Annotated in this window: 50 protein-coding genes and 1 tRNA gene (1 of these 51 running past the window's edge); 24 read left to right on the top strand and 27 right to left on the bottom strand. The window is 33.9% G+C overall.

Annotated elements, in window-relative coordinates:
• Nucleotides 1-118 carry the end of a hypothetical protein gene (locus tag F1Z66_RS11245; RefSeq protein ID WP_149863718.1) on the top strand. It extends 233 nt beyond the left edge of the window, so 118 of the gene's 351 nt are visible here — the last part of the coding sequence; its start codon lies off the left edge, out of view; its stop codon occupies nucleotides 116-118.
• Nucleotides 119-1877: 1759 nt separating this feature from the next.
• Here the strand turns inward: F1Z66_RS11245 and F1Z66_RS11240 are convergent.
• The 6 genes from F1Z66_RS11240 to F1Z66_RS11215 form a co-directional block, all read right to left on the bottom strand.
• A complete protein-coding gene (locus F1Z66_RS11240) occupies nucleotides 1878-2723 on the bottom strand; it encodes a carbohydrate ABC transporter permease (RefSeq protein WP_149863717.1) in 846 nt (281 codons plus the stop codon).
• A gap of 4 nt (nucleotides 2724-2727) precedes the next feature.
• A complete protein-coding gene (locus tag F1Z66_RS11235) occupies nucleotides 2728-3597 on the bottom strand; it encodes a carbohydrate ABC transporter permease (RefSeq protein WP_149863716.1) in 870 nt (289 codons plus the stop codon).
• Nucleotides 3598-3676: 79 nt separating this feature from the next.
• Nucleotides 3677-4987: an extracellular solute-binding protein gene (locus F1Z66_RS11230; protein ID WP_159357614.1), complete on the bottom strand. Its 1311-nt coding sequence runs from the start codon at nucleotides 4985-4987 to the stop codon at nucleotides 3677-3679.
• A 160-nt stretch (nucleotides 4988-5147) separates the two neighbouring features.
• Nucleotides 5148-6254: an ABC transporter ATP-binding protein gene (locus F1Z66_RS11225; RefSeq protein ID WP_149863714.1), complete on the bottom strand. Its 1107-nt coding sequence runs from the start codon at nucleotides 6252-6254 to the stop codon at nucleotides 5148-5150.
• A 654-nt stretch (nucleotides 6255-6908) separates the two neighbouring features.
• A complete protein-coding gene (locus tag F1Z66_RS11220) occupies nucleotides 6909-7196 on the bottom strand; it encodes a hypothetical protein (protein ID WP_159357613.1) in 288 nt (95 codons plus the stop codon).
• A gap of 213 nt (nucleotides 7197-7409) precedes the next feature.
• Nucleotides 7410-8144 (bottom strand): hypothetical protein, encoded by a 735-nt coding sequence (locus F1Z66_RS11215; RefSeq protein WP_149863712.1) that lies wholly within the window; start codon nucleotides 8142-8144, stop codon nucleotides 7410-7412.
• Between the two features lie 510 nt (nucleotides 8145-8654).
• Here F1Z66_RS11215 and F1Z66_RS11210 point away from each other — a divergent pair.
• The 4 genes from F1Z66_RS11210 to F1Z66_RS11195 all read left to right on the top strand — a co-directional run bounded on the left by F1Z66_RS11210 (nucleotide 8655) and on the right by F1Z66_RS11195 (nucleotide 13552).
• Entirely contained in the window at nucleotides 8655-9404 is a 750-nt protein-coding gene (locus F1Z66_RS11210) for a cysteine hydrolase family protein (RefSeq protein WP_149863711.1), read from the top strand.
• A 556-nt stretch (nucleotides 9405-9960) separates the two neighbouring features.
• Complete coding sequence (locus F1Z66_RS11205) at nucleotides 9961-10347, top strand: hypothetical protein (protein ID WP_195907532.1); 387 nt, start codon at nucleotides 9961-9963, stop codon at nucleotides 10345-10347.
• 294 nt (nucleotides 10348-10641) lie between these two features.
• Complete coding sequence (locus F1Z66_RS11200) at nucleotides 10642-12552, top strand: potassium transporter TrkG (RefSeq protein ID WP_149863709.1); 1911 nt, start codon at nucleotides 10642-10644, stop codon at nucleotides 12550-12552.
• Nucleotides 12553-12862: 310 nt separating this feature from the next.
• The gene (locus tag F1Z66_RS11195) at nucleotides 12863-13552 is read left to right on the top strand and encodes a PepSY domain-containing protein (protein WP_149863708.1); all 690 of its coding nucleotides are present in this window, start codon (nucleotides 12863-12865) and stop codon (nucleotides 13550-13552) included.
• Between the two features lie 160 nt (nucleotides 13553-13712).
• Here F1Z66_RS11195 and F1Z66_RS11190 read toward each other — a convergent pair whose 3' ends face one another.
• The 3 genes from F1Z66_RS11190 to F1Z66_RS11180 form a co-directional block, all read right to left on the bottom strand.
• On the bottom strand, nucleotides 13713-15125 hold the full coding sequence (locus F1Z66_RS11190) for a M20/M25/M40 family metallo-hydrolase (protein WP_201448635.1): 1413 nt from the start codon (nucleotides 15123-15125) through the stop codon (nucleotides 13713-13715).
• Between the two features lie 186 nt (nucleotides 15126-15311).
• Nucleotides 15312-16556: a hypothetical protein gene (locus F1Z66_RS11185; protein ID WP_149863707.1), complete on the bottom strand. Its 1245-nt coding sequence runs from the start codon at nucleotides 16554-16556 to the stop codon at nucleotides 15312-15314.
• Nucleotides 16557-16783: 227 nt separating this feature from the next.
• Nucleotides 16784-17413, bottom strand: a complete 630-nt coding sequence (locus F1Z66_RS11180; RefSeq protein WP_149863706.1) for an HNH endonuclease — start codon at nucleotides 17411-17413, stop codon at nucleotides 16784-16786.
• A gap of 675 nt (nucleotides 17414-18088) precedes the next feature.
• On the opposite strand from F1Z66_RS11180, the gene F1Z66_RS11175 reads away from it, so the two are divergent.
• Complete coding sequence (locus F1Z66_RS11175) at nucleotides 18089-18568, top strand: COX15/CtaA family protein (RefSeq protein ID WP_149863705.1); 480 nt, start codon at nucleotides 18089-18091, stop codon at nucleotides 18566-18568.
• Nucleotides 18569-18596: 28 nt separating this feature from the next.
• Here the strand turns inward: F1Z66_RS11175 and F1Z66_RS11170 are convergent, their stop codons facing one another.
• Nucleotides 18597-19628 (bottom strand): NAD(P)/FAD-dependent oxidoreductase, encoded by a 1032-nt coding sequence (locus F1Z66_RS11170; protein WP_149863704.1) that lies wholly within the window; start codon nucleotides 19626-19628, stop codon nucleotides 18597-18599.
• A gap of 49 nt (nucleotides 19629-19677) precedes the next feature.
• Between F1Z66_RS11170 and F1Z66_RS11165 the strand changes: the two genes are divergently transcribed.
• Both F1Z66_RS11165 and F1Z66_RS11160 read left to right on the top strand, forming a co-directional pair.
• On the top strand, nucleotides 19678-19950 hold the full coding sequence (locus tag F1Z66_RS11165) for a hypothetical protein (RefSeq protein WP_149863703.1): 273 nt from the start codon (nucleotides 19678-19680) through the stop codon (nucleotides 19948-19950).
• 84 nt (nucleotides 19951-20034) lie between these two features.
• Nucleotides 20035-20502 (top strand): hypothetical protein, encoded by a 468-nt coding sequence (locus F1Z66_RS11160; protein ID WP_149863702.1) that lies wholly within the window; start codon nucleotides 20035-20037, stop codon nucleotides 20500-20502.
• A gap of 293 nt (nucleotides 20503-20795) precedes the next feature.
• Here the strand turns inward: F1Z66_RS11160 and F1Z66_RS11155 are convergent, their stop codons facing one another.
• Nucleotides 20796-23930 (bottom strand): leucine--tRNA ligase, encoded by a 3135-nt coding sequence (locus F1Z66_RS11155; protein ID WP_159357612.1) that lies wholly within the window; start codon nucleotides 23928-23930, stop codon nucleotides 20796-20798.
• Between the two features lie 503 nt (nucleotides 23931-24433).
• Here F1Z66_RS11155 and F1Z66_RS11150 point away from each other — a divergent pair.
• Nucleotides 24434-25387, top strand: a complete 954-nt coding sequence (locus tag F1Z66_RS11150) for a hypothetical protein (protein WP_149863700.1) — start codon at nucleotides 24434-24436, stop codon at nucleotides 25385-25387.
• Nucleotides 25388-25422: 35 nt separating this feature from the next.
• Here the strand turns inward: F1Z66_RS11150 and F1Z66_RS11145 are convergent, their stop codons facing one another.
• From F1Z66_RS11145 to F1Z66_RS11135, 3 genes are all read right to left on the bottom strand, one after another.
• A complete protein-coding gene (locus tag F1Z66_RS11145) occupies nucleotides 25423-27627 on the bottom strand; it encodes an elongation factor EF-2 (RefSeq protein ID WP_149863699.1) in 2205 nt (734 codons plus the stop codon).
• 65 nt (nucleotides 27628-27692) lie between these two features.
• Nucleotides 27693-27989 carry a hypothetical protein gene (locus F1Z66_RS11140; RefSeq protein WP_149863698.1) on the bottom strand — a complete coding sequence of 99 codons (297 nt, stop codon included), beginning with the start codon at nucleotides 27987-27989 and terminating at the stop codon, nucleotides 27693-27695.
• On the bottom strand, nucleotides 27980-28312 hold the full coding sequence (locus F1Z66_RS11135) for a hypothetical protein (protein WP_149863697.1): 333 nt from the start codon (nucleotides 28310-28312) through the stop codon (nucleotides 27980-27982). Before F1Z66_RS11135 ends, F1Z66_RS11140 begins: the two co-directional genes overlap by 10 nt.
• 305 nt (nucleotides 28313-28617) lie before the next feature.
• Between F1Z66_RS11135 and F1Z66_RS11130 the strand changes: the two genes are divergently transcribed.
• Nucleotides 28618-29451, top strand: a complete 834-nt coding sequence (locus F1Z66_RS11130) for a menaquinone biosynthesis family protein (RefSeq protein WP_149863696.1) — start codon at nucleotides 28618-28620, stop codon at nucleotides 29449-29451.
• 35 nt (nucleotides 29452-29486) lie between these two features.
• Here the strand turns inward: F1Z66_RS11130 and F1Z66_RS11125 are convergent, their stop codons facing one another.
• Nucleotides 29487-30587, bottom strand: a complete 1101-nt coding sequence (locus F1Z66_RS11125) for a radical SAM protein (RefSeq protein WP_149863695.1) — start codon at nucleotides 30585-30587, stop codon at nucleotides 29487-29489.
• Between the two features lie 82 nt (nucleotides 30588-30669).
• Here F1Z66_RS11125 and F1Z66_RS11120 point away from each other — a divergent pair, with 82 nt between their 5' ends.
• Together F1Z66_RS11120 and F1Z66_RS11115 are read left to right on the top strand one after the other, a co-directional pair.
• Nucleotides 30670-31815 (top strand): CofH family radical SAM protein, encoded by a 1146-nt coding sequence (locus F1Z66_RS11120; RefSeq protein ID WP_149863694.1) that lies wholly within the window; start codon nucleotides 30670-30672, stop codon nucleotides 31813-31815.
• 91 nt (nucleotides 31816-31906) lie between these two features.
• Nucleotides 31907-33304, top strand: coding sequence for a hydroxymethylglutaryl-CoA synthase family protein (locus F1Z66_RS11115; RefSeq protein ID WP_149863693.1), 1398 nt, complete (start codon nucleotides 31907-31909; stop codon nucleotides 33302-33304).
• Nucleotides 33305-33350: 46 nt separating this feature from the next.
• Here F1Z66_RS11115 and ilvA read toward each other — a convergent pair whose 3' ends face one another.
• Entirely contained in the window at nucleotides 33351-34526 is a 1176-nt protein-coding gene (gene ilvA, locus F1Z66_RS11110; RefSeq protein ID WP_230207531.1) for a threonine ammonia-lyase, read from the bottom strand.
• Nucleotides 34527-35116: 590 nt separating this feature from the next.
• Here ilvA and F1Z66_RS11105 point away from each other — a divergent pair.
• Nucleotides 35117-35299: a hypothetical protein gene (locus F1Z66_RS11105; RefSeq protein ID WP_149863691.1), complete on the top strand. Its 183-nt coding sequence runs from the start codon at nucleotides 35117-35119 to the stop codon at nucleotides 35297-35299.
• Nucleotides 35300-35855: 556 nt separating this feature from the next.
• Here F1Z66_RS11105 and F1Z66_RS11100 read toward each other — a convergent pair.
• Nucleotides 35856-36737 carry a hypothetical protein gene (locus F1Z66_RS11100; protein WP_149863690.1) on the bottom strand — a complete coding sequence of 294 codons (882 nt, stop codon included), beginning with the start codon at nucleotides 36735-36737 and terminating at the stop codon, nucleotides 35856-35858.
• An 85-nt stretch (nucleotides 36738-36822) separates the two neighbouring features.
• Between F1Z66_RS11100 and F1Z66_RS11095 the strand changes: the two genes are divergently transcribed.
• Complete coding sequence (locus tag F1Z66_RS11095) at nucleotides 36823-37071, top strand: Lrp/AsnC ligand binding domain-containing protein (RefSeq protein WP_149863689.1); 249 nt, start codon at nucleotides 36823-36825, stop codon at nucleotides 37069-37071.
• Nucleotides 37072-37076: 5 nt separating this feature from the next.
• Here the strand turns inward: F1Z66_RS11095 and F1Z66_RS15600 are convergent, their stop codons facing one another.
• Entirely contained in the window at nucleotides 37077-37253 is a 177-nt protein-coding gene (locus tag F1Z66_RS15600; RefSeq protein WP_154670554.1) for a hypothetical protein, read from the bottom strand.
• A gap of 182 nt (nucleotides 37254-37435) precedes the next feature.
• A tRNA-Phe gene (locus F1Z66_RS11090) sits at nucleotides 37436-37531 on the bottom strand.
• A gap of 146 nt (nucleotides 37532-37677) precedes the next feature.
• Between F1Z66_RS11090 and F1Z66_RS11085 the strand changes: the two genes are divergently transcribed.
• From F1Z66_RS11085 to F1Z66_RS11070, 4 genes are all read left to right on the top strand, one after another.
• On the top strand, nucleotides 37678-37866 hold the full coding sequence (locus F1Z66_RS11085; protein WP_149863688.1) for a hypothetical protein: 189 nt from the start codon (nucleotides 37678-37680) through the stop codon (nucleotides 37864-37866).
• A gap of 63 nt (nucleotides 37867-37929) precedes the next feature.
• Nucleotides 37930-38484 carry a cob(I)yrinic acid a,c-diamide adenosyltransferase gene (locus tag F1Z66_RS11080; RefSeq protein ID WP_149863687.1) on the top strand — a complete coding sequence of 185 codons (555 nt, stop codon included), beginning with the start codon at nucleotides 37930-37932 and terminating at the stop codon, nucleotides 38482-38484.
• 545 nt (nucleotides 38485-39029) lie between these two features.
• On the top strand, nucleotides 39030-39245 hold the full coding sequence (locus F1Z66_RS11075) for a hypothetical protein (protein WP_149863686.1): 216 nt from the start codon (nucleotides 39030-39032) through the stop codon (nucleotides 39243-39245).
• A gap of 60 nt (nucleotides 39246-39305) precedes the next feature.
• Nucleotides 39306-43871, top strand: a complete 4566-nt coding sequence (locus tag F1Z66_RS11070; RefSeq protein WP_149863685.1) for a COG1361 S-layer family protein — start codon at nucleotides 39306-39308, stop codon at nucleotides 43869-43871.
• 60 nt (nucleotides 43872-43931) lie between these two features.
• Here F1Z66_RS11070 and F1Z66_RS11065 read toward each other — a convergent pair whose 3' ends face one another.
• Complete coding sequence (locus F1Z66_RS11065; RefSeq protein ID WP_149863684.1) at nucleotides 43932-44633, bottom strand: hypothetical protein; 702 nt, start codon at nucleotides 44631-44633, stop codon at nucleotides 43932-43934.
• Complete coding sequence (locus F1Z66_RS11060; RefSeq protein WP_149863683.1) at nucleotides 44630-45304, bottom strand: class I SAM-dependent methyltransferase; 675 nt, start codon at nucleotides 45302-45304, stop codon at nucleotides 44630-44632. Before F1Z66_RS11060 ends, F1Z66_RS11065 begins: the two co-directional genes overlap by 4 nt.
• A gap of 268 nt (nucleotides 45305-45572) precedes the next feature.
• Here F1Z66_RS11060 and F1Z66_RS11055 point away from each other — a divergent pair, with 268 nt between their 5' ends.
• The 3 genes from F1Z66_RS11055 to F1Z66_RS11045 are packed head-to-tail and all read left to right on the top strand — an operon-like array spanning nucleotide 45573 to nucleotide 47860.
• On the top strand, nucleotides 45573-46211 hold the full coding sequence (locus tag F1Z66_RS11055; protein ID WP_159357655.1) for an HD domain-containing protein: 639 nt from the start codon (nucleotides 45573-45575) through the stop codon (nucleotides 46209-46211).
• A gap of 1 nt (nucleotide 46212) precedes the next feature.
• Nucleotides 46213-46545 carry a hypothetical protein gene (locus F1Z66_RS11050; RefSeq protein ID WP_149863681.1) on the top strand — a complete coding sequence of 111 codons (333 nt, stop codon included), beginning with the start codon at nucleotides 46213-46215 and terminating at the stop codon, nucleotides 46543-46545.
• A gap of 52 nt (nucleotides 46546-46597) precedes the next feature.
• Entirely contained in the window at nucleotides 46598-47860 is a 1263-nt protein-coding gene (locus F1Z66_RS11045) for a TIGR00300 family protein (RefSeq protein WP_149863680.1), read from the top strand.
• Nucleotides 47861-47916: 56 nt separating this feature from the next.
• Here F1Z66_RS11045 and F1Z66_RS11040 read toward each other — a convergent pair whose 3' ends face one another.
• The 6 genes from F1Z66_RS11040 to F1Z66_RS11015 form a co-directional block, all read right to left on the bottom strand.
• Nucleotides 47917-48237 carry a hypothetical protein gene (locus F1Z66_RS11040; protein ID WP_149863679.1) on the bottom strand — a complete coding sequence of 107 codons (321 nt, stop codon included), beginning with the start codon at nucleotides 48235-48237 and terminating at the stop codon, nucleotides 47917-47919.
• Between the two features lie 156 nt (nucleotides 48238-48393).
• The gene (gatB, locus tag F1Z66_RS11035) at nucleotides 48394-49917 is read right to left on the bottom strand and encodes an Asp-tRNA(Asn)/Glu-tRNA(Gln) amidotransferase subunit GatB (protein ID WP_230207530.1); all 1524 of its coding nucleotides are present in this window, start codon (nucleotides 49915-49917) and stop codon (nucleotides 48394-48396) included.
• Entirely contained in the window at nucleotides 49914-51377 is a 1464-nt protein-coding gene (gatA, locus tag F1Z66_RS11030) for an Asp-tRNA(Asn)/Glu-tRNA(Gln) amidotransferase subunit GatA (RefSeq protein WP_149863678.1), read from the bottom strand. The genes gatB and gatA overlap by 4 nt, the downstream gene beginning before the upstream one ends.
• A gap of 3 nt (nucleotides 51378-51380) precedes the next feature.
• Nucleotides 51381-51680, bottom strand: coding sequence for an Asp-tRNA(Asn)/Glu-tRNA(Gln) amidotransferase subunit GatC (locus F1Z66_RS11025; protein WP_149863677.1), 300 nt, complete (start codon nucleotides 51678-51680; stop codon nucleotides 51381-51383).
• Nucleotides 51681-51717: 37 nt separating this feature from the next.
• Nucleotides 51718-53079: an aspartate--tRNA(Asn) ligase gene (gene aspS / locus F1Z66_RS11020; protein ID WP_230207529.1), complete on the bottom strand. Its 1362-nt coding sequence runs from the start codon at nucleotides 53077-53079 to the stop codon at nucleotides 51718-51720.
• Nucleotides 53080-53976: 897 nt separating this feature from the next.
• Nucleotides 53977-54585 (bottom strand): DDE-type integrase/transposase/recombinase, encoded by a 609-nt coding sequence (locus F1Z66_RS11015; RefSeq protein WP_149863676.1) that lies wholly within the window; start codon nucleotides 54583-54585, stop codon nucleotides 53977-53979.
• A 194-nt stretch (nucleotides 54586-54779) separates the two neighbouring features.
• On the opposite strand from F1Z66_RS11015, the gene F1Z66_RS15595 reads away from it, so the two are divergent.
• The 3 genes from F1Z66_RS15595 (at nucleotide 54780) to F1Z66_RS11005 (ending at nucleotide 56890) form a co-directional block, all read left to right on the top strand.
• Nucleotides 54780-54938, top strand: a complete 159-nt coding sequence (locus F1Z66_RS15595; protein ID WP_154670553.1) for a hypothetical protein — start codon at nucleotides 54780-54782, stop codon at nucleotides 54936-54938.
• Nucleotides 54939-55764: 826 nt separating this feature from the next.
• Nucleotides 55765-55983: a hypothetical protein gene (locus F1Z66_RS11010; RefSeq protein WP_149863675.1), complete on the top strand. Its 219-nt coding sequence runs from the start codon at nucleotides 55765-55767 to the stop codon at nucleotides 55981-55983.
• Nucleotides 55984-56524: 541 nt separating this feature from the next.
• On the top strand, nucleotides 56525-56890 hold the full coding sequence (locus F1Z66_RS11005) for a DUF488 domain-containing protein (RefSeq protein WP_149863674.1): 366 nt from the start codon (nucleotides 56525-56527) through the stop codon (nucleotides 56888-56890).
• Nucleotides 56891-57671 lie beyond the last annotated feature (781 nt).

Below are 57671 nucleotides of genomic sequence, written 5' to 3'. Positions count from 1 at the left end.
TATGGGTGATGGTACTTACGGTCAATGCAAGACTGATGATCATCCATTTAGAGAAGGCAACGGAAAGAAAGATAACGCAGTACCTCTAGGCGACGGTGTACTTGGCAAAAAACAATAATGGTAACAAAAAAAAATAACAAATATTATTTTTCTAACAAATCATTGATTATTTTTATTTTAAATTACACAGCTACTTGCCTTGAAATCGGATAATGTATCCAGTTTTCTTCTTATATGTAATTATTATTAAATCTGTACAGCAGAGTCACGTGACCGAAACCTAATTTTGCTCAAGTATTGCAAACCTGTAAGAAATGGATTTTATTTTTTTTTGACTCGTGCTATCCAATCCAATTATGACTACGGCTGTCCATCCCATCCCCCAGAATATTCCATCCAAATCTTATAAAGAATCGAGATTATGAATATAAATTTTATAAAATACATAAATTAATATGTGCTAAATAACACCAAATTCAAAACATTTTAATAATTAATTACATACCACACTCTTACAGTATATCTCCGATCAAATTCAAAAATCATGCTGGATGGATCAATTAGTAACCAGTTCCATAGTCACTGATCCATTCAGCATTTGCTTTGATTATAATGTTGTTCGAACTAAATTTTGAAGGCAAGTAAATAATTTATTATACTTTATTGGTCTCCTAACAAATGCTATGTTTTTCCATTGTAATAGGATTGACAGTTCCAATAACTTTAAGTTCTTGTATTTATTGATTTTTTTTGTTTTATTTAGCCACATGGACCACAATTATAATTAATTGATACAGACGCTATCATCATATGATCTTTAAATAAGATAGTACTTGTTTGTTGTGAGAAGACAGAAATCTTGTTTGCTTTAGCAGGATTTATTGCTCAACTTCATCTGCTATCCCATCTATTTCGAAGATATACCAAAACAATAATGAAAATACTTGACAGTATTATAGTCGTATACCATCCAAAATTATCGAAAGGCAGTTACTTTAATTAAAAATGTATAGTCCTTGTACCAATAGATTTAGAATAGACAAAACGCAGTTTGGTAGGTTGTGTTCGTAGCTTACCGAATACAAAAATACTATATTTAGAGACCACAACTTTACTTTACTTTACTTCAACAAATAATGATTGTAGATTATTAGTGTAAACTCAATAGTATTTTTCGTTGAAATAGTAGTAGAAATCTTTCATGTAGAAAACTTCGGATCTGCAGAATAACAAGACACCGGTGAGCAGTAAATGCATTTAAACAATGCCGTGCATGAGTTAGACAATAATGACACTGAAGGTCAAAAGATGCATTATAGATGAGCCCAAAAGATGGTTTCCTCCTCAAACGAGGATATAGGGTAACCTAGACAACATTAACAAAAATCAAATTATGTTATTTTTACAATTAATATCCAAAGATGTTTTTTGATCCATACATAATCAAGGATTGTAAATTTAATTTGATAACAACTAATTCTAAATTACAAGAAATTATTTGTATATGTAGATACCTGTGTGTAGAATTCACCTTTTAAATTTGAATTTAGATTTAGAATTTAGAATAGACTTAAAATCTTTCTAATTCACATTACGGACTTAAAACCCAGAAAAAAATTTGATGGTCCTTGCTGTAAAAAAACAGTATTTGAATCAAATTTTTGTAAAAAAAGATAACTCTTTCATATTGATATAAAAAAAATTATAAAAAGTTGTTTTGATCCTCAACTTACTTTCACTTCTTACTTGTCTAATTTCTAAAAATAAAAATTAATATGCTCTTCTCGGATCTTCTTTCAAATTTCTGCAGGCAGATATCAATATATTTATTCAAATATCTTAATTAGCACAAAAAAAATAAAAAAATAAAAAAACACTCAACCTCTTAAAGACCCAAGTGTGAACCCCTTTATCATCTGGCGTTGAAACGCAATTATCAAAATGATAACAGGTACGAGGGCGACGACAATTCCAGCCGAAAGATATCCCCATTCTATTCTATAAATTGAGATGAACTGATATAGTGCTACTTGGAATAAGGTAGAATCTGGTGAATTGGCCAAAACAATGGGTAAAACAAATTCGTTCCAGGAAAATATGAATGAAAAAATTGCTGCAACGGCTAATCCAGGCAATGAAAGTGGGATAATAATCCTTCGTAGCACACCAAACTTTGAACATCCATCTATTAATGCGGATTCCTCTACCTCCTTTGGAATGGTTTCAAAGTAGTTCTTTAACAAAACCACATTTAGAGGAATTATAAGTATTTGAAAAGTCAGAATTAAAGAAAGCAAAGAGTTTAACATATTTAGATTTGCTAAAATGCTATAAAGCGGTATTATGTTAACGATTATAGGTATGGTAAAAAGTGCCAGTATAACATAAAGCAAAATACTTTTTGCCCTAAATTCAAACCTCGCCAACCCATACCCGGCAAGAGCACATATAGACACATTAAGAATCATACTACCTACACTAACAATCAAACTATTGTACAAACTCTTAACTATGGTAGAATTTGTCATAACAAAAAAGTAATTCTCAAGTGTAACTTTTTCAGGAATCAATTTTGGTGGAAAACTCATTGATTCATCGTTTGGCTTTAGAGATGTTGTAAAAACCCATATCAAAGGAAACATTGTTAGCCCTATGAACACAAACAAAACAATGTAAATAATTGATTTTTCAATCTTGTCAATTCGATTCGTACTTACTGGCATAAATTTAACCCCGTTTTTTCAAAGCTACTATGTAAATTATTGCAACCATGATGTTAATCATTAATAGTAAAATCCCAGCCGCTGATCCTTTAGATAAAAGTCCAAATTCAAAAGCTTGTCTGTACATGTAAAGTGAAGCAGGAGTACTTGCAAATAGCGGATTGCCACCGGTCATAATAAGAGGTATTTCAAAAAAGTTTATCGACCATATAGTAATAAGTACAACGTCTAACAAAATGAAAGGTTTAATCAGTGGAAGGGTGAGATAAAAAAAGGACTTTAATTTGGATGCCCCATCTATTTTTGCGGATTCATAAATTGAAGGATTAACAGATAACAAACCAGCCGTCAAAAACAAAATAGTAAATGGCGTTCCGTACCAAACATTGGCTATTACAATTGACCAAATTACTGTGTTGGGATCCGATAACCACGGAATTGAATGAAGTCCAATTGAATTAAAAAAATAATTAATTATCCCAAAGCTATTGTCAAAAATAAACTTGAAGGAAAATGCGGCTATCAAACCAGAAGTGATCCATGGGATCATCACCACGGCTATTAGCAATTGTTTACCTCTTATATTTTGGTTAAGTAAAGATGAAATTAAAAGTCCTATGAGAAACTGAAATGTAACTGAGCTTCCTACAAAAATTGCCGAAACTTTTACTGACGTATGAAAGTTAGGGTCGTTTAGGACTTGAACGAAATTATCGGTTCCGGAAAATCTCCACTCCTTAAGAATAGAAGTAATCGATACCTGATGTAAAGAAATGTAAACATTCCAAAAAAATGGAAATAACAAAAATAAAAAAAGGATTGAAAGAGCAGGAACGAGATAAAGATATGGTTCAGTCTTTGAAAACGTCATCATATCTTATCAAAAAAGAGTTGGGGATTAAAAAAATATGCTACTAAAACTACTACTACTGCTACTGCTACTGCTACTACTGTTACCAACCAAGTACTTCTGCAGATTTCTTGGCAGCATCATCTAAAGCTTGTTTTGGCTCTTTGATTTTATAATATACCTCATCTATGGCTTGTTTTATATTTTCTGCAATTTGAGGATACTCGGGTATATTTGGCCTGCTGTGTGCGTTTGGAATCATTGAAACTAATTCAGAGTAATATGGAATGGTTGAGTTGAGTTGAGCAGCATATGCTCCTTCACCTATTGGTTTTTGAGTAGGCAAATATCCTTCTTGTTGTAACATTGGTGTAAGGATTTGTGGATCAACCATTATTGTTAATAGTTCCCATGCAAGATCCTTGTTAGGAGATGTTTGTGGGATACTTAGTAACCATCCACCCATCATGGTGGTCGAATTTACGTCACTTGACGGCGTCGGAAAAACCGGAAGCATACCTATATTCTGATCAAGGGTGCCCCATTGCTCTTTTGGAAAGGTTCCTAACAACCATGATCCCTCCAGCATTACAGCAAATTTCTTATCGGCAAACTCCTGTCCCCAAAAATGATTAGGTTGGGGCGAAATACCAGCGTCAACTTGCTGTTTCAAAAAGTCCAAAGCCTTTACTCCCTCTGTGCTGTTAAAAGCCGGAAACCAATACGTTCCTTTTTCAGGATGGCCTTCTTTTTGTTTTAATATTTCGCCACCTAACATCCAAAGATAAGGATACCACATATCTGGTGAATGTGCAGCCCCAACCAAATGAACACCTTGAATTCCCATGTCTTTTAAGGCATTGTTCAAAGTTTTAGCAGATTCAATATACCCCTTCCAAGAAGTCAAGTTTTGTGGGTCTACTCCGGCCTCTTTAAGCAAATCCTTCCAGTACCATATTGCCCTTACGTCCGTCCAAGACCAGATACCATATGTTTTGTTTTCATATTTGCCACCCTCCCAATTTGTAGGATACCATTCGTTTGCTCTACCCCAATCTTTGGTTTTATTGGTAAGATCCGTAAGAAATCCCCCTTCAGCAAACTCCCCAAGCCAAATTTGGTCCACGGAGATCAAATCTATAGGTGTTTTACCAGACATGGATGTAAGGATTTGAGTTCGTGTAGCATCGTAGGGTAATACACGGTAATCAATTTTTATGTCCATATCAGGATGATTCGCCTTGAGTTTTTCTAATGCCTTATCAAACAAGATATCCCAGCGTTCCTTAGGCTCTGCAACTATAGCAGTTAGCGTAATTTGCTGACCAAATACGATTTCAAAATTATTTTCAAAGTAAAGTGATACAAATACCAGCGATACCATCACGGCAAGTAAAGAAGCGGTTAATTTCATTAGCCTAGTAGGTGCACCAGCTTTTTTAAATATTGCTGTAATATGCATTTAATAAGAGAAATAATATTTCCTTTTTTTCTTGTCTTGTCTTGTCTTGTCTTGTCTTGTCTTGCCTACACTATTAAACTCAAGATAAGGAACATTCTTTAGAGTAATACAATTATTCTATTCTTGATCCTTCCGATGTAAAAAAATGAAGTTTTGAATATTCAAACCCTATTTGCAATTTATTACCTTGATTAAAGAGATTCAAATTGTTCTTTAAACTAATTACCAAGTTGTCTGCTGTTCCAACAGCAACCTCTAGAGTAATTTCATCACCAAGTATCTCAACATATGTTACTGTGCATTCTAGTTTTATACCCTCAAAATTTTCAGTATTATCAATTATTACAATATCTTTTGGCCTTACGCCTATGATGAATTTTTCAGAAAGGACCTTCGTCGAAATATCTGACTTTGAAATAGGTATTTGGATGTTAGAGGAGTGCAACGAAATAATAGTTGATTGATTATCATTAGTAACAAAAGTGCATGGCATCAAGTTCATTTGGGGATTTCCAATAAATTGGGCCACAAAGGTATTTCTTGGTTTGTGATAGACTTCAAGAGGCGTTCCTATCTGTTGGATATGTCCTGACTTCATTATTACTATTCTGTCTGCCATACTCATAGCCTCTACCTGATCATGTGTAATATACAGTGTTGTTATCCTGATACTTTTTTGTAGTTTCTTTATTTCAGTCCTCATATGAGTTCGAAGTTTGGCATCAAGGTTACTTAATGGTTCATCCATGAGAAACAGTTTTGGTTCACGTACTAGGGCCCTTCCCAAAGCAACGCGTTGCATTTGACCTCCACTGAGTTCTTTAGGTTTACGGTCTAAAAGATCTGTTATGCCTAAAACTTGAGCCATTTTAGTTACCTTTTCTTGTATAATTGTTTTTGAATACTTGCGCATTTTCAACGGGAAGGCCATGTTATCAAAAACAGTCATATGAGGATACAAAGCGTAATTCTGAAAGACCATTGCTATATCTCTATCTTTTGGTGAAAGATCGTTAATTTTTTTGTCCCCAAGATAAATCGATCCTGTAGTGGGAGATATTAAACCTGCTATGCAACGAAGTGCAGTTGTTTTTCCACAACCAGAAGGGCCAAGAAAAACCATAAATTCGCCTGACTCCACCTTAATATTTAGATTATCCAACGCGGCAGTTTTCTTGTCGTATTTCTTGGATAAATTTTCTATTCTAAGACTAACCAAATTTATTTGTACACCACAATTAACAATGAATCAATTTTTATGATTTTTTTTATTTGTAATAAAGTAACAGAGTTTGAGCAAATTAAAAGTATCAAACAATATTAAATAAAAGATCAACATAGTGTGATTGATTTTATTAAATCGTGACAAGTCGTTTTTTTTTAAATTGACCCTCTTTGTAATCATCATTCACAGGTACCATTGAGGTAATGATATAAATCATTTATCTGGTAAATTCAAACTAATCTGTTATGACAGAATCATAATGATAATTTAATGGATAACCCTTATAACGCATTATTTTTTCCGTATTGATATTTTTAAAAACACTTAAAATTTCATATCAGCATAGAGGGTTGGGGTGATAGATAAGTAATTATTTTTATTAAACAATTTATCTTTATTAATAAGCATTTATCTACATAAAAAAAAACAAAAATCATGAATAATAAAAATTTTTTGTTTGAGGTTATTTAATTTAAACGTTCTTATATTTTGTTACAGAAACCTCGAAATACAAGTAAAAACAGAAATCAGAAAATAAGTATAAATGCCTACAAAATAATAATACAATACTTTTGTTTTTTTTAGTGGAGAATTACAATATATAATAAACAACAGATAACGAAAAGGAATACAAAAAAGGTAAAGAGATTACTCTTGACCTAATGCGTTGTTGCCATCATTTAAGTTTAATGAGAAGGCAACGTTGTTACATGATGCTGTTGTATCGTTACCAGAACCACATGATGAATCTTGTCCTGTTGCTGTTGCTTGACTTAAATCTTGCAATGCTTCATTTGATTTCTTCTTTTTCTTGTCATGGTGGTTGTCACCGCCTGCAAAGGCTTTGTTGTCGATATTGCTGATTGCAACAATAGAACCAACTAATGCTGCTGCAACAAATATTGAAAGGATTGACATTTTAATTTTCTTATCCATACAACAAATATTGACTTATTATATAATTGGATTGTTTAAACTGATTCTGAAATAATCTTACCTAATTAGATTCTTTAATAAAATTTCGCTATCATATATCAATGTAATTTTAGTAGGTAATATGATTCACTTAAATAAAATAAAATAAAATAAAATAAAATAAAATAAATGATATGCAAATAATTTTTTTTAAAAAAAAGGCAAAGAATAATGCTAATTTGTGGCGTTTAATATTCCTGTGCCATTTGGATAAAGTCTTACGGTAGTACTGGCGTCTGAAAAAATCACACCACCAATTTCAATGTTTTCAACCATACTTGGATTATTAATCAGGGTTTCAGATCCGTCGGGGTTTTTTGTTATATTTACAGGATTAGCAAATACTTTGACGTAGACGGGTAAAGTTGACACAGATGAGTTATCCAATTTGACTGAAGCACGCATTGATATCAAAATATCAGATACCGTAATTTCATCACTGGTATCGTTAACAAATTCATAAGTCAAAGGGTTATTGTTTATCAATATCAAGGGCTTGCCCTTGATATAATAATCTGTGTCAAGACCAAATGGCTTGGAAGAGAAGTTTGCCAAGAGTTTGACTTTTTCAGTGCCTGATAGTTGTGTATCGTTTATCAGCATACTACCAGAATTATTAAAGTTAGTAAGGTTATTCATATTTGCCAAGTCTTCATTCAAAACGCTTGAATTCAAAAGTGCCTTTGTCTCTGGAGATAATTCAAGATTTATGTTGGAAGGCTCATTATTTAAAATGGTTGAAATATTATTAGTATTTGTCAGATTGTCTATGGCCAAACTTAATGATTGATTTCCATCTGTTGGTTCAGTAGTAGAATAAGAATTATTAGAATATGATATTATTAAGATAGATACAGCAGTGATAAAGGCAAGGAGAGGAATACCTAAATTTTTAAAACTTGAATGCATTAATCAAGGTTCCCAAATTTACATATAAAAAAGTTTTCAACAAAGCAGGCAATTATGGTGCAAAATTCATACATACGTTAACAACAATAAAGGCTATCCTAAACTTTATGGTTAAGATTCGTCCTTTTGATATTTTGCAATAGATTCCTAACTCCTGTGCAAAAGTCATCAAGAATCATTATTTTTTATGGGCATTTTATAGAATGTTTAACTTTTTTGGCGAGTAAATATCCTGCTCCACTGTCGGCAACTTTTTCTTCTAACTTTTTTCTTTCCCTCCCCGCTTTTACTCACCCTATTTCCTCGTCCCTTTCCTGTTCCTCTTGATTCAATTACAATTGTCAGATTATACTAATAGACATGGCTTTTTAGCAGTAATAATAATAATAATAAAAAAATAAAATAATACCTGTTTAACATCTTTACAGTATTAGGTAATCGAACCAAAATAGAGCTGCAAATTTGAAGTATAAAATATAATTTTTATTAAAGTAAAAGTCCTACAAAATAATGCGCCAAATTCAATATGGTAGCAATCTTATCAATTTAGGGTTGGTGATAGTCGACATGCAGAATGGATTCGTCAGCAAGGGAGGATCCTACGATAAGTTAGGCATGAATATTGAAAATTACCAACAGGTTATCCCAAATATCAAAAGGTTAATCAATTTTTGTAGGGAAGAAAAGATCCCTATTTTTTACACCATGGCAATTAGAGAGCCCAGTGGCATTGATTTGTTGTTAAACATACATAATATTTTACCGCGCGCAAGGGAAGAAAGATTACAAAATGTCAAAATTCCTATCTGTATGCGAGATACATGGGATGCACAAATAATTGACGAAATCAAACCTCAAAAAGAGGATCACATTATTCTCAAAAGAAGGGACTCTGCATTTCAAGATACCGAGTTGAGGGTTTGGCTACAGAGCATTCAAGTTAATACTTTAATTTTTTGTGGAATAGATACTTCAATTTGCGTCGAGACATCACTGAGAGATGCATTTAACATAGGATACGATGTAATCCTAGTGTCCGATGCAACGGCTTCTGGAAATAAGAAACACTATGAGACTACAATCGAAAGAGTAAGAGACTACTACGGAATTGTAATCAATACTGATGACTTGAAGAAAATGATAAGAGTCCTCCAGGAATTAAATGAGGATGATGTTTATTCGACCGACGGAAAAGAAGAGAGAATTAGTGAATTTTTAGAAAATCACAAATTGATTAACGTGAGAAAGGAAAAGCAATAATAATAATAATAATAATAATAATAATAATACTTCAAGCGTCAAATTTTCAAATCCCAAAAATAAAGAAAAAAGAGATCTGCAAGTTTAGAATTTAATTTTATTTATTTAATTTTTTTCCTTTAGCAGATAAATAAAATCATAAATTTTTTTCATTAATAAAAATAAAAATTTGGCTCTTTTGATCCAAATGTAAGCGTAATTATTGCATTATAATAGCCCTAGGTGCTTTTTCTTCTACTTCCAAAATTCCCAAAGTAACAAGAACTACCTGGTTACAAATATTTGTCTATAATTACCAACATATAACAATAATAACCTTGCAAACAAGATTTGATTTTTAACTCTTATTTACTTTCGATCCTAACAATGGAAATGCAGTTTCAAGTTGGCAAGTCTGGTGCCAATTGCAATACTTTTGCAGTATAATTTTATAGCATGATCATTGACAAAATTTAATTAATTAATTGTCTTAAATATGATAATGAAACTTTGTTTTCATGTTACCCGCTGTAGTTCAAAGGCCAATTTGCATTACAATAAATCACAAGTCAACCAATTGATAAAGTCATCATTTGTAATCTCTTTAGTGATACTCATAGGAACTGTAGCATTGTCTTGGGGATTAAAAGATGTTTATGCCCAGGGAACCCAAAGCAGCCAAACCTTCAAAATAATAGTGGAAGTGACGAATAACGGTAATCTAGATGAGTACGGAACAATTCACGTATCAATCGATGGATCTCGCTCTCCAGTTATAACCAACAATCTAATCTTCCCTGCATTTCAGACATCATCTTATCCATTTACATTTAGCTCAAGCGATGTTCCAGTAGGAAAAGGGTTTACTGTAGAAGTAGTATATGGTGATGACGAAATAAAGAGAGTCTATGGTACAAACACCCCTTCCAATGCTCCTGAAGTTGCAAGCATAACAATACCTTAGCAAACTTTTGGCTTTATCATATTATTTTTTTTAATTAATTTTAAACTTCCAGTTAATATCTAACTTATTAATTTTATCAATTAATATGAAATCATGATACCTTTTGTTACCTTGAGGTAAGATAACTCTCCTTATAGTGAGCAGAAATTACATATAGATAAAAAGCTTCAGCTAAAATGTACTTTATAAACAAAACACCGTCAAAATCATACGATAATTAGAAGAATTCCGTTTAAAGTATAGCAAAGTTTAAAGGATTTTGTAATACCTACTTATCTAAATTCTGAATAAATAATGGTCACAGAGCCCTTAAACCGCCCGGTATTAACTTATGCGCATCACCAATTCATAATATTAGACGAGGACACTGACGCAGCTGCTGCAGTAAAATTTATGCATGGAAAAAAGGCAGAAACTATAATCGTTAAAAACAAACATGAGCAGTTTGTAGGGATTATTACTGACAGCGATATTCTGGACAAAATCGTCATGCGTGGAGAGGATTCTGATCAGGTACCTATTAAAAATATCATGAGCTCACCTCTAATAACCATATCAGCCAAGGCTAACGTTAGACAAGCTTTAGAGCTAATGAGGTTAAATCTAATCAAAAGGATTCCAGTTACAGACAATATACATATTTTAGGCGTTGTGACGCAGGAGGGTCTTGCAAATGTAATTCGCACCTCTGTCCTTGAGCGTCAGTTTCGCAGTTACAGGGTGGTAATTCGCGAACGTTATAAACCTATTTGGGGTAATCTTGGATTTATTTTGCAATTCGCAGGAATACTTTTTATCGCACCAGCAATGCTTGCCACATTCCTTGGTGAGGTAATTTCGGCAACAGGGATGTTTCTTGGAATAACAACAATGTCACTTACGGGCTTTGTCCTCAATTCATACGGTGAAAAAACGCCAATGAATCTAAGACAGGCATCTATCTTGATGGTTTCGAGTTTTGTATTGCTTAGTTTTTTTGGCAGTATTCCCTATATGTATGTCAATCCCTTCGGACAACATATCGATTCAATTACCTTATTTGTAAATAGTTTTTTTGAGAGTGCCTCTGGCTTTACCACGACTGGACTGTCTATGATCACCACCCCTGAAGACCTGCCCAAAAGTTTTGATTTTTACCGCTCGTTTACTCAGTGGATAGGAGGGCTTAGTTTCGTATATTTGGTAATCACTTTCTTTTACCCTGAAAGAAAGTTGGCTCACATGAAAGGAATGTTAGGCGGCGGCAGTCTAAGGCTCAAACAACTGATTCTTACTATTGCAGTGATATTTACCATATACACCACTGCTTTGTCGATACTTCTCTACATTTCCGGAAATCACGATATTATTTACAATATTTCTATAACATTAAGTGCGGTAACTGGCGGCGGATTTATCCCCTCATCAACCGCACTCATTTCAGAGAATTTCTTGGAATTATTTGTAATAATGACAGGAATGGTGATTTCGGCTTTACCTTTTGCTTTTCACTATGCGGTATTTAGCAAGGAAATGCACACTACAAAAATGCGTCCAGAGATTTATGCATACTTTGGCATAATCGCTATAGCAGTCATAATATTTTCTTATCTACTATACGTATTCAATCCTTCTGCACACTTTATGGATGGAATTTTTCATGCTGTCAGCGCGTCGACTACAACGGGTTTTCAATTCTTAAGCACCGATTCTATCCCTGATGATGGGAAGATCATGCTTATCATTTTGATGCTTATAGGTGGAACCGCATTCTCCACGGCCGGTGGTATAAAAATTGGAAGGATACTTTTGATTGTCCAAAAGCTAACCAAAAAAAGGTTCTCTGCAGACGTAACTAATAGATCAATTTCTTCTGTGTCTTCCCGTTATGATCATACCTACCATGGTTGGGAGCAAAAGACGGAACTTCACAAGGAACAAAAGACATTTAACGAGGCCATATTGGTCATAATTTTGTTTATTTTTGTATCTATTTTTTCGGGTTTCTTGATTTCCTTGTTTTCCCACAAGGACTTTCTGGATTCGATGTTTGAATCAACGTCTGCACTTACTACAACAGGACTCACAACAGGGATAACAAGCCTTGATACAGAAATAAGTTCAAAAATAATCCTTATAATAAACATGATAATCGGTAGGTTTGAAATTATTGCAGTTATTTACCTTTTTTTGGAAATTTCAAAGGTAAAGAAACTCATACGATAAGCATCATAGATAGGTTAGATAAGATAAAAAAAATATAATACCCTACCTTACCATGCCTTACCAAATATGCTCATCCATAACAATATGATACAATTTCCAATTGTAATTAAAGCAGTGGTAGGCAGGATTCTAAAATCAAAAATAAAGCCGTGATAAAATTAAAAGAATTAATTACCATTTACAAAAAAAACACAAATAATCTCATTAATTTGTTCACCACCGGACGAATAACTTGTCGATTAAACCAGAATAATTTTCTAGTGAAATAATATAGAATATATTTTTATATTTTAAAAATCATAAAGTCTTGATGAATATTACAAATTCATTGAATTTTGTATTCCTAGCAGGAATTTTGACAGCAGCCATTGGTGTTATGCCAATGATTATTTCAGGAAATGCGTTCGCACAATCAAATGCAACATCAAATACACCTATGATGAACATGACCATGGGTAATGACATGATGATGGGTAAAAACGGCTACGGTAAATCAATGATGGGCATGGAACATAAGAAATACCAACCGATTAACGGTACTATTAACTTGATGGAAACAATGTTTACGTCAATAGGAGCAAAGTTTAATGTATCTTTGACCGATGCTATAACCACAGCAGAACAAGCAGTTGGAAATGGATCTTTCGCAATGTCTGCAAACGGTGAAGAAAAGGATGGGTATCTTGTTTATTCTATAGTATTGGGTTCACCAGATATGAAATTTACAAAGGTATTAGTAGATCCCGGTAACGGATCAGTGTTACAAACCAAGAATGTATCAATGATGGAATGGATGATGATGATGCATTCTCAAGGACATTCGGATATGGGAATGAAAGGAATGCACAATAATGGCGGTTACGGAAGTAATCAAGGCTATGGTGGTTATGGCATGGGTATGAGCGGAATGCATAGTGGTAGTGGTAGTGGTGACTGGTCTGGCGGAAGTGGAAGCGGCTACGGTGGCTGGGAAAAACAACAAGGTGCCAATGGATGGTAAGCCCTCTTTAACTTTGTTTTAGAAAATTTTTTTTGTTGTGATGGCAATCAGCTCATTTTTTTTCTTTGTGTGTATATATAATTAAAGGAGGAGAGATAGATAGACAGATAAATAGTCTAGGGTCATCTTGAATTATTTGGATAAAAATTATTTGATCATGTTAAATTTGATTTTTTTTCACAGATGTAAAATTCTTTATAATCTCAATGAAACATTTTGTACCTTTGTTTAACAGATCAAGTTCTGCATACTCATTGGGAGAATGTAGCTTGTTTGGTAATATGGTACTGCCAATGCAAATTGAATCCACATTTAAAATTTCTTTAAACAAATACATTGGTCCTGTTCCTGGGGAAGAGATGTTTAAAATGATGCCGTTAAAAATTTTAGAAGCCGACTCTACTACCATCTTTACATAAGGATTATCTATAGGAGTCTTGTAGGCAGGCTCCCCAGATAGATATTTGATCGACACTTGTTCCTGTGAATAACCCAAAGATCTTATGAACGAAACCAGTTTTTCAAATTGCTTCTGTGGATTCATATTGGGGACTAGTCGAAAATCCATTTTAGCAGTGGCCGTTGCAGGCAATATTGTCTTAATGCCGCTATTAGTATATCCTGAGATGAGACCAGAAATATTACAGGTTGGTTCAATTGCTAATGCTTTTTTTACTTCATAAGAATCTTGGTTGTCTATGAAGTTAGCGAATCCATATTCTTTCTTAAAAGCCTCTTCGTTGAAGGGCTCATCTGCCAATAGCTGCAATTCCTTTTCCTTGATAGGTATCACATCCTCACACCAGCCGCCAATGAGGATATCACCTCTTTTTGAATCATATAGAGCAGAAAGTAATTCTATTAGTTTCCAAGCCGGATTTGGAATCGCTACTGCAAGACTGGAGTGAATATCTCTAGATGGTCCATGGACTTTAATTTCTGTGTTGAGTATGCCTTTTTGTCCTAATGAAACTATCGCTCGACCATCCTTATCCACGTAACCGCTTTCCCAGATTACCAAATCAGTTTGTAATTTATCTTTAAATTTTTGAATATACTTGCCAAGATTTGGACTACCTATTTCTTCTTCTCCCTCAATTAGAAATTTTATATTGCATGGAACGTCTCCTGTTTCTTTTAGGAAAAATTCCACTGCTTTTAACCTAGTAATTAATTCTCCTTTGTCATCTGCAGAGCCTCTACCAAATATTTGATTACCTATTACCTTACCACTAAAGGGATCCTCATTCCATTTTTCTATGGGATCTACGGGTTGAACATCATAGTGATTATAAAACAATAGTGTTTTTGATTGAGGATTTGATTTTGACCTGACCTCACCAAACACAACCGGTGGAACTGGATTTATTGTCACATTGTCAATTTGATCTTCTACATTCAAGCGAAGTAATTCTGACTTTATCCCGGCGTTAGCCATAATCTTTGATAATAAAGTTGCACATTCTTTTAGTCCTTGACAAGTTGCCGAGATGCTAGGCTGCCTAATGAGGACTTGAAGATCTGTAATGATACTTTGCATTTGTTCATCATTTAAGGAAGCAGACAGCAACATATTATCCAATGATTTCACCTATCTCCCAATAACAAGCAAAAATTATAAAATGCTTCCTATTTCCCATTTACTTCTTAACTCAATTAACTCACAATGTTAACTATTAAAATTTTGTTAAACATTTTCGGTTTGTTTAACCTATTAAAAGGATTTATAATCATATAATATAAGATTTATACATTCAATTTAAAATAAAGGAGAATTGCTTTTGGTTTTTTCCCATACACTTTGAACAATCTCGGAAACTGTTTGATGAACATTGCCGTTGTAGATAGATTCCCATTTACTAGCGATATATTGACCAGGAGAAGTCCTAGCGTCTAAGCGCTTCTCTAAAATACCAATGTATTCCATACCCAGACCAAGGTCTTTGAGACCTTTCTTTGCAACATGCAGATAAGTCTTGATTGTTTCGGATACTTCAAAATGAGTCTTTGCGTTATATCCAGATCGAATGACAGCAGATCGGTCTTCTCTTATAGAAGATAACGGTCTTAATGGTCTTCCCTCTATAATGGACCTATAGAGAAATCCGATAAAAAATTCTATCATTGCTACAATTTCCTTAGGGGTGGGCTGGACGGACATTATTCGTGTTTCTACTCGATAGTAAGGCGAATTCAACCTTATTCTTAAATCATCGTGTCTGTCCTTTTCTAACCCAAAATAGTCATTAGAATTTTCCGGATTATGTCTTGAGGCAATATAGTTAATATAGTCTTCAAGTCTATCAAGATATTTTGGAATGGCAGGAAAGCCGGAATTTTGCTGTTCAGAGTGATCATATAAAAAAACGCGGGGTTCATAAATTGAAAAGAGTTTTCCAGAAAATAATCTACTATTGGCGCCAAGTAGTATTGCAGAAGGGATTAGACTGAGCATATAGTTGAACATATGTGTAGTATAAACTGGATTCAAACCCTGAAGATGAAGATGAAAACCCTGTATTGCGGTTGCTATGTCTGAAGGTTTAAAGGACTGGCCTTCTATTTCCACATCTGGGAATTTTTTTTGCCATTCATAGAATTTAAGGTATCTTTCTTTGCGGGTTACAAATTTTCTCTTAAAAATGTCCGGTGATGGATTACCACCTAAAAAAACTGGAATTACATTTCGATTCTTATATACCTTCTTTATTGCTATCTCTAAATGATCAATAAAATCTACAAAAAAAGAATTTATGCTAAATAGATCATGCATTGATATAGGAGCAGTTTTAATTTCAAACTGACATTTACCATACTCTGCTTCCACGTCAAACTTTGACCGCATTTCTTCTAACAATTTATGGGCGCTTACTGGTAATGCTTTATCATCTAACAAACATATTTCTATTTCTACGCCTACACGATAAAGCTCGTCTATTCTATGTAGATCATCTTGGACCCTCTTTTTTAATCCAAGTGTTTGATCGGCTAGAATATCAGTCAAATTGCTTATTTTTATCTGTGATTTTAAGTATAAATTTCTTTAGTAAAGATTTCTATTAGCAAATATATATATATTATTTAAACATGACAGAATCAATCTAATTGTAATTTCAAATACTTTACAGATAACCATAGCATCAGAAAAAATTTGTATCATTCCTGTTATTAGTAATTAACAATTCGAATAGTGACATTATTAGTAATGGTAACATACACCTTTACCTTTTACTAGTCTTCAGGGTTGACAAAACGAGATTTAATATTATATAGGTTATTTGATTCCTTTCTATGGCATTGATAACAGAGAGTTCTAAGATTGTTTCTATTGTGGACAAATTCAAGAATAGTTTTAACTTTGTCCTCTAATGTGTTAAACTCGTAACCTATAGACTTGTAAAATGATTTGGGTATTATATGATCACATTCCAGCCAATTTTTCGTTCCTTTGTTCATTTTCTTTCTTCTATTCAATTTAATACCACAAAGTTGGCAGGTAAAATCATCTCTTCTTAAGACACTATTACGAACATTTCTCCAATAAAAGTTGCTGTTATACCATTTTGTAAACTGTTTGGAGCACTGTAGAGAACAATACTTCCTGAATGGTTTACATACAGGGTTAGTGCAGTTATTGTTTCTACATTGAGGATTTCCTATATCATCCGTCTTATCAAACTCATTTATATAGACAATTAGCTTTGGTGGTCTAGAGGGTATATGTTTTGTTTTAATGGGATCACCATTGGTCTTTACGCTAATACTGATATCATTTTTTATATTGGAAGATTTCAAATTTGTCAAAGCACAATTATTCGTGGATCCGCGGTAATTTCGTTTCCTTCGTTTAACTCTCATCAATAAATCACCTCGACTTTGTTTAATTTTTTTTTGCTATTTTTGTATCAGACATCTCTTGGATAAATAGTATAAACAGCCTATATTATTAGTAACATGAACTAATTTCATTTTTGTTTGACCTTTACTTTGTAAATTAAAGTATTTTTATTTTTATCTTTTTCCTTTTCTTATTTTGTCGCCAAAGCGAAAAGATTGTTGATATCAAACCTAATAAATCAAATAAAAATACAATATACCGTGCAAGCAGGATTGCTGCCATACTTACCTGAATTGAAAATGAATCTGTTAATCAGGCTAAATAAAAGTTGCTGCATTAGGGTAGAAGAGAAATACACGAATATAATTCGCTTCCTTCAGATTTTTATTCTTAGCACTTTTTCGTTATTTATCTTGCTCTCTGCACCCGATAAAATTATTCTTAATTCGAAAAGTTTCAAATGCCTAAAATAAGTTATTCTTAACAGTTTTAAATTTATAGAAGGAGAATAATATTTTTATATAAAAACCTGAAAATTGTATTGGTTTTAGGAATTTGCAACTACTCTGACTGAATGTTAAATTGTAGGATCCTAGCATTTAAAAAGTGAGTATTATTTTTGAAATTCTTCAGGATTATATCCCCTGGTATTTCATAAACACTTAAAAGCCGATTTGAAACTGTATAGTTCATTTATCTTGAAGAGCATTGGTCAGTCAAAGAATCCTACAAGGTATTTGTTCATTGCAACTTTAGCAATATTAGGCTTAACCTACTCTGTTATGATACTTGGAGTATATCTATCTTCTATTCATCAAGGACTTTCATGTTTAACATGGCCACTATGTCCTAATGGGTTTGATTTTCCACCTCCAAAGTATTTTTATGAACACTTTCATAGGACGTTAGTTTTTGTCCTCCTAATTTCCGTGGTAACTTTTACATCACTTACTTACATAAAAATCAGAAATCAGAGTTTGCGTTCTAAACTGACACTCGCTACTGGATTACTTTTGATTCAAATTTTTATCGGGTGGTTTATGATCTACACAAAATTGAACCCATTGGTAGTTGCAGGCCATTTGGCTACTGGAATTGCTTTCTTTGGGATATTATTGGTTACACTCTTATCGCTCTATCATCAAATGAATAAAGTCAAACAAATAAACAAAGAATAATTTTTTTTTGGATTGTAAATACACAGGCTTAAATTTTAGTTAATTTCATCATATTCAGCATATTAATTTCCATTCCAAATCGGTCTTCACTACTTTTCATATAATTGTAAATTTTTAATAGTTCTACAAAATCTTTAATGATATTGAATTTTTTATCTATGCTTTTTCTTATGAAATTATAAACATTAGAATAAATTTTGAATGTGGATAAGACTTCTGAAATATACTTTTCTTTATCGTAAAGATTATCCACGAAAAGTTGTGCACAGATTGTCGATGGGATGATACCTTCACCAAGCAGGGCATAAACTGTCCCAATTGATTCACCAACTCCTATAGTTTTATTCCCATCTGTAAAAGGCAGACATTTAGAGGGTGGAGTAATCCTTACCGGTCTACCAACCTTTTTAAGAATTTCACATGGATATTTTTTCATAAAGGTGTCCATAAAGGCATGAGTTTGCTTCCTCTTGAAATCTCCTGATCCTATATGAGCATAACCGTTACCTAATGGAAAGTACCAGAAATATCCCGATAATGAAGGGAATGCTTTTAAATAGAAATCATCAAATGGTACGTTTTGGTATTTTACTTTGTACTGAACACATGGAATCCATAGTTCATTCTTTAACTTTGGAAGGTAATGACGATGAAAACCTGTCGAATCTATTATCACGTCAAAATCTTGTTCCAGGGTTTTCTTGTTTGGTGATTTTTCAAAGGTTATGTCGGTACCTTTTATCATATCTTGAATTAACTTGAGCTTGTCGTAACTTATCATTCCCTTTAGGTTGATTTTGATATATTTTCCAGATTCAATACCTTCTCCGACGTCAACCTTCATCTGCTTTCCATCATGCAGTATATAATCATCAAAATTAAGACCACATACTTTAGCGTAATCTTTCATAATGTTATCACACGTAGCCCAAGCACATACCGCATCATGCTCCTTTTCAGGCATTCTTTCAAATCCCTTAACATGTATATCATGAAAACCACTTAACTGATTCATCAAAAAAGCTCCTGCAACACCTATGCCTACAACTGCGATCTTCACAGCCTAACTAATACCTCGACAAATAAAATGATTTCACTATCACAAAGATATGAATAAAAAGCATGAAACAAGAGTAGTCTTGAAGATGGGAGCAAAAAGGCCTGTAAGGAATAGAAAAAAGAAAATGGCAGGACCTATGAGGGTAGGGATCGCATTGATAATACTTGGAGCTTTTCTGGTCGGGTTAGGAGGTTTTTTCAATAGAGAGGCAGTTTCAATTTATGGGTTTGTAGTGGTTGTATGCGGATTCGTGCTATATTTTGCTTCTCACTTTTATCTTAGTCACTTGGAGAAGAAAAATGCTAAAGGAAAAAAATTATGACTAACTAAATAAAAATCTCTTTAATGAAAAATACGGTATGTTTTAAAAACCATGACCCACAAATAACAATAAATTAGAAAAATAATGGAAGAACAACTATTCAAGAAATACTACAACCAGGAATTAGGCATTTCGTTTTTTTACGATTCATTGCTAATCTTGGATGCAAAGGACACCGAGTCAAATTCTGATCTTGGATTAGGTCTCAGACATGGTGATTTTCAATTCAAGTTATTAAAATTATCACCTGAGGCGAATATTGGATTAAGGTATTTCGGACTAGAGAATGGACTGAGGTCATCTCTTGACAAAAATGAAATTATAATAGAAGATTTAAACTCAGATAAAGTAAGGATAAATGCCAGCAAAATTGTCCAAACAACAACTATCATTCCCAAGGATGGAGGCAACTTCAAGGTTAAGAGATATCTGATATCTCAGGATGGGCAAGGATATTTGTTGGCTTTTCAAGATAAGGCAGAGAAGTTTGATTCGCAAGAAACACAAACTAGATTGCAAAATATTATAGAAACTTTAAAGTTTCACAATTAATTACATAAATTATATATTTATTTTTGGATGGTAACTATTATTAGAAAAGCTATCAATATGATATTAAAGATAGTAACTTCTTGTTGATTTAAGAAGGGTTATTGATGCAAATTGTTAATTCCTTCCGGGCATGAGATACAAGGATAAAATCCCTGCAAATAAACGTTTACCATAACTTAAATTGTATTACTTGCAAATATCATAACATTAATTATGTATTTACGAAAAATAAGAATATACTGATTTTTTGGGGGCATAAGTTAACCATAAAAAAATTTAGGTATTGGATAAATTCATTCCACGTAAAGTGCTGGCTTAAATGGACGAGAAATTCGGGCTTTATTTTTAGGATCAATAATTCCCGGTTCGTCCTCCGAATATATAACAAAATTGCTTTCTTTAATCCCAATTTCTTTTGCTAACAGACTTTTTGCATCTTGTAACGGCAATAATTCGTCAAAATTATTCATTTTCTGCCTATTTAGTAATTCACTTGGTGATAAAGACAGCAAGTCTTGATTCATTTTTTTAATTAACTCGCTATTTTGCTGAATGAATTTTTTCTGATCGGAAGTTAGAGATGTATCTGATAGGAGGGTTTTCATAATCAAGCCAAAGTTTCTTGAATTTGTATCTTTTACTATTTCGAGTATCTTATGATATAATATAGTCTTTTGTTTGGAACTTAGGTATATGTACACTCTCTCAGGATTAGAATTCTTCGTTACTTTTAGGATTTTTTCAAGGTCATTCAAAATATTAGTGATATGTCTTTCATTTTCCTCAGTAGTGTAGTTATTAAAAATGGGATTTGGTAATGGCCAGTTGCCGTTAAAAACTGATTTGCCATTCTTGTCAATTAAAGCCCAAAGTTCCTCTGTAAGAAATGGACAAAAAGGAGATAACATTATTATCCTGACTTTTAAGAATAAATAGGTAATTTCTTTGTAAACACGGTTTGATTCCAAATTTGAACCCAATTTACTTAATTTCCTTTTCTTATACCATTCAAAGTCTTTGTCCATTAAATATAAAACGTTATTTAATGAATCCCTGATCCGCATTTCATCTAAAGCGCCTGATATTTCAGTGATGGTTGAATTTAGTCTGTGCAGCAGCCATAGATCTTCTAAGTTGAGATTGTTTTTTTCTTGAGAGCGAAGGTAATCTTCAAATGAAATATCTTTTATCCACTGTTTATTTTCGTTTAAGAACGCTTTACCAAAATAAAATATTTCATTTAATCTCGTATATATACCTCTTAAAGTCGTAAAAGAAAAATCAACGTCCTGTAGCAATTCCCCAAGAATCAACATTGCAACCCTGATTGAATCAGCACTAAACTGTCTGATAGTAGATCTTAACGGGATGGTGTTACCCATGGATTTTGACATTTTTTTGCCATCCATCAAGACTGAACCATTTACCACAATCTGCTTAGGCCATTGAGATTTTTGAAAGATTATTGAGTGGTTAAAAATGAAAAAAGACAAGTGATTTGGTACCAAATCTCTTCCAGAATGCCTCGAATCCAAAGGATAGTAATAATCAAATTCATTCTTGATATTATTTGCTAATGCTTTAAATTCTGCCAATTCAGTGTTGTCACTTTTTTTTAAATCTGAACTTTGGGAAAACTCCTTATCAGGTTTAACTAATTCCTCTTTAAAATATTCTTCAGGTTTGTTTAATAAAATATAATCAAAGAAAGAATTATCAATTAAATGAAGATAATTTTCTAAATTGTAGAGGTTAACATACTTTGCAACAAGGTAATAAATCATGTAAATTACGGAATCTGACAAGCTTTCAATAATCCAATCAGTATCCCAAGGCAGAGGGGTTCCTAGACCAGATTTTCTAGCACAAGCTCTAACTTTAAGCCAATCGAATACATTTTTAAATTCCCTAATTATTTCTTCAGGAAGGATTTCCATTGATTCTAAGCATTCAAAAGCATTCCTTTTCCATTTTGGATTACCATAATTTAGAAACCATTGGTTGTCTAGCAATTTCACATAACACTTTGTTCCACATCTACAAATCACCGGTTTGTTAGTCAGTTCGTAAAATAAAATAGCCTTGTTCTGACGCAATAGATCGAATTTAACTTCGTCCCTAGCCTTTGGGACTGGCATCCCAGAATAATTAAGAACAGAGTTATTCATTTTTCCCGAGTAAAATTCTAAAGAATACAAGTCAGAAGTTGCTTTCTCTAAATTTGGATCGGATTGTTCTTTGATTGAGTATTTCTTCAGCATTACGAGCGAAGGAATATCAAGATCACTGAGGCTGAAACCAGCGGCAGTTTGCGTGCCATCGCCTTTAGGGTTGGCATCCATTCCTACAGAAGATATCTCACCTTTTAAATTTGACTCTATGATTGTGATTGGTACAATGTCTTTTAATCTATTTGTGGTCTGACTCCTCTTTAGATCAATTAGTGCTTGCATGTCAAATGGAGCATGCGCTGGGACAGACATTACAATTCCACTACCCTCATCAGAGGTAACAAACCTTGCAGGCAAAACTGGTATTTTTGAGCCATCGATAGGATTTTCCACAAATCTTTCTGCAATTTCACTGCCTTGTATTGTTCTGACTATTTCAACAGAAAAATTTAAAAACCTTAGTTTATTGAAAGATTCTTCAGTCATGATCCATTTTTCTTTTTCGTTTATCCTGACAACCAAGTACTCGAATGTCGGATTAATCCACAAATTAGTTACACCAAATAGAGTTTCGGGTCTCAAAGTTGCTGTTGGTAGGTAAATGTCCTCATCAGTTAGTTTAAATTTAACCATGGTATATTCAGTGAAGGCGGGTTCAACGTCGCCTAGTGTATCGTGCTGGCTAACAGGATTATTATCATTTGGACACCAGCCAACCGGATGAGAACCTTGCTCTATAACCCCTAGACGCTTCAAAGTTTCAAATTGCCAAGCAATAAATTTCTTATAAACAGGGTCAATTGTTGTAAATTCTCTTCTCCAATCAATTGAATATCCCATTTCCATCATGCCTTTTTTGATTTCCTCATGAAAATATTTGGCAATTTCTAGTGGATCTCTGAAGGTTTCTATTATTTTATCTTCAATTTTATATATGCTCTTAAAATTCTCTATTATCTCTCTGTCACCAGCAATCACTCTTTTAGACATTCCAAGAATGGGGGTTCCAGTGTAATGGAATGCCATGGGAAATAATACGTTATACCCTCTTAATTTTTTATATCTTGCATGAGTATCTGCTATTGTATAGGTTCTTCCATGGCCAATATGCTGAGGAGAGTTAGGGTAAGGATATGCAACAGTGATAAAATATTTTTTTTGATTGGGATCAGGATCTGATGTGTTTGTCAGATTTTTTTCCCAATTGTCAAGCCACTTTTTTTCGATATTATTCCACATGTTAGTCTCCTCGGACAATTCTTACTCTAATTCATCGTATTACGCCCCGTTATTTGAAAATTAGGAATAAGCAATTATTAGAAATCATATAGTATATTTATAACAATTTGTATTTTTCTTTGCAAATTGCAAAAAAAGAAGAGAAGAGAAAGAATAAAAAAATATTTTTCTTTTTTATATTATCATTACAAACTGGATTTCCCCCTCTCGACTGGACAATTTAATATAACAATACTGGACCTTAATCAACAATGTGAAAATACTATTACATAAGTTTCAAGATTTCAAAAATTCAAGACCACATATGATATTACTCCACCTGGCTAATAGATTTATCAACCAAAATTAATTGGATCAAAATGTGTTTTATAAATGGTGAGGTGAACCAGATGAAAAAAAAGTTATTTTTTATTTAATAATGCAAAGAACTTTTTCTATTAAGTTTTTAATTTTGATATAGCATGAAGTTAAATTATATGATGAAACGCTTAATTTGACGCTTTAACAACTCTAAGATAACTGTGGAAAAGTCAAAGTACTATTCAAAATATAAGAACGGAATAGTTGTGCCTACTGCGATCTGTGCAGTTATGTTTGCAATCTTATTCCTTTACTCTACAATGACTTCACCCGATCAAGATATTTATCTTAGCAAATCATTGCACACTTTTGCTGAAATTGTTTTCGTTTCTTTTATTTCCTGCATGGTTCTTTTTTATTTGAGCATTTTTAGATACTACTTTTCTCGATTATACCAAGAGAAGAGTCCGAGTTCATTTTTGTATCAAATCCAATTGCCATTTAGAGTTCTAAAATACAAAATACTATTTTTGATTTCTGCAATAGCATATTTCATTTTCTTTGCTTTTCTGTCAAACATGTTTATCTACTTCATAAACGAAACAACTATTTTCACATTGTTACCCTCGCCAAAGCCTGCGGAACAGGGCAATATGCTTCATACAAATCACAATAATAATATAAAAATGCAGAATCAGGCAACTGAAGGATCTGAAAATGCCATTGAATCAAAGCCCATAGTATATCCAGATTACCAGCTAATAATTTGTTGTAACTATATTGGTTACATGCCAATGTTAATTCTCAAACTAAGTGCAAACTTTTCAATTTTATTGATTCCTCTTAATCTGTTAATAGGGATTACAATATCGACCTTAGTTGGATTAAACGTGGCATTAAACATATTCATTTTGTACCGGTACAAGTACGCAAAGATATCGAGAAAAAATTTTTTGGGAGCTTTAGGTATTTCTACAGGATTGTTTGTAGGCTGTCCCACATGTACTGGAAGTTTATTTTATTCAATCGCAGGATTTAGTTCTTTGGTATTATTTGCATCTCTAAACTCATATCAAATCCTTTTTGTGGTAATAAGTATCCCACTACTGTTGGGTTCTTTGATCCTGATGGGGAAGATGCTACAAAAAACATACACAAATTCATGCAATATTTGATTAAATATATTTTAAAAAAAGAGGATGGTTTTACCTTATTCCTTGTCTATAAATTCATCTGGAGATGGTGGTTCCGGATTTATTCCCTTTCGTTTTCTAATATCGGTAACCAAATTCTTTATAACAGACTGGGGTACCGCTTGCCAAGTCTTAAAATATGTACTCCACATGGCTTTTCCAGCTGTTCCACCTCTCATCGTTTCCGACAGATCAAAAGTTTCAGATGCTGGAACTTCACCTAATATGATTGCTATCACCCCTTTTTGATCGACATTTAACAATTTTCCCCTTTTGCCTGACAGAATACCAGCAACTGTCCCTATTTGTTCCTGAGGGCATTTTACCTCAATACCCAAAATAGGCTCCAGCAATACAGGATCTGCGATTAGCATTGCCCCTAGCATTGCTCTTCTAGATGCAGGCATTAATTGTGCTAAACCCCTGTGAGCTGGGTCCTCATGGGGAACAAAATGGTGTAATACAAATTTTAGTCCTCTGACTGCTTCCTGCGCGATAGGACCAGAATGTATAACGTCATCAAATCCAGATTTGATTGAATCCATTGACTCTTGAATGAACTGAACACCCTTAGTTTCATCTGCCAGCATGTTGCCACTTGGATCGACAGTTACCACACTTCGGGCTTCGTCTGAACTCCAACCTTTTTCTCTTAACAATCGAGCCATTTCTTTCTTATCCATATCCTCGCGTAGTTGACCAGTCCGAATCATCTCAATTATTTCTTCGCTCAAGGGCTCGACTCGGAGGAAGATCTTGTTATGTTTGTTTGGAGATTTGCTCATTATTGGACCAGCTTTTCCTTTAATAGTCTCACGATAATTGATGAGAGGTTGAGTAGTTTTAATATCTAATCCGGCTTCTTGCAATAAGGATGTCGCAATTTCAAGATGCAAAACACCCATTCCTGCCATCAACGTTTCTCCAGTTTCCTCATTAATTTTTACTATCAAGTTTGGATCTTCCACCGTTATTCTCCTCAAACCTTCAACCAATTTAGGCAAGTCCTTCGGATGTTTAGGCTCTACAGCTATAGTAACTACAGGTTCTGAAACGTACTTTATAGACTCAAATGCATTTACATTCTTGACAGAGGAGATTGTTTCTCCCGCCACTGCATAGTCCAGACCTAGTAACGCAGGAATATTACCACAAGGCAATACACTAACGACTTCTCTTGTATTCCCCATGTAAATATTAACTGACTGAACTTTTCCATTCCTTTTTGCATCGATCAAATAGACTTCATCCCCATCTTTGATCGTACCTGAAAATAATCTTCCTGTTGCAACTCGACCAGCTTGAGGATCAACGTTAATAGTGGTAACCATCATCAGCGCAGGTCCCTTCTCATCACAATTTACCAATGCTTTACCAATATCAGAGTCCAAGTCCCCAGGCCAAATCTTCGGAATTCTATATTTTTGGGCCACGTGAGGAGGAGGATGATGTTCAACTACCATCCCCAATACAGCATCATGTAGGGGAGCTCTCTCCGACAATTTCTTGATGGATGATGGATCTGTAGAAGTATAAGCATCATATACATCCTTGAAGCTTATCCCTTTCTTTTGAGCTACTTTAAAGTTGAAACCCCAACGATCTTTGGCAGAGCCGAAAGCAACTGTGTTACCCTGTATGCTTACCTTCCACTTTTCTTTTAACTCAGGCTCAGCATACAAGTCTACTAACCTATTAAATTCTGCAATGATATTGGACAACCACTTTTGCATGGCTGCCGGATCCAATCTCAATTCCTTTACTAATCTGTCTATCTTATTGATATATAACACGGGTCTTACTCTCTCCTCCAAAGCTTGTCTTGTGACTGTTTCAGTTTGAGTCATTATCCCCTCCACCGAATCAGATACCACAACTACACCGTCAATAGCCCTAAGTGCTCTTGTGACTCGACCGGTAAAGTCAATGTGTCCAGGGGTATCTATCATATTGATAACAAAATCTTTTCCGTCATCATTTTCATAAAACAGTGTCACGTTAGCCCCTCTAATGGTCATTTGCCTATTTTGTTCCAATTTCATGGAGTCAAGGGCAAGAGCTTGACCTGCTACACTAGGAGATATAATCCCAGATGCAGCTAAAAGACTATCACTCATGGTAGTTTTACCATGGTCTACGTGTGCAATAACACCAAAATTTCTTATTTGGTCTTTATTTCCAATTATCCTAAGAATATCCTGAGTCGATTTAAACTTGGGCATCTATATTCCAAAAAAGTTTTTCTACGGTTATTAAACCTTCCTTGTGTTATATCGGTGCTGTTAACTTAAGCGTTGTTCACCTCCTTGTTATGATAATCTGAAAACATATTCAACCAGTTACTTACGTGCTTCAACTTGCAATTCTTTATTCTACACGGAAAATAATCATCGAAACTTTCAGTTCTATCCTTTAGATATTGCGTAGTTCTCTCGATAAGGCTTTTCTCCAATGAGGAATGGATATGATGTTTTAGTTTCAGGAATCGACATGCTTGAGGATACCATCTACCACCATCAGTAGATACACCGTGTTTTCCGTGAATCTTAATCAAACCATCAAGGAATCTTTCGGCTACAAGCATGTTTCTTTCCTTAGATTTATTAGCAAAAGAAGTGCGAGAATTTCCATGTTTTCGGGTTCAATTGTAACCCATAACCAAATATACTCGGATCCAACTTTAATCAATGTCTCATCTATGATAAATTCTGAGATCCTTTTCCTCTTGATTGATATCTTCTGAGGGGTATATTTTTGAATCCATTTCCAGATTGCAACATGACTTCTCTTTACTTTGTTTAGATGAAATATTGCTTTGGAAACACTTCTAGTTGATAAACCAAGAAAGTACAAATACAAAGCATGGTCAATATCTAAAGAAGGTGTTCTGTTTCTTTTGATGTTCATAACTGAAATAGAGTATCTTCCAGCTATATCATTTTCTTAAGTTAACAGAGCCGTTATATCTCAACTTAAACTTATTAGTCCAACTAAACTTTTCCTTTGAGATACAAACAATATTCAATCAGTTATCTTGTGGCCGATGAAATTAATAGTTTCTCTATAGAGTTTAGGATGTCAATTTTAGAGAAAATGACCATCAACTTTTGAAAGCTACCTCAATATGACCGAATGGATTTCTAAAGTTTTAATCTTACTAATCCATGATCACCATTTATATAGCAACTATTGTTGTAGAGAATAATTAGATTATGGTAGAAGAGATCAGAGTAGGTCATACTCCTGACGCCGACGATGCCTTCATGTTTTATGCCATCGAAAACGAACTTATCCCTATGATGGATTTTAAAATAATTCACTGTGTTGAAGACATTGAAAAACTCAATAAAAGTGCCTTAAATCATGATTTGGAAGTTACAGCAATATCTGCCCATGCAATGAAAGTCCTAGAAGATTATTCTATCTTGTCAAGTGGCGGAAGCTTCGGTATTAACTATGGCCCAATTATAGTTTCAAAAAACAGATCATTGGATAATTTGAATAATGGTTTGATTGGGATCCCAGGATATTTGACATCAGCGTACTTGCTTATGACCTTGGCATTTGGCAAATTAAAATGTAAGGAGATCCTATTCAGTCAAATACCAGAATCTTTGAATAGAAATGAAATTGACTATGGTCTTGTGATTCATGAATCTCAACTTACATATCAATCTCAGAGTTTGAGTAGAATCTTTGATCTTGGTATTTGGTGGCATGACAAAACTAACGGTTTACCTGTCCCACTTGGAATTAATGTCGCCAGCAGACGACTTTTAAGGAACGACCGTATAAGAGATTTCGATAGGCTTTTAAAAAATTCGATAATCTATGGTTTGGAACATTTGGACGAAGCAATTGACTTTGCTTCAAGATATGGTAGGGGAACAGAAAAAACAACTTTGACGAAATTTGTAAAAATGTACGTGAATGACTATACTGTTGATATGAAGGAAGAAGGGAAAAAGTCCATTATTACATTATTTAAGCTAGCACGAGAAAATGGCATAATAGACAAAGAAATTCAAATACAATTTGCTTCATAAGCGTATTTTTTTCTTTCTTCTACGTCTGAATTAATTTAAATCCTATTTAGTGTATTAAAGAATGTATCTCTCTGTACAGGTGTTCTCCCTATCTCTTTTACCAGATATCTTAATTCGTTTAATGTAATTTGATTTGGTTTACCCGCCGCCTTAAATATTTCTTCAGAGAAGGCAGTTCCTACTAGGTCATTTCCACCATAACATAATGCTACTTGTGCAAGCTTCTTACCCAAGGCAATCCAATAAACAGAAACATTGTTCAACACGTTACCTAGTAAGAGTCGAGATAAGGCTATGATTCTTAAATCATACGTTGATGGACTCTCTGCCATGATTGTGTGCTGCTTTTCAAGCTGAGTGTTTTCAAGACTAAATTTTAAAGGGATAAAGGTCGTAAAACCACCTGTTTTCTTATTTAACTCTCTTATCCGGAGGATGTGGTCTACAATGTCCTCGGGAGTTTCTATATGTCCAAAAAGCATAGTACAATTTCCCCTTAGTCCGATTTTGTGAGCTTGATAGGCAGTGTCCAACCATTCTTCTCCCGAACATTTGCCTAAAACGATTTTATCCCTAGTTGCTTTGTTAAAAATCTCAGCCCCTCCACCAGGAAGAGCATCTAAGCCCGCTTCCTGAAGTCGAATTAATACTTCCTTAACAGAGTTTTTTGTTACCTTCGAAATAAAAAATATTTCTGCGGGAGTCAATGCCTTGATTATTACTTTTGGAAAGTTCTGTTTTATCGACTTGAACATTCCTTCATAGTATTCAAGGTTTAACTTTGGGTGAAATCCGCCAACAATATGTAATTCCGTGGCGTGAAGATCGTTAACCGCCATTTTGGCTCTCAAAACCATTTGTTCATTTGTTAAAGTATACGCATCATCATCTTTTTCTTTACGATAAAAGGCACATAGTTGACAGCTAGCTGCACAAATGTTTGTATAATTCAGATAATACGAGGAAACAAAAGTAACGTCATCACCGCGAATCTTCTTTCGAAGTTGATCAGCAGCGTTACCTAATAAAAATAAGCTTTCATTTTTAAGCAGGTCAACGCCGTCCTTAAATGAAAGTTCTTCACCATTTATCGCTTTCTCTAGAGAAGAAGTCGGCTTCAATAGTAGGTTAGACAATGAAGATACTACCTAATTAAAAAATATAAGTGCTTTTAAACAAGTCAAAAAAATAAAAAATCAAAGATTAAATTGTACGAAGATGAAGGTAACTTACTCATTGCAAAACACCCAATTAAGTCATAATATTCTCAAAGGCTCAGAAATTGAAGACACCGTAACTGAGATTTTGTCCGATAATGAGTTTAAGATAAATGACCTCGTTTTCCTTCTAAAGACTCATGAAATCCAGAGGTTGGGATTGATAGGAAATAAAATCCGAGAAGATCTTTATGGTAAGAAGGTTTCATTCATAAATAATATTATTTTAAATTACACAAATGTTTGTGTTACTTACTGCAAATTCTGCGCTTTTTATAGGCCACCGGGTCATAAGGAATCTTATACTGTTAGTAAAGAAGAAATCTTGAACAGGATTGTATTTGCCAAAACTAATTATGACATAAAGCAAGTGCTTTTCCAGGGTGGACACAATCCAAAATTAAATACAGAGTACTTTGAAGATGTGTTTAATAGTATTCGAACAAAGTGTCCTGATGTTGCAATCCATGGGCTATCTGCTTCTGAGATAGATATGATATCACGAGTAGACAAAAGTTCCCCAAGAGAGGTTCTATCTAGATTAAAACATGCAGGGTTAGAATCTCTTCCAGGGGCTGGTGCAGAGATACTAGTCGATGAAGTCAAGGAAATTATAAGTCCACTCAAAATTTCGAGTCAGACTTGGCTTGATATCATGGAAACGGCTCATGATCTTGGAATCAAGTCATCTGCTACAATGATGTATGGAACCGTAGAATCCATTGAACAGAGAGCTAGGCATATTATAAAAATTGCGGAACTTCAGAAAAAAACAAAAGGATTTATGGCTTTTATCCCATGGAGTTTTGAACCAAACAATACCGAGATAAATGAGTCCGGCATAGTTCAATTTCCAATGGGTGGATTTGAACTCTTGAAAATGATATCTGTTTCAAGAATAGTATTTAAAGGATTGATCGATCATCTCCAATCTTCTTGGCTGACCAACGGGATTGGAATGGCACAGTTGGCCATTTATCATGGATCAGACGATTTTGGTGGGACTTTGATAGGCGAAGAGGTGGTAAGCGCTACCGGAGCAAGATCCACTGAATTATTGGCTCAAAATATAATAAATGCTATTAAAGCAATGGGATATATTCCTGTGGAACGAAGAAATAATTACGAAGTAATAAAACATTTTTGATTCATTTTTTCCTATAGTATGAGGGAATGTTGTCGAGAGGAGTCACGATTATAAATAGGTTTATAAATGTATTTGGGTAAAAATTACAATTGTGCCAGTTGGAATAGATGATATGGCTATCTATGTTCCGAAGCTTTACATTGACTATAAAGACTTTGCGGAAGCCAGAGGTATTGATCCCCAGAAATTAGAATATGGTATCGGAATAAGAAAAATGGCGTTGGCTGATGCTAATCAAGACCCTGCCAGTATGGCAGCTAATGCTTGTATGAGATTAATGAAAAATAATGATCTCCGTCCACAGGATATCGGGAGGGTTTATGTAGCCACAGAATCTGGTCTGGATGAGTCAAAAGCCATGAATTCCTTTGTGATAGGCATGTTAGAACAAGTTTATGGGGAGAGTACTTTAGAACACGCAGGCGGCATAGAATGTAAATTTGCGTGTGTTAGTGGTTCTTATGCACTATATGACAATACGAATTGGATAAGAGCAGGGGAAAGTAGTGACAAAGCCGCTATCGTAATTGTAAGTGACATAGCAAAGTATGACATAGGATCAGCAGGTGAATACACTCAAGGAGCTGGTGCCGTTGCCTTGTTAATCAAGGAAAATCCCAGATTACTTGCTTTTGATGAAAAAGTTACTTCTACTATAATAAAGAATGAATACGACTTTTATAGGCCTTTTGGTAAAGAGACCCCCCTGGTCAATGGACTATATTCTAATTTACTTTACCTAATCCAAGTACGAAAAGCGTTGGAGATGTATAAAGATAAGGCCATTAAAAGTGGATTAATAAAATTAGGCGAAAATGAATCAATTACGGATCACATCGATTACATTAGTGTTCACCTGCCTTATAGGAGAATGGGGGAGAAGGCACTTGCTTATTTGTTAAGACATGAATGGAGACATTTACCTAGGTGGAAGAAAATAATAGAAGAAATCGGAACTGATGAGCCGGTTCCTAAGGATCCCCGTGGAACAATAGAATCCATTCTTGCAGATGTAGAGTTCATGAAAGCAGATGAAAAATTCAGGCGGGAGTTTATGAAAACTCAGCATTATAGAGATGTTTTTGAAAAAAAAATGGCATCATCACTTCAAGCTTCTGCTCTAATAGGAAATTTGTATACTGCATCTATGTATATGGGTTTGAGGAGTTTATTAGAGTTTGAATTCTTAAAAAATGTAGATCTTTTCGATAAAAGGATTGGTTTTGGTTCATATGGTAGTGGATGTAGTGCTATGGTATTTTCTGGGGTCGTGCAAGAAGGATACAAAGAGTTGGTATCCCGAATGAACCTAGATAAAGATATCGGACCAAGGACTAAAATTTCTATAGAAGACTACGAAAAATTGCACAAGAATACTCGAAAGTTCGATCAAGCTTTCCTGAATGCCGAAGATGAATTTATACTTGTAAACATAGGTGGTAGCACTGCTGATCGGGCAGGTTTTAGGGAATATTGTTACGCATCTTAAATCCAATAGTTAGATTCAACAAGAATTCTTAATTTTTTAATCCTCTTTATTTTATCAATTTGTATTTTATTTGATGTTTGTCAAACAAGGTAACTAAGAGTTTAGATTGTTCCTTATTCTCCAACTCTAGACTGAGATATACTCCTGCGGTTCCAGCAGAGATATTAGAACTCAACCTGTCGTGAACAACTTCCACTATATTGATATTTGCTAATGCAATTTCGTCTACTATTCTCTTAAGTGCTCCAGGTTTATCGGTTAATTCAATGAAAATTTTTATCATCCTTCCTGTTTGCATCAAACCTTTTGCCACGACCTGTCCGAGGAGATACATATCTACATTACCCCCTGAGAGAATAGAGACTACATTCTGGTTGTGTGTTATTTTTTTCTTATTAGATATTAAATAAGCTAATGAAGCTGCCCCAGCAGGTTCCGTAACAATTTTTGCACGTTCCATCAATAAAAACATAGTTTTTACAATTGCCAAGTCGTCTACCACTACTATCTCATCAACATATTCTTTGATGATTTTAAACGTAAGTTTTCCAGGGGATTTTACAGAAATTCCATCTGCGATTGTATGGCCTTTTTGTATGTTACATATTCTACCTTTTCTTATTGATTTTTGCATTGAGGGAAATGCATTTGATTCAACACCTATAATTTTTATTTTAGGGTTTAATGATTTAGCAGCAATGGCGGTTCCGGCTATTAGTCCACCACCACCAACTGGAACATATATTTCGTCCACTTTTTTTAAATCCTCTATAATTTCCAAACCAACTGTACCTTGACCGGCAATGACATCAGGGTGGTCAAAAGCAGGAATTAATGTTCTGCCTTCCTTTTCAGATATTTGATGTGCAATAAGAGAAGATTCATCATAATTGTTTCCTTCAAGTATGACTTCTGCGCCATATGATCTTGTTGCAGCAACTTTGGCAGGAGAGGCGTTTTTGGGCATTATTATCTTACAACTTATCTGATTCATTGCCGAAGCATAAGCGACACCCTGTGCATGATTGCCTGCTGATGCAGCAACAATACCGCATTTTCTTGATTCTTTCCCTAATCTTTCGATCATCGTAACGGCACCTCTTACTTTGAAAGAACCTGTTTTCTGATAACACTCCAATTTTAAGTAAATATTTTTTCCACAAAGGTTAGAAAAAGTACTAGATCTAATTAGGTCAATCTTTCTAATACCTGATTTAGGCAATAATTTTTGTGCTTCTTTGATATTATCTAGATTTACTTTGGAAATGTCTATACTCAGTAGAATTTTAAAAGCGTGGTTAATTTAAGTTTAGTTAATATTTGAGGATTAGTGCTTAAAGCCTAGTAAAGGCCTTTAAGTTTTTGACTCAACAAACAGACTTCAGAAAAAAGAATGTAGCAAAAGACCATATTAAAATTACTAAATATTCATTGCCTAATTAATCTAGAAATAGAGATATCTATAACAATTACTATTATTTCTATCTCTATTCCTAGATCGGCATTGCATGCTAGTTAATAGTGACTTAATAACTTGTCTTAGAATATTCAACATACTTTATATAGTATGATCAATACCTATTGTTCCATCAATAAATCATATGTGCAGTAGTCATTGCCTTGGATGTTTTATCATTTAGCCGGATTAAAAAACAGATTCATATCAAAAGTCTAACTGCAATAATCATAAAAGGAACAATATACTTATGGTCAATAAGAAATTTAGTTACGGCCTTACTAGAGATCGTAAGGTGAGTGTTCATGTCGAATTAAGGTAGTGATATCCAATTATTCTAATTGTGGAAATTCGAGGTGTCTCCGAAATCTTTACTATCATCAAATAATGGTGAATTAATTTACATCAATACTTGGTTAGAATTCATTCCTGTAGGAAAAGGTTTCAACCTACATGTATACGCAGCAAAGAAATGCAAAAATAAAATTCTCATTAATTTTGATTGTTCTCAATTTAAGAATTTGATACTAGATATATAACGAATATCTAGACAGTCAATATTAGATTATTAAATAGATCCACAGTTTATTTGAATAAATACATCCCCATACTTGAATGCAAGTAAAAGTGTTTTTTTTCAGTCAGAATCACGCCATTTTTATCAAAGCGTCCACGAATTTGTATTTTGATACCAAATATACATTCAATATCTTAAATAAAATCATTTTGAGGATTATCATTTCTTGATTGAGACGTTTGCAAAAACCAAACTTATTTGTATAGTAACCTTGGATAAGAATTGATATCAACTTCTGGCAATATAAAAATTTATTCTATTTTGAAACATTCAATCTGTAAAATCGTTTCAAATATGGCAAGAATACGGGCATTATCCCTCTATCCCAAGAAACATTGTAGTGATTTTCAGTGGATACTTATTTGTCACAAGTGTATAGGTCTTTAATTGATATTACATGAATAAACGATTTTATTTGAGGAAAAACATTTCTTGCATTAATCATTAGTGTGTTAAATAAATAAATAACGTAATCTGAAAATAAGAATTAAGAAACGGATTGATAATATATTGCATTTTCAGTTTGTCTGGTTAAGTATATTTTGCAGGTGATCAAATTCCATTTTCATTTTGTCTATTATTTCTCTCGGTATTTTGTCAAAATTAATAACTGAAGTTCGATCTTTTGTTTTTTTATTCTTAAACATTTCAAAATCTATATAAAAAACTACCCCCTCCTCCCCTTGCAGCATTTTATTTTGGTCAAGTGTGGCCAAATTCATCTGATAAGCTTCAACTACAAATGAATTCAATTGAGACTTTAATTCAGTAATCGTTTTTTCATTCTTTTCAATAGACGGATAGTTTTTTTCGATGTTTGATGCTTTTTCAATTAAGCTTTGTGTCAACTCATTTTTGGTAAATAATTCTTCAAATAACAGAGAATTATCACTATCCTTATATCCTAATTTTTCTAATTCTTCACGAATTATCTTATTACCTTCAGTAGTAATTTCATTTTTTGTAAGGTAATTAGTCTCTTCCAACTCTCTAATCTTTTTGGAAAGTCTGATAACCTCTTTATTAGCTTGATAATATAATAAAGAATGAAATTGTATGCCCATATAGACATAAAAATAATATTTATCAATTTCTAGGCTGAGTTGAAGATAGATTCTCCTTAGGTCATCAGACTTGGTAGATTGGACACCGACTATTTGCCAATTTCCCGAATGTCGATTCATTTCAACTTCAATTGAAGAAAGGGCTTTAACTATTTTATTAGGGTCAAATGAAACGACTTCAATCACCGAAAAATCGGCCAACATGACTTTAGTCTTAAAGGTATACATAATATTTTTAACGAGCGATTCAAAAGAGCCTTGTAATATATAATTAAACTCATTTATCCAACCAATTTGATCTCTATTCTTTCCCTTTTCTTTTATTGGAAGGCGCACTGGAATACATATAGTTATTCCCTATTTATGTATGAACCAATGATACCTCCAATAGGTTAAAATATCATAATCAAAAAGATATCTCATGCCTACAGCTTATATATTAATTAATTGTATATTGGGCAAAGAAGAGGAAATTATAAAACAAATTTCTCAAATTCAGCAAGTTAAGGAGATTCGCGGCACGTATGGCGTACATGACATGTTCGTTAAAATTCAAACTGATACAGTAGATGAAATGAATAACACTATAACAAATAGCATCAGAAAGATTAACGGAATTACCTCAACTGTAACATTAGTTTCGATTCCTGAACAGGGCGGAAGGGGATAAATTTACTACTTCTTGATATGTAGAAAGATCAAAAAAGTACTTAGTCCAACCAGGACCCAACCTACAGAACCTACTATTACAAATATTTCATAGATTGGAACCAATAATGCTATTCCCGAGATTCCAGCCCCTAGGCACCACAAAAACAAAAGTATCTGAATATCAATGTCAGATATTTTCATTTAACCCCTCATATCCTCGTCATATCCTCTTAAAGTATCTAAAGTCGATCCACATTCATTGCATACGAAAAATTCGATAAATTCAAAATCATCATATCTACGATAAGCAAAGCATTTCTTATGGGTACAAAATATTCTTTTGATGTTCCTGATTATGTTTTATACACCTTATAGTATCAGAGTGCCGCCGGTGAGATTTGAGCTCACGACAGCTCGGTCTTCAGCTTCACCCTGTAGATATCACAGTCGAGTGCTCTTCCAGGCTGAGCTACGACGGCACAATCTAAAAGCATTATATTATATAATATATATTATTGCTTTACTCAAAGCTGGGTTTGAGAATATAGTAAACTTCTGTTGAAATGTTCGATAAGAATTAATCTCAATCCAAATAAATAAATGAGTATATTTAAAAGGGTTAGCTATGACAAATGAGAATGAGTTAGATGGTACGGCTAATGAATCATCATCGTCAGTATTAGAGAGTCCAGAAGAAAAAAGGAAACGCTTTCTTTTGGAATTTGAAAATCCCTTTAAATGTGACAAATGTAGTGAGAGATTTAAGAAAAAGAAGTATCTCAGAGAACATAAAGCTGAAGTCCATGCGTATTGAATAATTTCAACGTTATATTAAACTTGGAATAAGAAAATCTATTTTATCCGTAATTAACCCAAGATGAAGATCTACACTAAAACCGGTGATAAGGGAAAAACTAGTCTTTTTGATGGAACTAGGGTAGATAAGTCCAGCAAAAGAATAGAATCTTATGGACTTGTGGATGAGGTCAACAGTCAGGTTGGAATGCTGATTTCTTTAACAGAAAAAGAAGAAAAACTGCGTGAAATTAAAATGCTACTACTTTCAATTCAGGATCAATTATTTTTACTTGGAAGCGACTTGGCGAATCCCAGTAAAAGCAGAAACGATTTTCCCAGGATAACGTTAGATGAAATAAAAAAGATAGAAAAGAAAATAGATGAATTAGAAGCGAACTTGGACCCATTAAGTTCATTTATACTGCCTGGCGGTACAATTCAGGCATCGCAAAGTCATATAGTGAGAACTATAATACGCAGAGCTGAATTATCGATGGTATATTTGTATCAAAAAGGAGAGATTAGTGAATATGCGTATATTTATATAAATAGACTTTCAGATTTATTCTTTGTGATGGCAAGGTCATTTAACAAAATATTAGGTAAACCAGATATCATTTGGAAGAGTAAGTAAAAAAGGTTTTAATTGAAACAAGGATAAGGCATGTAGAAATTATTCAGCATAGTTTGATTAATTTGAGGTTCTCTTCTTTTCCTAGAATCTATCATGATATCCATTTGAAAAACAATATTAAATTCATAAAAGAGAGGAACATTCAACCTTCCATATAACATGCAATTTTCGTCGGCTGGAACTTCTGTTTCACATGATAAAAAACATCAGCGAAGATATTTTATGAGAATTTGAATCATCCTTGCGAGAAGTGCTTTGACAATATGACAAAGTAATATTTTCAAACAATTTATACAAGAATCCATAATAGTCAAAAAAAATTGTTATAGAGACTAGTTTATTTTTCTGGCATTTTTTGCATTCATCCATTCAAATTTAATGCATAATATCTGTGTTATACATTAATAACGAATTCGATTTTCTAATTGAAACCCCATATCAAACGACCATTTGGTAGCACTAAAGGTTTATGTACGAACCTACTCGAATCTTCAGTCTCAAATATACTAAATTCTTAAATATATTATTTGTGCTGGAAAATAAATTTGAATACTGAGATTATTGAAAGTACTTTGATTACTCTAGTTAAGAATGATAGTAATGTTTTTCATAAAATTGTAAAATATATTTCAAACAGAAATACATGCAGGTCTGAAGAAACTATAGGAAATTTACTAAACTCTATTGTGAATTTTAGAAAAACTAAATGTGGGATTATTTCATTTTCAAAGTCAAATTATAACTTTGATTTTGTAACGTGATAATTGATGTGGCTAAAATCTATAAATTATTGTAATTTTTCAATACAATCAATTGCGCTTATGATTCTATTAATAAGCAATAGCGTTATTCCAGTGCACTTACTTTCCTCAGTAAATGGATTTTCTGAAGACCCATCGCTAATTCAATTACCCATTGAAGTATCATCTCAATCGCTCCTTAACATGGATTCTATGAAAGACTTCACTACGGGACCTGAATCTGAGATAGTTTCCGAAAAGGAAAGCACAATCAAATCTGATCTAGCAGATGAAGAAACTAATGATGTTAATAATATTGTGACCAATTCAGAGATTACTCATGTAAAACATATTGGTGTAGAGAATTCGGAAGAAGACTTTAATTCGAAATCAGAATCTAATGAAGTTGACACAAATGCAAATGATGAAAGTAGAGGAGACTCTACTTATGTTAAGGTCCATCATAAAACCAAGTCTTATGAAGATAAAGATGAACATCATAATGACAATTCAGGCCACAATAATCAGAATAATCAGAATAATCAGAATGGCCCTCGAAACATAAAAGGCCCAGTCAAACTCACATTTGTGGATTCATATTGGACAAATAATGTTGCTCCAGAAACCGTTGTTGCAAGCATTTCGTCCGGGCAGGTAACCGCACAACAAATGCCACCGGTAGCGCGTCAAGAAGTAGGACCAGGTGAAGGGAATTCAGTATTGGCAGTAACTGTCATCAATCAAGGTTTTTCAGATATTTCAGGCGTAAAGGGATATTTTGATTTTCCAAAAGGGTTCAAGGCATTGGTGACTCCTGATAATGTAGACTCAGATACTGCCATATCTTCTTACAATGGAGTTGTAAAAGCTGGACAATCATTTGTGTTGTACTTTCCAGTAAATATCTCTAGTAACACGCAAATAGGTAAGGAATATCATGGGGAGTTAAAAATAAAATATTTTAAACTTACCGAACAGTCTAAAAAGGATTTTCGAACCGCAAATATTGAAGTGCCTTTTAGGTTGACAGGCAAAGTTTTGATCGAAATAAAGGGCGCAGATGTTGGATCAATAGCTCCGAATCTAAATGGTTATGGTGTTAGAAATCCAAACATGGGTTTAGATATACTTAATGCGAAGGCAGGCTCGGCTAATACCTTGAATATTGATATTAACAACGTAGGCAGTGCAGTTGCTACAGGTGTAACCGTGGAAGTTCTAAATAGTAATACCCAAATAACCAACAGCGGCGTTGCTTCAGACAGTCAAGACAATTCTACGATATCATCCAGTAGAACATCCACTCAAGTCCCGTATATCAATCTTGGAAATACGGTTTTTGATATTGGAACTATATCACCCCAGCAACAGTTTAAAATTGATCCTGTGATATTTCCACCAGCATCCTCTGGGAATTCACTCCAGAATATAGATATTCGAGTTTCATATAATGACGCCTACGGAAATAAGAAAACTGTAAACCACTTGATGGGTGTACAAGTAGTCCCAACATCTCCTCAAAATGACTTTTATGTATCACCCGCCAATTCTAATTCTGAAAATGGAAATTACTTTCAGTCAGGTAACGTTCTACAGTCAGGTATAAAAAACCTATTGCAGACTTCAGAACAGTCAAAAATTACCACAGTTGCTAACATCTACCCATATCAGTCTTTCCCTATGAGCACTGTATACACTCCTTTTGATCAAGGAAAATTGATGGCAGGTCTCAAACCAATTAGTACTCAAAGCCCAAATTCAAGTAACAAACAATTAGAAATAGTTGCTGGTAAGGTTCAAAATATAAGCTTCAGCTTAAATAACTTTGAAAATAATAATAATAATAATAATAATTTAATTTCAGACTTGGGTGTAACGATATCGCCTCAATCTCCATCAGTTAAAATAGTGGGCAACTCCGTTTGGAATATCCCCAATTTAAACGATGGACCAAATACTATTACGACAAGTGTATTCGCGGCACCTTCGTTGATAGGAAATCCCATCTTCTTTACGGTCAAAGTTCAGTATTTAAAAAATAACCAAGAAATTAAGACATCCACATTTAGTCTTGGTGCTATTGTAAAAGGTGAAATAAAACCAACCATTAACGATCTGCAAATACGCCCCATAGGAAATACTTATAATCTGGTCGGTAATGTTCTTAATCAAGGGAATTTCATCGCTAAATTCTCAAAGATTAATATAGTTGAAGACGGCACCTCCTTAACTCAGGGTAATCAGCAATCCAAAACATATTTTACGAATCCAGATTCCAGCCTTGGGGAGTATCTGGGAGATTTGCCTGTAAACCAACCGATTCCATTTAGCATACCTCTATCCGAATCTGATATTTTCAAATTCTATAATCTATGGAAAAATAATATAACAAACAGTAACTCAGAATCTGCTCATACAATAATGCTTCCTCTAAGGATAACGTTCACTGATAGTGTACAGGAAACCAAAGAAATAAAAGCTTCATACCCGCTTCTAGTCGACAGTGCGATTTTGAATGGTGGTGAAACCTCCAGTGTTAATAATGGATTCGTTGATTCATATTGGGCGGTGGATGCACCCCTCCAGAGTAATTCTGCTTCAACATCGAGTTCATTTACCAAATCTACAATACAGAAGGCAGTGGCACCAGGAGATGGTAGATCTATACTGGCGGTAGAATTATCAAATAACGGATTCTCTGACATCAATGGAATAACAGGATATTTGAAACTTCCAGGTGGATTTGAGAAAGATAATGGCGCAGTACCAGTCATATCCTCCGGATTGCCACTCCCAGATAATTCCACTGCTATAGCTTCAAATGGGAATCTTATCAAATCGGGGCAAACCTTCACGCTGTATTTCAAAGTTAACGTATTAGAATCAGCGAGGATAGGTGCACATACAGGAGAATTGACCATTTACTACTTCAAGGTACCAGATACCCAGATCGGGACTTACCGAACCCAAGAAATCAAGATTCCATTTTATCTTACTGGTGTTCCTATTTTGGATGCAACTGCTAATATTACTGACTTAGAACCAGGCATAAATAATCCAGTGAAGATTATTATTCATAATAGAGGTACAGCGGCTGCAACTGGATCCATATTGCAGCTATCTGAATCAGATCAAACGGTTGTTGCTGATTCTTCCTCAAGTCAAATTACCGGTAACGATTCTTCTTTCGAAGATTTACAAGAAGATAGTGCGTCTATGCCGCTGATTAACACTGGACAAAGTACGTTTAATTTGAAAACAATTCCCCCAGGTGGATCTGCAGAGTTTGTCGTAAATATCATCCCCTCCATGAATTCTGTAGAAAGTTTACAAAAAGTTATCCTTAGAATCACCTACGTAAATCCGGTTGGAATTTCTAATTCGGTAGACAAAACAATAGGCTTTAGGATACTTCCCAATCCACCCGAAGGTGGCCTAAGTGTATCGCCTAGCAATCCAGCAAACAATACTGATGGTGGCCTAAGTGTATCGGCCAGCAAATTAGGTCAAACTCCATCAGAGAAGTTGATTGAGAATTCTATTTTTGTGTCCGGTGAAAAAGAAAGTGAGATGTTTCCATTGCATTTTGATACCAATGATAGAGACCGAATTACTTTCACAACAATAAATGATCCAAATAAAACGAATCAACCTCCAAGTTCCCCTAAAACTCAACCTTCATCAAGTCTAAATAGCCAAACTGTTTTCATTACCGCAGGTAAGATAGATGATTTTAAATTCAATATCTCTAATAATAACAACAATGAAATCCGTAATGCTGTTGTAACCCTATCAGTTAATTCAGGCTCATTAGAGATCCTTGGAAATTCTAAATGGAACATCGGTACCATTGCCTCTGGGTCCACACTAAGTTTATCAACTAAAATTTTCGCCTCAACTTCTTTGATAAACAACCCAGTCTCATTCAAAGTATCTATAGAATACATAAGTAATGGTCAACTAAAGAATAATTCATTCAATATTGGAGCTAACGTTGTAGGTGATATTGACGTTAGTGTAAATGATGTTTCAGTAGACAATATTGGCGGTGTATTAAACGCCGTGGGTAGTCTATTAAACAAAGGAAATACAGGAGGGTTATTCACCACTGTAGAATTGATAACTGATAAAATTAGATTGGATAAGGAAATAGACAAGTTGGCTCAAAAAGGCGAAAACATAACTGGTTTACGGATAGTAAGTCCTCAATCCACTACTCCCCAATATCTGGGCGACTTGGAAGAAGATTCCCCGTTACCTTTCAACATTCCCCTATCAACTAGTAATAAATCAGCATCTGGAAACTATTTGGTACCTCTAAAAATTGAATACTACGATGATTTGAGAAATCTTTATACCGTCTATTCAAGCAGTATAGTTTATATTGATCTCCCAAAGAATAACATAAATGAAAATCAGGGAATAGGTGAATACTTATCTCCATCCAACCCAATCGGCTTGATTATGATTATAGCAGTAATAATAATAGCGTTACTCATTATAAGACGCGTCAGAAAAAAAAGGAATGCAAAACATTTAAAGAATAATAAGAAAATCGGAGAGGGTACAAGTTTTATCGATTTGTTAGATAATGTAAAAAAAGGAGATAATGTAAAAAAAGGAGATGATAAAAACCTCAAAAAATAATTACAATCTTCATATCAACAATACTCATCCTTTTAAAATTCGACGTAATTCAAAAAAAAATCATACTAAAATTATCCATCCAGTCAAAATAATTGTAAATCCAATTACACTTAGGCTTAACACCTTGAGATAAAACTCATAATGGTCTGTTATTGCGCTATTTACTTTGGATCGTTTTAGATACTTATATTTTCTAGAAAGTTTGATCTCAACATAACTCAACCCAAATGGAATGCCAGAGAACAATAAAGATTCAAAGGTGATAGAATTTACGCTCAATACATATCCAGCAAGAAATGGTAAGGCTCCCCATGAGACACTAAACCAAAAGTTGTTATGAAACTTTCCTCCAAATAACTCGAAATTATATGCAAATAAGAAAAAACCTTCTACAATTCCGATAATAATCAACATGGGTGCAAATAATATCGCCAGAAGCATTCCTAAAAAGTATGAGAAACCCAGACCAAAAATGATAATTAACCAAGCTTGTTTTCGTGAAAATATATTACCCCATGGTTTCAGTTTTTTAGATCCTATACTATCAGCAAAATGGGCAGAAACGCCCAGGGAGACAAAATATACTAGTATTATTCCAATTAATTTTTCAATACTAAGCGAACCAGAAAATAAAACCCCCCAAACAACAAAAGAGACGCACATTCCAGTGTAAGGCAGGAATAACATTCCACAAATAATGCGAAATTTGATTGGTCCAAATTTTGGGACAAACCATTCGTTTAGTCGCGTATCATCATTCATGGTTTTATTGCGGTAATAATGGCAGAAGTTTGAAATGTTAAATATCTTTTGTGTATTTGACTAAACTTTAACTTTTCGAGTTCTTCGAATACATTCAAATCCCATTGGCTACTCCTTATCAGTACATCAAGTTCATCAAATACATATTTCCATCTTTTATCTTTGCGCCATAATAAGCTAATAATTTTGAAATACCCTTCCCAAGCTACTTTATAAAGGCGGTACTTTGGAAATGTAAAGTCATGTAATATTATCATTCCCCCACTTTTAAGTAATCTGAAACATTCATTGATGAGAATATCTAGAGTTGTGTATTTAGGTAAATATGAAGTTATAATATAGTCAAACATGGTGCTACGAAATGGGATAAGCTCAGCTGTAGAGTTAACAACTGGGATCTTAATCCCTTTTTGCTTTAGCACTTTTAAATAAGAAAATGTATAGTCTAGGCCCAATACCGTATTTCCCGCCTGCGAAAGAATTGCAGATAGAATTCCAGTTCCACATGCAAGCTCTAAAACTATTGAATCAGATTCCACGTTTTCTAAAATTTTTTTTTTCCATCGCGAATCCATTCCAAATGTGGCATAATGAACCAAATGATCATAATTCTCAGAATTGTCTTTACTAAAAAATGCACTTGCGTATTCCAGGCCAGCCTTTTGTTTCACAGCATAGGTTGAGACTATTGATTTTTATCTATGTTGGTTTTTTGTCATCATTTTAGTCACAAGAATTAAATTAATACTTTACACAGAATTTTAATGTGACTCAGATAACTAATGTTATTTTTATATTATTAATTACAATTTTTATGTCAATTATTGCAACAATTTTAACGGTAGGCATTGATAGGTTCACAGATATAGAAAGTTTTGTAAAAAGCATTCCCCATATTTTGTTATTTACTTTTTTGAATTTTTAGGGTGACAATTGACATTGGACAATGACATTCAAACAAAAATTAGAGAATTAGAAGATATTACTGCACCATTTTATAAACTCAAGGAAATAGTCCGGAAAGGTTGGGTTAATAAACTTAAATTAAAAAATCCTGAGACGGTTGCTTCTCACACCTTACTAATGATAGTTCTTGTTCTTTATTTTACCTCGAATCGTCCTTACTCGGATAAAAAAAAACTACGATTAATTGAGATGATTCTAGTACATGATTTAGCCGAGTCAGTCGTCGGCGATATAACTCCAGATTCAAAAAGATACCCTGGCAAAAAGACTTTGGAGAACAGGACATTTAAAGATATTATGGAAAGGCTACCATCTTCCAAATTCAAAAATATCTTAAATACAAGTTGGAATCAATTCAATACCATTTCTTCTATAGACGCCCAGTATGTTCATGTCATTGATAAATTGGAAATGATACTTCAGGGAAATTATTATCAAAATAATAGAAAAAATGTTACATCTAAACAATTGCAAGCATTTAAGAATTCAGGTGCATTGTTAACTAATGAAAATCTCAACTTATTTGAGAGGTCAAAATCCAAAAACTCTAAAGTCATTGAATCTGATCTCAGCGAAATTAAAGAAATATTAGCCTATTTATGTAGACAATAATATGCAATACTTTGTCGCACTAAAAATAGGTGAAAAAAGGGTCAAGGAAGCTCAAGATCTTTTATCAACTTTCATCGATGATAAAACTCCTTCTATGCCAGCTTTAGCACTGAAAGACAATAAGAGCAATAGTTGGGAGCCGGTAGGAGAGGAAAACTTTTATGCAATCGTGCATGAAAGTCAAGGTTACCTAGTAGCAATCTGTGATAAAAATGGTATTGCAAAGGCAATTGCTAACTGGTTTTCAGAAGATAAGAAAGAAAACATTAAAAATAAAATTCTTGAAAGTGGAAGATTAAAAGAATATTTCGGCAAAGTATCTTTACCTGTTTGATATGGTTATAATACTAACTTCCAATAAATGGTCAACTTGGGATTGATTCAAAGTGGAACAATACGAACAAGAAATTGAAGTAAAGGGTCATTTAGTCGACTCATCAATACTAACACGGATTTTTGACAAAGTTATGGACCTTAAGGGCGACTTTGCTGTTGAAGAATTCATCATTGGTAAGCGAAAAGAAGATTATAGTTATGCTAGGCTGACGATTCGAGGGAATTCAGAGAGCCATCTTCATAATATACTGGAAAATCTTTATCGTGAGGGTGCTACAAGTATCTCTACTAGCAACTTTAATTGTGAAAAAGCACCAAAAGATATGGTATTGCCAGATGATTTTTACAGTACTACCAATAATGCAACCCAATTATACTACAATAATCAGTGGATTTCGGTGGATAGAATGATGATGGATAAATGCATTGTCTTCGATCCCATTAACAATAGAGCTGAATGCAAGACCAACAGGGAGGTAAAGAAGGGAGATTTAATTGTTACAGGTGAGAAAGGAATTAGAATTGTCCCTCAGGAAAGACCAAGGGAGGGAATAGACATATTTCAGTTTATGAGTAGTTCGAGTTCAAGTGAGAGACCATCACAACAGATAGCAAAAAAAGTAGCAGTAGATATATTCAAGACCAAGAAATCAGGTGGGAAAATCGTTGTGGTTGCAGGACCAGTAGTGGTCCACTCAGGGGCATCTGAGATATTATCTAGTTTAATAAGACTGGGATTTGTCGATGGTGTATTGGCTGGCAATGCTTTGGCCGTCCATGATATAGAAAATGCTTTGTTGGGTACATCCCTTGGAATGTATGTTGACGATGGAACACTTGCAGTGAGAGGGCATAGAAATCACATGTCCATCGTTAATGAAGTGTTTAAAGCAGGCTCTATTAAGAACATGGTAAAATCGGGAGTACTAAAAAAAGGCATTATGTATGAGTGTATTCAAAATGATGTTCCATTCGTCCTATGTGGTTCTATCCGAGATGATGGTCCAATTCCGGATGTAGTTACAGATATTGTTGAAGCTCAACGCCTTTACAAGTCTGTACTGAATAATGCCAGTTTGGTTGTAATGTTGTCAACAATGCTTCATTCAATAGCTGTAGGCAATATGCTGCCATCATCTGTGAAAGTTATTGCAGTAGATATTAATCAGCCCGTGGTAACCAAATTATTAGATAGAGGCACTACTCAAGCTATAGGAGTGGTAACTGACATAGGCTCCTTTTTGCCTATAGTAATGAAGAATCTAAAATCACTTATTGAAGGAAAAAAAGATCTCAATTCTGATGTTTCGTGAATCAAAAGGCGATTGAGAAATTTTAGTCAAATTAGGTTAAAATTAAAATATTGCATCTAAAACTGATCATTTTTCATTACCTCATAGTCAATAAATTTTATTAGTTTTGGATCATTTATCTTGGTAATCTCATTACAGGCCACGCATCTAAAGTATACCAATGAAATTCGGATCCTTGGTCTTTTTTTTGATTCCAGATGCTTTACAATCCAATCTTTCTGTGACTTTAGTCTGCAGTGTGGACAAACAATGCAAGTAGATACTTCATCTATATCATTTGATATCGACATTGCTGTAGCTAGATGTTGATCATCAAGGTATTTATTCATGATTATTTTTTCAACATTTCGTTTATATAGGGACAGTTCTTGCGCCATGGCTCACTTAAAAACTTGAGTCGATAAAAAAATAAAAAACCTCGAAAACAATACAGGTGCGAAAGATGAATGATTACATATAAAAAATTTTAATACCCAAGTAGCCGAATAGACAGAGCTAAGACAACTATATTAGTAAACAATAATTTACCTCACTTAATTCTTCTTAGAGCTGAGAACATCTTGAATAAGCTTTATGGCTAACTGAGGATTCGTCCTACCTCTTGTCTTTTTCATTATCAAACCCAAAATGAAATTAACAACATTAGGATTTGTTTTTGATTGGTCAATCAAAGTGGGTTGAATCTCTAAAGTCTCGGTTATCAAAGAGAGAATCTCCTCAGAATCAGAGATTTTTTCAACATTCATGCTTTTTACAATATAGTAAGGATCTTCTCCGGATTGAAAACTCTTGGCAAAAATTTCTCTTGCCATATTTCTATTCAATCCTTTTTCTGAAACGAGTTTTGCCATATTGGCGATCATGGCAGGAGACATCTTGGCTGCCAAGTCAATTACAACACCTTTGCTAGCATCGGACTTTTCCATCTCATTAATCTTTGAGAGTAGTTCGTTTACTATCCAATTTGATATTTCTATTGGAGAATTATAATGTTTCAAGGACTCTTCAAAGTAATCACTTATCTTCTTGCTGTTTGCCAGAATATTTGCGGTATGAGTACTCAATCCCATTTGTTCTTTATATCTCTGTAATCTTTCATTAGGCAACTCATGCATCTGAGACCTAATAGATGAAACGAAAGATTGGCCACCTAATAATATTACTGGGATATCCGGTTCAGGAAAATAACGATATTCCTCTTCTTCTTCTTTCGATCTGGAAGAAATTGTTATTTTTCTTTTTTCATCCCAGTGCCTAGTTTCGGCTTGTACTTCCATATCATGCATTATCATCGTTCTCTGACGGGTAACTTCGTAGTTGATAGATTTTTCAACGTCTTTAAATGAGCTGATATTTTTAATTTCAACTTTTTTTCCACCTCTCAAAGAGACATTCACATCACATCGTATCGACCCCTCCAGACTAGGATCACACACTCCGAGATATTCAAAAATATTTATCAAATCATTTAAAAAGATCCTAACGTCATGTGAGCTAGAAAAGTCAGGTTCTGTTACAATTTCTATAAGCGCCACGCCTGCTCTGTTATAATCTATAAGGGAGTAAGTATTGGCAGAAGTCTTTTCATCTTCGTATACAATCTTACCAGGGTCTTCTTCTAACTGAATTCTGGATATCCTAATTTGAGACTTAGACGGCTTTGAATTTGCCATCTGGGTAAACGCACCCGAATCATCATCAATACTAAAATGTCCCTCATATCCGATACTACTAATCTCGTACGAGTTGTACTGTGTGATTTGAAAATTCTTCGGCAAGTCAGGATAAAAATAGTTTTTTCTGTAAAACGAAATCTTTTCTGGAATTTTACAATTCAAAGCAATACATACCATAGAGGCAAAATCAACTGCCCTTTTATTCAACAATGGCAAAGTTCCGGGTAAACCCAAGCAAATTGGGCATGTATTATCATTTGGCAAAGAATTACGATAATTTGACAGACAATTACAGAATAACTTGGTATTGAGATTAGTAAGCTGACAATGTATCTCGAGTCCTATTTTTAAATTCTCTTTGAACATTTCCTTTCTATTCATATAGTTGGTGTCCGCTCCGTAAATTTACTCTCATCTTCAAATAAGACGGCTAAATCGAATAGCTTTTGTTCTTCAAATGAATTGGCCATGATTTGAATTCCTATAGGTAAACCCGTATCTGAAAATCCTGCCGGCAGTGTGATGGCAGGTAATCCTGTTAAATTGGCTAATATTGTAAATAAATCAAAATTATACAATTGTACGGGATTTGATATTTTTTCCCCTAACTTAATGGGCAAAATTGGCATGGTAGGAAGGATGAGTACGTCATATTTTTTAAACAATCTCTCGAATTCAGTGCGCAACATATTTCGAAAGGCCTGGGCTTTGGCATAATATTTTCCAAAATAACCTGCAGACAAAACGAAAGATCCCAAGAGTATTCTTCTCTTAACCTCATCACCAAATAATGACCTTGACTTTTCATAATAACGATTCCACTCAAATCCCTCAGGATTAGAAGGATATCCGTATCTTACATTGTCAAATCTAGACAAATTACTGCTTGCTTCAGCGGTTGCGATTATATAATAAGCGGCCACAGCAAACTCCTTTAATCTTAGGTCTATATTTTCCAGAACAAACTGATGCCTTTCAAATACCTTTATCATTTCCATTAATTTGGACTGAACTTGAATGTCCGAATTTTCAGTTAAATTTGAAAAAATTCCAATCTGGTATCCTTTTGAGGTGATCTGATCTAATGAATTAATTACACTTTTTTTATGTGAACAGGCTGTGGTATTATCAAAAGCGTCAGTACCCTCAATTGTATTAAACAGAAGGGCCAGATCGGTTATATTTCTAGCAACTGGCCCTATCTGTTCTAACGAATTAGAGTATGAAATCAAACCACTTCGACTTACCCTACCATAACTAGGCTTTAAACCAACCACGGAGCAAAAACTCGAGGGACATCTTATTGACCCACCCGTATCTGAACCCAATGCTAGCGGAACCTGCAAGGATGAAACGGCTGCGGCACTTCCGCCAGAAGATCCTCCCGCGACGTATTCGCTATTCCAAGGATTCTTGACAGGGCCAAATGATGAGTATTCTGATGTATTGCCCATGCCAAATTCATCCATATTAGTTTTGCCCATTACAATACCATCCTGAAATTCAATATTAGTAACTACAGTTGCATTGTAAGGGGATTCATAATCTCTCAACATTTGTGAGGCACAAGTGTTACGCAATCCTTTGACGCTAATGTTATCTTTTATCCCTATAGGAATTCCAGCAAGCATACCTACACTCTCACCAGATTGAATTTTTTTGTCTACAATTTTTGCTTGTTTAATTGCGTTTTCAAAATTTGTAGATATAAATGAATTAATTTTATAATCAATATCTTTTATCCTTTGAATTAAAACAGAAACATACTCTACTGCCTTCAAATCGTTTCCTTTTATTTTACCGATTACAACATGAGCAGGCAATTCTAGCAAGTTTGTCAAATCTTAAATCCTTGGTCCGAGAACAAACCCATTTCGAGTATTCAATAATTTTAATTTAGCCACTGAATCAGTGACAGAAAAACTTCGACGAGGGACATCACCTCTCAAGGAATCAAGGGATTTTTCTATTCTCAACCCACCATAACTGTCCGTGTCATCAGCACTACTTATGTCTAACTCATCAAGCTTGTGAAACAAGGACATAACCTCTCGAATCTTATTAGAGGTTTCTAATATCATTTCATCCGGAATCTCCAATTTTGAAAGTTCACATAATTTTTTCACTTCAATTTCATTGGACATTTACTAGCATGGGAACATACTTTACAATATATTTACTTTATGGGGCAAGCCGGTCTATATCTCTAGGGTAAAAAGTTGCGTCTCGAATATTTTCTAACTTCAGCAACGCCATGATTAATCTCTCCAAACCAAGACCGAAACCAGCATGAGGAGGTACTGCATAATCAAATATCCTCAGATGATAATCAAATGCTTCAAGGTTCAGACCTTTATTCTTCATTTGTTCCATTAATTCAACCTTATTATTTATACGAGTGCTTCCAGAAGATAGCTCTAGCGTTCCAAACATCAAATCGAAGGATTCGCTTAAGATACGTTCGTCATTTTCGCCATGAGGTTTTTGATCGGATTTGTCTAATTTAGATTTCACATAAAATGGTTTAGTAGATGCTGGCCAATCAGTTATGAAGTAAAACTCATCGCCAAACATATCCCTTAGAATCTTTGGGGATATGTCATCACCCCATCTGATATATTTATGATTTTCTTGAAGTTTTGAAACCAAATCACTATACGCGAGGCGTGGAAAAGGACCAGATATTTCAGGCAGATCAAGTTCGAGTTCTTTTAAATCGGTTAAATTATGGTGTTTAATTGAATCGACAACATGTTTAATTAGGTTTTCAAGTATATCCATCGCATCATCATAATTAACGTATGCTTTTTCAGCATCAACTGAAATGGCTTCGGATAAATGCCGATTAGTCCTAGATGGTTCTGCCCTAAATATCGGGGCTATTTCATATACACTTTCAAAGGCCATAGTGAGTTGTTCTTTGTACAACTGCGGGCTCTGGGCCAGGAATGCTTCGCGGTCATAGTAGAATATGGGAAAGAGTGCAGCACCGCCTTCCGTTGCAGTTGCAATCATTTTGGGAGTATTAACTTCGACAAAATGATTTTGATCAAAGTAATTTCTAATGGATTTAAGAATATTTCTTCTTATTCTAAAGATAATTTGCAGATAATCTCTTCTCAAGTCAATAGCTCGAAGGTCTAATCTTGTATCAATCCCAATAGATGAAACGGCTTGTGTCAAAAACGGCGCAGGTTTATTGGATATAGACAAAATTTTGATTTCCTTTGGAATAATTTCAAAAGATCCATTCTCATTTTTTTGTTCTACCACAATGCCCTTGACTGCAATAGAAGAGTGCTCCTTTAAATTTCTCAATGAATCAAATAATTCTTTAGGAAGTTCTTTTTTCTTGACAACCAATTGAATGTCACCGTATCGATCCCTGAGTAATGCAAATAATACGTTTCCATGATCTCGCTTGGATGAAATCCATCCTATCACTATCACTTCAGAATTAACAACAGAATGAGAAATCTCAGATGAATAATGAGTTCTCCTCCAGTCCCCAAGAGTATCTTCGACAATCAGTTTTTCATCCATGATTATATAGTAGAATGAAATTTCTGTATGAATATATCTTTTACCACGGATAAATGGATTAGAACATTTTATGAATTTTACCAAAGGTTTCCTGATAGGCAAAAAATTTTGTCAATAATATAATAATTGATTCTATGCGTTATAATGTGTCCACATTCTATCTCACAATATATACTATAAATCCATTACCCTCGTTTAGACTTTACAAATGTCAAATGTTTTCAGGAGTAACAGGCTTAGGGGCAGGTGTCGGCTGGCTCTTGCTCTAGTCTTTTTTATTAAGGGTGAAAGTTGAATTTCTTTGGGCTATAAAATTGAATCCAACCCATTATTACATTTTGGTTATGATATGAGTTATTCAAGTTACAATCCTATAAATATCTCAACAGGTGTCCCCTAAAATAACTAGCTACGCATACAATTGTAAATATAATGAGTTCTCTTAACTCCTATTTTATCATCTTGTTTCAATGACTTGTTATATAAATAATTTTGATAGTGTTATAAATTTAAGAGATAATTGTAACATGCAGTTAGGCGCTTTAAAGCTATTAAAATCAAAAAAATAGCATTCATGAACCTATTTTTTGGACGGTCATCTTGTAACTCGAGTCTAAAACGATGTTGGATATTACCATGATGTGGAAAAGGCAAATCAAGGAATGACCCATTTTGTCACAATATGATTCTAAAACCCTCAGGGTAGTTATAGTCTCTGAACTTTCTAATCAAGAACTGCAAATAAAGATGCCCTAGTAGGTATTTCAATAAAATAAATAATCCGTAAAAAACAACTTCAATTACTATCAGAAAAATAAACTGATGAATATTACATAAACCTAAACCACAATCCTCAAAATTGAAAGTTAATATGCGTGTATTTTGGGCTCTGTTAACTTAAGCCATTATATCCTTATTGTGTTTACATACAAATAGATTCAACCAATTTATCACATGATTTAGTTTACAGTTTGCTTTTCGACATGGAAAGTAATCATCGAAACTTTCAGTTCGATCTTTGATATATTGCATAGTTCTTTCAATCAAGCTTTTCTCTAAAGGAGAATGAAGATGATGTCTTATCTTTAGGAACCTACAAGCCTGAGGGTACCATGTTCCACCATCTGTTGATACTGGATGCTTTCCATGAATTTTGACTAGACCTGATAAGAATCTCTCAGCAACGAACATGTTTCTTTCCTTGGAGATGGATAGTGCGAGAATTTGCCTGTTCTCAGGCTCTATTGCTACCCAGAGCCAGATGTATTCTGAACCAACCTTTAAAATAGTTTCATCTACTATGTACTCTGAAATTTTCTTCCTCTTTGATGATATCCTTTGATGATTATGTTTCTGAATCCAATTCCAGATGGCTACATGACTTCTCCTGACTTTGTGTAGAAAGAACATTGCTTTGGCAACGCCTCTGGTTGACAGACCAAGAAAGTACAAATACAAAGCATGGTCAATATCTAAAGAAGGAGTTCTGTTTCTTTTGCTTAACATAACAGAAATAGAGCATCTTCAAGCTAAATCATTTTCTTAAGTTAACAGAGCCGTATTTTGAAATTGTATGTATATACAGTTAAGAAGTATTAGAAATGAGGAGACCGCTTATATGAATAAGCAAAGGAGCAGGCATCAATAGGCGTCTCGTAACCCCTCGCGCTTTTGCATCAAAACTGACTGGGTTAGATATAATGACTGATGATCATGGTGTTAATGGAGCTAAACTAACACCAATAAATTACCCAATAGTGATGGTAGGGACTATTTTTGATGCTTATGGCGCAAGTGTAGCCTGCTGTTTAATCATACACAAACGCGGTTATCTCCTCATGTTGTCATATTGCAGTTGACATCGTGTTGTTTTTATTTTGGCAGGAGTTTCTTTTATAAGAAAATCTAGTATTTATAAATTGATTATCATGCAAGTTTAGGTCCAGCCCTGATTCTTTACGGTATTTTTTTCCGCTATATATCATAAATTGCGTATTTTATGTTATTAAAATCATAAATCATTTTTATGATATGTTAGTATTTTATTTCAGATTTTCTATAGTTAGTTTCAATACCGTCCAGATTTTGCCTTGGAAGAAAATAACCCTGTAGGTATCGTTACGAAGCTTGATGTATTTAAGGTACTTATGTGCAATAAGGATATGATTTCCACTGCTATCTCTAGTAATTTTCCAATACCTCAGAAAGATATAAACGAAGATTTCTCACCCTTTTGGTTTAGCAATTCTTTTTACAAGTAGAGAAGGTAAGTTATGTGTGATAATGTGTGTCTGTGACATTACCAACCAATCAACATACTATTATCAACTTGAAAGAGATTATCAAAACAGCGGTTATAAACAATCGTGATTAAATTTTTATCACGATAATCACTTTTAGTTTACGGTGTAGTTAGTGTATCCTTCAAATTTTTTTAATAAACCATAAACAAAAAAAATGTACAACCATAAAAGGCTATACGGATGTTCTTTCCGAAATTTGGTCCAGCATGGTTCATGTTATTTTATGGTATGATGTTTTAGCCCTATAATGGAATGTTTATTTCCTTTGAATAGGTGAAAAAACTAGAGGGTAAAAGATTACAATTATAAATGAAAAGTAGGAGTTTGATTACATTAATTTATTTAGCATCATCATGAATTGCTGTTTACGTGGCTTATAGCAATGAAACAAATAAAAAGATCAAACCTTGGAGTCACTCGCTTAGTAAAACTAGCCATATACAATAGCAATAGCAATAACAACCTGTTTGATATTTTAATATCTGCTGGAGATTTACCATTCAGTAATATATGCACCGCTTTCAATTCTGATAGGAATCGCAGGATTTATTTTGTTCTGTATCCTCGTAATTTTGAAATGTTTAATGGATCTTCACAATGACTTTAGTTTTTCTAATTTATTGTCATTGTTACCTTTTTTTGGCTGGATTTGTAAATCAAACATATAAAGTAACTCTGGAGGCGATATTGATTTGATTAAAACCAACATTCAAAGTTAATTGCAATTTAGAACCTTTAGACTGTAGAAAAGAGATAAAAGAATGAACAAGATGACAAACAAAACCTTTGATATTATATAATATTGAAGATTCTTTGTACTAGTGCTAACTATATTGCTGTCGTATAATTCTCTGTTTTCTTTTTGCATTTTTTTGAGGTATAATAGTAAATTATGACTGGTTATGTTATGATTGTGAAAAGGATTAGGTAAATAGAATGTACAGAATATATTGTTACAAAAAAAAATCGATGTTGAATATTTTGATTTCTAATTGTAACTCAACCAGACCTGACCTTTTTTTTAGAAATCGAATTAGTATTTAATTTCGCATATATTACTACAGAAAGTAACTACTTTTTTGAAATTTGATAAATCTTTAATATTACATTCGTTTGATCTAATTAAAGTCGTTGTATGTCAATTGATAAAAATTGAACGGATATATGATAATCCAATTGGAAAATCTGGAAATCAAAACGATGGGTTGCGGATTTTAGTAGACAGACTTTGGCCCCGAGGTCTCAGCAAGAATGAGGTAAAAGTAGATCTTTGGATGAAAGACCTCGCACCAAGTACACCCCTAAGAAAATGGTTTAATCATGACGAAAGGAAGTGGGAGCAATTTAAATCGAAATATTTTGAAGAACTAGATAAATGCAATGAATCTATTAATGTAATTTTAACCAAGTTAGAAAAAGGTTCAGTTATTTTGTTATACGGAGCAAAGGACGAAAAATTCAACAATGCCATTGCGTTGAAGGAATATATCGAGAGTTTTAAAAAGTGAATGGTATGAAGTGTAAAATTAGTTAACTTAAGAGATCGGTTTTAAAATAATATACAATATTATTAATTACAATATCAACTAATTGTGTAGGAATTACTACTAGTATTCAAATCGAATATGCTAATTAACGATAACTGCATAGCAATTATTTACAATGAAACACAAAATCTAAAATTTTTAATTCATCATCTTTGATATTCTCAAAAAAATTCAATTACATACACCTTCAGGTATGTAAATGCACAAACTCGCTCAAGTTTTAATAGGGGACAAGATTTAACCTGCAGAAGCATTCATCATAAAGATATAGAAATTCATATAAGCTATCATTTTCATATACATAGCTGAGGTTGATCGGATGTTTCAGCCCATATAACAAGCTATTTTGTCCGATCAACTTCGCTTAGTAATAACAGGGACAGTTTAACTTCTTCATAATTAAGGTTTTTGGTCTTTGATACTATCTCTTTTTTCTAGTCACTTGATCAGTCAAATAATGCATTAATATATCGCATATCACCAGTATTATTGAAAACTGACAATTAAATATTAGCATAATTTGAAATTAAACTGTAGTAGAACTAATAACTGAATTAAAAACCATTCTACCCGCATCATAACCTTTGATATATAAATTACGAACGGCGCTGTTAACTTAAGCGTTGATCATCTCCTTATTATGATAGTTGACAAAAAGATTCAGCCAGTTTCGTACATGCTTTAACTTACAATTGTTCATTTTACATGGAAAGTAATCATCGAAACTTTCTGTTCTGTCCTT

This window comes from Candidatus Nitrosocosmicus agrestis, assembly GCF_008389435.1.
Lineage (GTDB): Archaea > Thermoproteota > Nitrososphaeria > Nitrososphaerales > Nitrososphaeraceae > Nitrosocosmicus > Nitrosocosmicus agrestis.
Note: the sequence above shows the minus strand (reverse complement) of the source record. Positions and strands in the feature narration are given on the sequence as shown.

Coding starts and splice junctions, on each gene's coding strand:
- F1Z66_RS11240 (WP_149863717.1), bottom strand. CDS start 2,723: ATGCCAGTAAGTACGAATCGAATTGACAAGATTGAAAAATCAATTATT.
- F1Z66_RS11235 (WP_149863716.1), bottom strand. CDS start 3,597: ATGATGACGTTTTCAAAGACTGAACCATATCTTTATCTCGTTCCTGCT.
- F1Z66_RS11230 (WP_159357614.1), bottom strand. CDS start 4,987: ATGAAATTAACCGCTTCTTTACTTGCCGTGATGGTATCGCTGGTATTT.
- F1Z66_RS11220 (WP_159357613.1), bottom strand. CDS start 7,196: ATGGATAAGAAAATTAAAATGTCAATCCTTTCAATATTTGTTGCAGCA.
- F1Z66_RS11215 (WP_149863712.1), bottom strand. CDS start 8,144: ATGCATTCAAGTTTTAAAAATTTAGGTATTCCTCTCCTTGCCTTTATC.
- F1Z66_RS11210 (WP_149863711.1), top strand. CDS start 8,655: ATGCGCCAAATTCAATATGGTAGCAATCTTATCAATTTAGGGTTGGTG.
- F1Z66_RS11200 (WP_149863709.1), top strand. CDS start 10,642: ATGGTCACAGAGCCCTTAAACCGCCCGGTATTAACTTATGCGCATCAC.
- F1Z66_RS11195 (WP_149863708.1), top strand. CDS start 12,863: ATGAATATTACAAATTCATTGAATTTTGTATTCCTAGCAGGAATTTTG.
- F1Z66_RS11190 (WP_201448635.1), bottom strand. CDS start 15,125: ATGTTGCTGTCTGCTTCCTTAAATGATGAACAAATGCAAAGTATCATT.
- F1Z66_RS11165 (WP_149863703.1), top strand. CDS start 19,678: ATGAATAAAAAGCATGAAACAAGAGTAGTCTTGAAGATGGGAGCAAAA.
- F1Z66_RS11160 (WP_149863702.1), top strand. CDS start 20,035: ATGGAAGAACAACTATTCAAGAAATACTACAACCAGGAATTAGGCATT.
- F1Z66_RS11145 (WP_149863699.1), bottom strand. CDS start 27,627: ATGCCCAAGTTTAAATCGACTCAGGATATTCTTAGGATAATTGGAAAT.
- F1Z66_RS11140 (WP_149863698.1), bottom strand. CDS start 27,989: ATGCTTGTAGCCGAAAGATTCCTTGATGGTTTGATTAAGATTCACGGA.
- F1Z66_RS11135 (WP_149863697.1), bottom strand. CDS start 28,312: ATGAACATCAAAAGAAACAGAACACCTTCTTTAGATATTGACCATGCT.
- F1Z66_RS11130 (WP_149863696.1), top strand. CDS start 28,618: ATGGTAGAAGAGATCAGAGTAGGTCATACTCCTGACGCCGACGATGCC.
- F1Z66_RS11120 (WP_149863694.1), top strand. CDS start 30,670: ATGAAGGTAACTTACTCATTGCAAAACACCCAATTAAGTCATAATATT.
- F1Z66_RS11095 (WP_149863689.1), top strand. CDS start 36,823: ATGCCTACAGCTTATATATTAATTAATTGTATATTGGGCAAAGAAGAG.
- F1Z66_RS15600 (WP_154670554.1), bottom strand. CDS start 37,253: ATGAAAATATCTGACATTGATATTCAGATACTTTTGTTTTTGTGGTGC.
- F1Z66_RS11085 (WP_149863688.1), top strand. CDS start 37,678: ATGACAAATGAGAATGAGTTAGATGGTACGGCTAATGAATCATCATCG.
- F1Z66_RS11080 (WP_149863687.1), top strand. CDS start 37,930: ATGAAGATCTACACTAAAACCGGTGATAAGGGAAAAACTAGTCTTTTT.
- F1Z66_RS11070 (WP_149863685.1), top strand. CDS start 39,306: ATGATTCTATTAATAAGCAATAGCGTTATTCCAGTGCACTTACTTTCC.
- F1Z66_RS11065 (WP_149863684.1), bottom strand. CDS start 44,633: ATGAATGATGATACGCGACTAAACGAATGGTTTGTCCCAAAATTTGGA.
- F1Z66_RS11050 (WP_149863681.1), top strand. CDS start 46,213: ATGCAATACTTTGTCGCACTAAAAATAGGTGAAAAAAGGGTCAAGGAA.
- F1Z66_RS11040 (WP_149863679.1), bottom strand. CDS start 48,237: ATGGCGCAAGAACTGTCCCTATATAAACGAAATGTTGAAAAAATAATC.
- gatB (WP_230207530.1), bottom strand. CDS start 49,917: ATGAATAGAAAGGAAATGTTCAAAGAGAATTTAAAAATAGGACTCGAG.
- F1Z66_RS11025 (WP_149863677.1), bottom strand. CDS start 51,680: ATGTCCAATGAAATTGAAGTGAAAAAATTATGTGAACTTTCAAAATTG.
- aspS (WP_230207529.1), bottom strand. CDS start 53,079: ATGGATGAAAAACTGATTGTCGAAGATACTCTTGGGGACTGGAGGAGA.
- F1Z66_RS11015 (WP_149863676.1), bottom strand. CDS start 54,585: ATGTTAAGCAAAAGAAACAGAACTCCTTCTTTAGATATTGACCATGCT.
- F1Z66_RS15595 (WP_154670553.1), top strand. CDS start 54,780: ATGACTGATGATCATGGTGTTAATGGAGCTAAACTAACACCAATAAAT.
- F1Z66_RS11010 (WP_149863675.1), top strand. CDS start 55,765: ATGAAACAAATAAAAAGATCAAACCTTGGAGTCACTCGCTTAGTAAAA.